This window comes from Pseudoalteromonas sp. SG41-5 (assembly GCF_014164495.1).
GTDB classification, from domain to species: Bacteria; Pseudomonadota; Gammaproteobacteria; order Enterobacterales; family Alteromonadaceae; genus Pseudoalteromonas; species Pseudoalteromonas rhizosphaerae.
This window is the reverse complement of sequence record NZ_JACJFH010000036.1, coordinates 1-43,454: the sequence shown is the minus strand read 5'-3', so window position 1 is coordinate 43,454 and position 43,454 is coordinate 1. Positions and strand designations below refer to the sequence as shown.

Annotated in this window: 41 protein-coding genes and 8 tRNA genes; 13 read left to right on the top strand and 36 right to left on the bottom strand. The window is 40.7% G+C overall.

Annotated elements, in window-relative coordinates; translation table 11 throughout:
• Window positions 1-294: 294 nt before the first annotated feature.
• From H5232_RS11470 to H5232_RS11415, 12 genes are all read right to left on the bottom strand, one after another.
• Window positions 295-381, bottom strand: a tRNA-Leu gene (locus tag H5232_RS11470).
• A gap of 37 nt (window positions 382-418) precedes the next feature.
• Window positions 419-492 (bottom strand) — tRNA-Cys (locus tag H5232_RS11465).
• 18 nt (window positions 493-510) lie between these two features.
• Window positions 511-586 (bottom strand) — tRNA-Gly (locus H5232_RS11460).
• Window positions 587-658: 72 nt separating this feature from the next.
• A tRNA-Leu gene (locus tag H5232_RS11455) sits at window positions 659-745 on the bottom strand.
• 39 nt (window positions 746-784) lie between these two features.
• Window positions 785-860: transfer RNA gene (locus H5232_RS11450), tRNA-Gly, on the bottom strand.
• 66 nt (window positions 861-926) lie between these two features.
• Window positions 927-1,013: transfer RNA gene (locus H5232_RS11445), tRNA-Leu, on the bottom strand.
• Window positions 1,014-1,049: 36 nt separating this feature from the next.
• Window positions 1,050-1,123: transfer RNA gene (locus H5232_RS11440), tRNA-Cys, on the bottom strand.
• A gap of 26 nt (window positions 1,124-1,149) precedes the next feature.
• A tRNA-Gly gene (locus tag H5232_RS11435) sits at window positions 1,150-1,225 on the bottom strand.
• Between the two features lie 216 nt (window positions 1,226-1,441).
• Window positions 1,442-1,987, bottom strand: a complete 546-nt coding sequence (pgsA, locus tag H5232_RS11430; protein ID WP_145242294.1) for a CDP-diacylglycerol--glycerol-3-phosphate 3-phosphatidyltransferase — start codon at window positions 1,985-1,987, stop codon at window positions 1,442-1,444.
• 42 nt (window positions 1,988-2,029) lie between these two features.
• The gene (uvrC, locus tag H5232_RS11425) at window positions 2,030-3,853 is read right to left on the bottom strand and encodes an excinuclease ABC subunit UvrC (RefSeq protein ID WP_145242296.1); all 1,824 of its coding nucleotides are present in this window, start codon (window positions 3,851-3,853) and stop codon (window positions 2,030-2,032) included.
• Between the two features lie 9 nt (window positions 3,854-3,862).
• The gene (uvrY, locus tag H5232_RS11420) at window positions 3,863-4,513 is read right to left on the bottom strand and encodes a UvrY/SirA/GacA family response regulator transcription factor (RefSeq protein WP_016707677.1); all 651 of its coding nucleotides are present in this window, start codon (window positions 4,511-4,513) and stop codon (window positions 3,863-3,865) included.
• Window positions 4,514-4,621: 108 nt separating this feature from the next.
• Entirely contained in the window at window positions 4,622-5,773 is a 1,152-nt protein-coding gene (locus H5232_RS11415; RefSeq protein ID WP_182830913.1) for a dicarboxylate/amino acid:cation symporter, read from the bottom strand.
• Window positions 5,774-6,194: 421 nt separating this feature from the next.
• Between H5232_RS11415 and cysK the strand changes: the two genes are divergently transcribed.
• Both cysK and H5232_RS11405 read left to right on the top strand, forming a co-directional pair.
• A complete protein-coding gene (gene cysK, locus H5232_RS11410; RefSeq protein WP_182830912.1) occupies window positions 6,195-7,163 on the top strand; it encodes a cysteine synthase A in 969 nt (322 codons plus the stop codon).
• A gap of 142 nt (window positions 7,164-7,305) precedes the next feature.
• Window positions 7,306-7,746 carry a hypothetical protein gene (locus H5232_RS11405; protein WP_182717977.1) on the top strand — a complete coding sequence of 147 codons (441 nt, stop codon included), beginning with the start codon at window positions 7,306-7,308 and terminating at the stop codon, window positions 7,744-7,746.
• 68 nt (window positions 7,747-7,814) lie between these two features.
• Here the strand turns inward: H5232_RS11405 and H5232_RS11400 are convergent, their stop codons facing one another.
• Window positions 7,815-10,091: an acyl-CoA dehydrogenase gene (locus H5232_RS11400; protein WP_182717976.1), complete on the bottom strand. Its 2,277-nt coding sequence runs from the start codon at window positions 10,089-10,091 to the stop codon at window positions 7,815-7,817.
• 180 nt (window positions 10,092-10,271) lie between these two features.
• On the opposite strand from H5232_RS11400, the gene H5232_RS11395 reads away from it, so the two are divergent.
• The gene (locus H5232_RS11395) at window positions 10,272-12,116 is read left to right on the top strand and encodes a M2 family metallopeptidase (RefSeq protein WP_149982965.1); all 1,845 of its coding nucleotides are present in this window, start codon (window positions 10,272-10,274) and stop codon (window positions 12,114-12,116) included.
• A gap of 84 nt (window positions 12,117-12,200) precedes the next feature.
• On the opposite strand, the gene H5232_RS11390 is transcribed toward H5232_RS11395, so the two are convergent.
• From H5232_RS11390 to H5232_RS11330, 13 genes are all read right to left on the bottom strand, one after another.
• Window positions 12,201-12,995, bottom strand: a complete 795-nt coding sequence (locus H5232_RS11390) for a putative porin (RefSeq protein ID WP_149982964.1) — start codon at window positions 12,993-12,995, stop codon at window positions 12,201-12,203.
• A gap of 216 nt (window positions 12,996-13,211) precedes the next feature.
• A complete protein-coding gene (locus H5232_RS11385; RefSeq protein WP_182784947.1) occupies window positions 13,212-13,586 on the bottom strand; it encodes a PH domain-containing protein in 375 nt (124 codons plus the stop codon).
• On the bottom strand, window positions 13,586-14,500 hold the full coding sequence (locus H5232_RS11380) for an ABC transporter ATP-binding protein (protein WP_182784945.1): 915 nt from the start codon (window positions 14,498-14,500) through the stop codon (window positions 13,586-13,588). Before H5232_RS11380 ends, H5232_RS11385 begins: the two co-directional genes overlap by 1 nt.
• On the bottom strand, window positions 14,497-15,315 hold the full coding sequence (locus tag H5232_RS11375; RefSeq protein ID WP_182717973.1) for an ABC transporter permease subunit: 819 nt from the start codon (window positions 15,313-15,315) through the stop codon (window positions 14,497-14,499). The genes H5232_RS11380 and H5232_RS11375 overlap by 4 nt, the downstream gene beginning before the upstream one ends.
• 123 nt (window positions 15,316-15,438) lie before the next feature.
• The gene (locus tag H5232_RS11370; RefSeq protein WP_182830914.1) at window positions 15,439-16,620 is read right to left on the bottom strand and encodes a cystathionine beta-lyase; all 1,182 of its coding nucleotides are present in this window, start codon (window positions 16,618-16,620) and stop codon (window positions 15,439-15,441) included.
• Window positions 16,621-16,665: 45 nt separating this feature from the next.
• Window positions 16,666-17,589 (bottom strand): NAD(+) diphosphatase, encoded by a 924-nt coding sequence (gene nudC / locus H5232_RS11365; protein WP_182717972.1) that lies wholly within the window; start codon window positions 17,587-17,589, stop codon window positions 16,666-16,668.
• Between the two features lie 134 nt (window positions 17,590-17,723).
• Window positions 17,724-18,518 (bottom strand): glucosamine-6-phosphate deaminase, encoded by a 795-nt coding sequence (gene nagB / locus H5232_RS11360; protein ID WP_149982959.1) that lies wholly within the window; start codon window positions 18,516-18,518, stop codon window positions 17,724-17,726.
• 216 nt (window positions 18,519-18,734) lie between these two features.
• Window positions 18,735-19,877, bottom strand: a complete 1,143-nt coding sequence (nagX, locus tag H5232_RS11355; RefSeq protein ID WP_182830911.1) for a transmembrane glucosamine N-acetyltransferase NagX — start codon at window positions 19,875-19,877, stop codon at window positions 18,735-18,737.
• Between the two features lie 60 nt (window positions 19,878-19,937).
• Window positions 19,938-21,056, bottom strand: a complete 1,119-nt coding sequence (gene nagA / locus H5232_RS11350) for an N-acetylglucosamine-6-phosphate deacetylase (RefSeq protein ID WP_182830910.1) — start codon at window positions 21,054-21,056, stop codon at window positions 19,938-19,940.
• Window positions 21,056-21,970, bottom strand: a complete 915-nt coding sequence (gene nagK, locus H5232_RS11345; RefSeq protein WP_182830909.1) for an N-acetylglucosamine kinase — start codon at window positions 21,968-21,970, stop codon at window positions 21,056-21,058. Before nagK ends, nagA begins: the two co-directional genes overlap by 1 nt.
• Window positions 21,971-22,347: 377 nt before the next feature.
• A complete protein-coding gene (locus H5232_RS11340) occupies window positions 22,348-22,560 on the bottom strand; it encodes a helix-turn-helix transcriptional regulator (RefSeq protein ID WP_182717968.1) in 213 nt (70 codons plus the stop codon).
• A 1-nt stretch (window position 22,561) separates the two neighbouring features.
• On the bottom strand, window positions 22,562-22,990 hold the full coding sequence (locus H5232_RS11335) for a hypothetical protein (RefSeq protein ID WP_149982956.1): 429 nt from the start codon (window positions 22,988-22,990) through the stop codon (window positions 22,562-22,564).
• 119 nt (window positions 22,991-23,109) lie between these two features.
• The gene (locus H5232_RS11330) at window positions 23,110-23,616 is read right to left on the bottom strand and encodes an NYN domain-containing protein (RefSeq protein WP_179959226.1); all 507 of its coding nucleotides are present in this window, start codon (window positions 23,614-23,616) and stop codon (window positions 23,110-23,112) included.
• A 154-nt stretch (window positions 23,617-23,770) separates the two neighbouring features.
• Between H5232_RS11330 and H5232_RS11325 the strand changes: the two genes are divergently transcribed.
• Together H5232_RS11325 and H5232_RS11320 are read left to right on the top strand one after the other, a co-directional pair.
• Entirely contained in the window at window positions 23,771-24,400 is a 630-nt protein-coding gene (locus tag H5232_RS11325; protein ID WP_145242329.1) for a hypothetical protein, read from the top strand.
• Window positions 24,397-25,143 carry a DUF3307 domain-containing protein gene (locus H5232_RS11320; RefSeq protein ID WP_182830908.1) on the top strand — a complete coding sequence of 249 codons (747 nt, stop codon included), beginning with the start codon at window positions 24,397-24,399 and terminating at the stop codon, window positions 25,141-25,143. The genes H5232_RS11325 and H5232_RS11320 overlap by 4 nt, the downstream gene beginning before the upstream one ends.
• Before the next feature lie 55 nt (window positions 25,144-25,198).
• Here the strand turns inward: H5232_RS11320 and H5232_RS11315 are convergent, their stop codons facing one another.
• Window positions 25,199-26,602, bottom strand: a complete 1,404-nt coding sequence (locus H5232_RS11315) for a DEAD/DEAH box helicase (protein WP_182761634.1) — start codon at window positions 26,600-26,602, stop codon at window positions 25,199-25,201.
• Between the two features lie 210 nt (window positions 26,603-26,812).
• Window positions 26,813-27,652: an isopenicillin N synthase family oxygenase gene (locus H5232_RS11310; RefSeq protein ID WP_145242335.1), complete on the bottom strand. Its 840-nt coding sequence runs from the start codon at window positions 27,650-27,652 to the stop codon at window positions 26,813-26,815.
• A gap of 254 nt (window positions 27,653-27,906) precedes the next feature.
• Between H5232_RS11310 and H5232_RS11305 the strand changes: the two genes are divergently transcribed.
• The gene (locus tag H5232_RS11305) at window positions 27,907-29,109 is read left to right on the top strand and encodes a bifunctional alpha/beta hydrolase/OsmC family protein (protein ID WP_182830907.1); all 1,203 of its coding nucleotides are present in this window, start codon (window positions 27,907-27,909) and stop codon (window positions 29,107-29,109) included.
• Window positions 29,110-29,172: 63 nt separating this feature from the next.
• On the opposite strand, the gene H5232_RS11300 is transcribed toward H5232_RS11305, so the two are convergent.
• Complete coding sequence (locus tag H5232_RS11300) at window positions 29,173-31,161, bottom strand: DUF2207 domain-containing protein (RefSeq protein ID WP_182830906.1); 1,989 nt, start codon at window positions 31,159-31,161, stop codon at window positions 29,173-29,175.
• 46 nt (window positions 31,162-31,207) lie between these two features.
• On the bottom strand, window positions 31,208-31,945 hold the full coding sequence (locus H5232_RS11295) for an alpha/beta hydrolase (RefSeq protein ID WP_182830905.1): 738 nt from the start codon (window positions 31,943-31,945) through the stop codon (window positions 31,208-31,210).
• A gap of 176 nt (window positions 31,946-32,121) precedes the next feature.
• Here H5232_RS11295 and H5232_RS11290 point away from each other — a divergent pair, with 176 nt between their 5' ends.
• Window positions 32,122-32,445: a hypothetical protein gene (locus H5232_RS11290; protein WP_182717963.1), complete on the top strand. Its 324-nt coding sequence runs from the start codon at window positions 32,122-32,124 to the stop codon at window positions 32,443-32,445.
• 30 nt (window positions 32,446-32,475) lie between these two features.
• Here H5232_RS11290 and H5232_RS11285 read toward each other — a convergent pair whose 3' ends face one another.
• From H5232_RS11285 to aspS, 3 genes are all read right to left on the bottom strand, one after another.
• Window positions 32,476-33,066 carry a pentapeptide repeat-containing protein gene (locus H5232_RS11285; RefSeq protein WP_149982949.1) on the bottom strand — a complete coding sequence of 197 codons (591 nt, stop codon included), beginning with the start codon at window positions 33,064-33,066 and terminating at the stop codon, window positions 32,476-32,478.
• Window positions 33,059-33,286: a hypothetical protein gene (locus H5232_RS11280; RefSeq protein WP_149982948.1), complete on the bottom strand. Its 228-nt coding sequence runs from the start codon at window positions 33,284-33,286 to the stop codon at window positions 33,059-33,061. The genes H5232_RS11285 and H5232_RS11280 overlap by 8 nt, the downstream gene beginning before the upstream one ends.
• A 113-nt stretch (window positions 33,287-33,399) precedes the next feature.
• Window positions 33,400-35,178, bottom strand: coding sequence for an aspartate--tRNA ligase (gene aspS / locus H5232_RS11275; RefSeq protein ID WP_145242380.1), 1,779 nt, complete (start codon window positions 35,176-35,178; stop codon window positions 33,400-33,402).
• Window positions 35,179-35,381: 203 nt separating this feature from the next.
• On the opposite strand from aspS, the gene H5232_RS11270 reads away from it, so the two are divergent.
• Entirely contained in the window at window positions 35,382-36,230 is an 849-nt protein-coding gene (locus tag H5232_RS11270) for a DUF72 domain-containing protein (RefSeq protein ID WP_149982947.1), read from the top strand.
• A 38-nt stretch (window positions 36,231-36,268) separates the two neighbouring features.
• On the top strand, window positions 36,269-36,766 hold the full coding sequence (locus tag H5232_RS11265) for a M48 family metallopeptidase (RefSeq protein WP_149982946.1): 498 nt from the start codon (window positions 36,269-36,271) through the stop codon (window positions 36,764-36,766).
• Window positions 36,767-36,814: 48 nt separating this feature from the next.
• Here H5232_RS11265 and H5232_RS11260 read toward each other — a convergent pair whose 3' ends face one another.
• Window positions 36,815-37,708: a LysR family transcriptional regulator gene (locus H5232_RS11260; RefSeq protein ID WP_145242350.1), complete on the bottom strand. Its 894-nt coding sequence runs from the start codon at window positions 37,706-37,708 to the stop codon at window positions 36,815-36,817.
• A gap of 122 nt (window positions 37,709-37,830) precedes the next feature.
• On the opposite strand from H5232_RS11260, the gene H5232_RS11255 reads away from it, so the two are divergent.
• Window positions 37,831-39,087 carry an adenylosuccinate synthase gene (locus tag H5232_RS11255; protein WP_182830904.1) on the top strand — a complete coding sequence of 419 codons (1,257 nt, stop codon included), beginning with the start codon at window positions 37,831-37,833 and terminating at the stop codon, window positions 39,085-39,087.
• 162 nt (window positions 39,088-39,249) lie between these two features.
• Here H5232_RS11255 and H5232_RS11250 read toward each other — a convergent pair whose 3' ends face one another.
• Window positions 39,250-39,702, bottom strand: coding sequence for an Lrp/AsnC family transcriptional regulator (locus H5232_RS11250; RefSeq protein WP_149982944.1), 453 nt, complete (start codon window positions 39,700-39,702; stop codon window positions 39,250-39,252).
• A 107-nt stretch (window positions 39,703-39,809) separates the two neighbouring features.
• Here H5232_RS11250 and rarD point away from each other — a divergent pair, with 107 nt between their 5' ends.
• Window positions 39,810-40,709 carry an EamA family transporter RarD gene (rarD, locus tag H5232_RS11245; RefSeq protein ID WP_182717959.1) on the top strand — a complete coding sequence of 300 codons (900 nt, stop codon included), beginning with the start codon at window positions 39,810-39,812 and terminating at the stop codon, window positions 40,707-40,709.
• A 131-nt stretch (window positions 40,710-40,840) separates the two neighbouring features.
• Here the strand turns inward: rarD and H5232_RS11240 are convergent, their stop codons facing one another.
• Window positions 40,841-41,530 carry a DUF3334 family protein gene (locus H5232_RS11240; RefSeq protein ID WP_145242354.1) on the bottom strand — a complete coding sequence of 230 codons (690 nt, stop codon included), beginning with the start codon at window positions 41,528-41,530 and terminating at the stop codon, window positions 40,841-40,843.
• Window positions 41,531-41,645: 115 nt separating this feature from the next.
• On the opposite strand from H5232_RS11240, the gene cmoA reads away from it, so the two are divergent.
• Together cmoA and cmoB are read left to right on the top strand one after the other, a co-directional pair.
• Window positions 41,646-42,371, top strand: coding sequence for a carboxy-S-adenosyl-L-methionine synthase CmoA (cmoA, locus tag H5232_RS11235; protein WP_145242356.1), 726 nt, complete (start codon window positions 41,646-41,648; stop codon window positions 42,369-42,371).
• 20 nt (window positions 42,372-42,391) lie between these two features.
• Window positions 42,392-43,360 (top strand): tRNA 5-methoxyuridine(34)/uridine 5-oxyacetic acid(34) synthase CmoB, encoded by a 969-nt coding sequence (cmoB, locus tag H5232_RS11230; RefSeq protein WP_182717957.1) that lies wholly within the window; start codon window positions 42,392-42,394, stop codon window positions 43,358-43,360.
• The last annotated feature ends 94 nt before the right edge of the window (window positions 43,361-43,454 follow it).

The following is a 43,454-nucleotide window of genomic DNA, read 5'->3' as shown; positions in this document are numbered from 1 at the left end:
ATAAATTCATCTCCGTCCCTGATACGGTTAAAATTATATGCTCTAGAGATTGTATCAAATTTACTTAATCTTTATGCAGATTGGTATTAGTGTTAGTTAAGCTAATTTCTCTGGCATCAATCAACAAAGTGATTTGCGTATATTTTGGTATTAAGATTGTCCGTACGCGCTATGGATAAAAGTTAAACGCATACAAAAGCTATAAGGTGAAAGTTTAATTTAATAGATAGATAAGCAATTTTGGGTGTGTTTTTTTACGCTGTAGGTATAAATGAAGTAATAGTGAATATAAAGTGGTGCCCGAGGCCGGACTTGAACCGGCACGACTTGTTAGTCGAGGGATTTTAAATCCCTTGTGTCTACCAATTCCACCACTCGGGCATCGAGTTTGCTAATTAAAGCGTGTGGAGTAATTATTTGGAGGCGGAACCCGGAGTCGAACCGGGGTAAACGGATTTGCAATCCGGTGCATGGCCACTCTGCCATTCCGCCTAAATGTAACAAATAATTTGGAGCGGCACACGAGGCTCGAACTCGTGACCTCGACCTTGGCAAGGTCGCGCTCTACCAACTGAGCTAGTGCCGCATAATTAGATATAATTCTTTGTAAGAAATATTTTTTATCGCCCTTAAATTACCTTGGTTGAGTAATTTAAAGTGGTGCCCGAGGCCGGACTTGAACCCGCACGACCTGTTAGTCGAGGGATTTTAAGTCCCTTGTGACTACCAATTGCACCACTCGGGCTTCGAGTTAGCTATTTAAAGCAAGTGGATACAACTAATATGGAGCGGCACACGAGGCTCGAACTCGTGACCTCGACCTTGGCAAGGTCGCGCTCTACCAACTGAGCTAGTGCCGCATCATATTAATTCTAATTACTACATTTTTAAAAGTTACATTTGGTATATGCAACTAAACCACAAAGTGGTGCCCGAGGCCGGACTTGAACCGGCACGACTTGTTAGTCGAGGGATTTTAAATCCCTTGTGTCTACCAATTCCACCACTCGGGCATCGAGTTTGCTAATTAAAGCGTGTGGAGTGTTGATTGGAGGCGGAACCCGGAGTCGAACCGGGGTAAACGGATTTGCAATCCGGTGCATGGCCACTCTGCCATTCCGCCTCAATACTGGGTAACCTTTGATAAACTGGAGCGGCACACGAGGCTCGAACTCGTGACCTCGACCTTGGCAAGGTCGCGCTCTACCAACTGAGCTAGTGCCGCATAACGCATGTAAGTATTAATATGTTTCATCGCAACCTTGTCGCGGTAAAACATTCTAGCAACTTAACCAGTGTCACTTTGTTTATCTAGGGGGCTATGCCCTCTCAACACGGACGCATTCTACAGAGATTATTAAACGCGTCAATACAAAAAATGCTAGTTTTGAACTGTTTGATTATTTTTTATCTAAAACGGTGCGTTATTATACGTTTAGAGTCAATTTTTAGTCAATTCAGACCACGCTGCTATCAAATATTGCAGCATAGAAGTAACCGTTAAGAAGGTCGCAATGTAAAGTAAGCCATAACTTAAGTACATCATCCAACTATCGTATTGCCAAATGAGTCCAATAATAGCTAACATTTGCGCAGCAGTTTTAAACTTACCCATATTTGATACAGCTACATTACCACGCTTGCCTTGCTCTGCCATCCATTCTCGAAGTGCTGAGATAACAATTTCTCTGCTTATTATGATTAAAGCAGGAATAGTCATATACATTGATTGATAATAACTAGCTAAAGCAACCAATGCTGTACACACCATCACTTTGTCAGCAACAGGATCTAAGAATGCACCAAATGGCGTAGACTGCTCAAGCTTGCGCGCTAGATAGCCATCAAGAATATCAGTGATCGATGCAAGCCAGAAAATAAAAGCTGCAGCAAAGAAAGCCCATGAATAAGGCAGATAAAATACCACCAAAAAAATGGGGATAAGAAAAAGTCTAAATGTTGTGAGTGTGTTTGGAATATTCCACATAACTACTTGGGGATGTCTTTTTTTCTATATTCGCACGAAGGGCTAGCCCTTGTCATGCAAATGGTTAAATATCTTCTCAGCCATGTCAGAGCTGATCCCGGGTACTTGCTTTAATTGATCTATATTAGCAGCTTTTACTCCCTGCATGCCCCCTAAAAATTTTAATAATGTTTGGCGTCGTACCGAGCCGATACCACCTATCTCTTCTAATAGTGATTGAGTGCGTTGTTTTTGCCGCTTGTTACGGTGCCCTGCAATAGCAAAGCGATGTGATTCATCGCGAATATGTTGGATCAAATGTAGCGCTGGTGCGTCTGAATCCATTGGGATTGTTTTCCGGCCACCATCAATTAATAGTGTTTCAAGGCCTGGCCTACGACTGGTGCCTTTTGCCACACCGACTAACAGCGGCATTTTTGCATGTGGCCAATTAGCAAAGTACTGCTCGGCACGAGAAAGTTGTCCTTTACCACCGTCGATAAAAATCACATCAGGAATTTTATCTTCGTCAACCAACTTGTTGTAACGCTTGTTTAACGCAAACTCCATTGCAGCATAATCATCACCTCCAGTGATCCCTGTGACATTAAAGCGTCGATATTCTTTATTATTCGGTCCTTGCGAATCAAACACCACACAACTGGCAACTGTGTTTTCTCCCATTGTATGGCTGATATCAAAACATTCCATACGATTAATATCATCAAGCCCTAACGTCGCTTTAAGTTGTGCGTAACGCTTATTAATCGAATCCTGAGTGCTTTGCTTCACGGTAATACTATTAAGCGCATTCTTATTAGCGAGCTGTAAGTATTGCGCACGCTCACCGCGTGTAACTGTTTTTAAAGTTACTTTGCGTTCACTCACTTGGCTTAATGCTTCACTGAGTACATCAACTTCATCAAGTGCAAATGGCAAAATAACTTCTTTAGCAATTCGCCCTGTTGCACCTGGCGCTAAATAATATTGCCCAAGAAATGAAGCCAGTATTTCTTGTGGCTGTGAATCTTTCGGTACTTTTGGAAAGTACGTTTTGCTACCGAGTACTTTATGATCGCGGATCATCAACAAATGAATGCCATTAAGGCCATTTAAATGAGCAAAACCCACAACATCCATTTCGGCATAATTACCTGATATTGATTGTTGCTCTTGCATTTTACGCAGTAGCATTATTTGATCGCGTACTTTAGCTGCCAATTCAAATTGCAAAGCGTGGCTCGCAGCTTCCATTTTAGAGATCAACGCTGCGATGACTTCATGAGATTTGCCAGTCAAAAATTTACGTACAAAATCAACTTGCTGATTGTATTCATCGTCACTCACTTCATTCACGCAAGGTGCAGAACAACGTTTTAGCTGAAATTGCAAACAAGGTCGACTGCGAACGCGATAATACGCATCTTCACATTGACGAACAGGAAATATTTTCTGCATTAACCGCAAACTTTCAGAGACAGCGCCAGCGCTTGGAAATGGCCCAAAATACTCGCCTTTCACTTTGCGGCTACCGCGATGAAATGCAAGTCTTGGATGTTTGTGAGCAGTTAATAAAATATACGGATAGGATTTATCATCACGCAGTAAAATATTGTAACGTGGCTGATATTTTTTTATTAAGTTATTTTCAAGCAGTAAGGCTTCGGTTTCAGTATTGGTTAAAGTGATGTCAATATCACTAATGTTACTGACTAAAGCGCGAGTCTTGCCATCCGTGACATTGCTACGAAAATAGCTACTAACACGTTTTTTAAGGTTTTTAGCTTTACCAACATAAATAACTTTATCATCACTATCAAGCATCCGATAAACGCCGGGTTCGCTTGATAGTGTTTTTAAGAAATGGGCGTGATCAAATTCTGCCATGGGGCAACACTAGTGGGCGCTGTCGATGTCGATCATCTTATGACGAATAGCCAAATGAGTTAGTTCAACATCACCACCCACATTCAGCTTTTCAAACATTCTATAGCGATAACTGTTCACTGTTTTAGAACTTAAATTAAGGCGTTCGGCAATGTCTTGCACCTTTTCACCTTTAGTGATCATTAACATGATCTGTAATTCACGTTCAGATAAACTCTGAAATGGACTTTCATCAGTACGACCCGTCACTTGCGCAAGGGCAATTTGTTGAGCTATTTCTGGTGCAATATAGCGTTGTCCTGCATTTACTGCGCGAATTGCATTGACCATTTCATCAGAGCCCGCCCCTTTGGTTAAGTAACCATGAGCGCCAATTTGCATCACTTTACTTGGGAATGGGTCTTCACAATGTACAGTTAACACAATAATTTTCACATCAGGGCAATAGCGACAAATTTTCTTGGTCGCTTCTAATCCGCCAATACCTGGCATATTCATGTCCATTAGCACAATATCAGGAGAATGCTGACGGCAAAACTGTACCGCTTCTTCACCTGTTTTAGCTTCACCAATTACTTTAAACCCACGAACATCATCTAAAATACGTTTGATACCCGTTCGTACGAGTTCATGGTCATCAACTAAAAGTACATTAATCAATGGGACACCCTCATATAACCTAACAGCATGTCAGTATGACAATTTAATTCGTCACACTAACACAGAAAATCTGAAACGATAACCCAATTATCGTTTCAGATAACTAATTTAAGATGGCGTTTTTTCACTGAAGCGGTCAACCCACAAGGCAATTACCCCATCACCGGTAACATTACAGGCTGTGCCAAAACTATCCTGAGCCAGATAAAGCGCTATCATGAGTGCCACAGCACCTTCATTGAAACCGAGCATGCTGGTTAATAAACCCAGCGCAGACATGACTGCCCCGCCCGGAGCACCCGGCGCGGCAATCATTACCACACCTAGCATCATAATAAACGGCAACATCCCAAATAATGATGGTACATCCATATTTGGTGATAAAAACATCACCGCCATCGCGCAAGTTACGATAGTGATCGTTGAGCCAGATAGATGAATAGTCGCACACAAAGGTACAGTAAAGTTAGCAACATCTTCTTTTACATTATTTGCTTTGCTTGAGCGTAAAGACACTGGAATAGTCGCAGCGCTTGACATAGTGCCTAAGGCTGTAAAGTAAGCTGGGAGCATATTTTTAATTAATTCAATTGGGTTGCGTTTTAATAAAATACCCGTACCGATATAAAGAATACTTAACCATACCCAATGCATTATTAATGCAGCAATCAACACCACACCAAACGTTTGTAAGGTATCAACAACAGTGCCTGCAACTGTCATCTCAGCAAACACACCTGCAATATAAAACGGTAATGCTGGAATAATAACTTTTGCTAGCAAACCATCAATCACATCGCGGCCCTGATCCGATACTTTTTTCAAGGTCTCTAGCTCTAATTGGCTCATACCGATGCCAAACACAAACGCTGTGGCAAGCGCGGTCATAACACCCATCAATGGTGGGATCTCTAAATCAATAAAACTTGCCATTTCGGTTGCTATTTCAGCTTCAAAGGTTAAACCGCCATCAAATAACGGAATAATTGCACTAACAACCATCACAGCTAATGTGCCTGCAATAATGGTCGAACCGTAGGCGAAACCAACGGTTTTACCTAACAAATGGCCTGAACCTTTTGGTAAACCTGCAATTCCTGATGCTATAAAAAATAAAATAATTAGTGGAATAGTAAAAGTGATCAGCTGACCAATTATTTCTTTTACCGTGTAAAGGAGTTCAACACCTGTTAGTGGAACATATAAGCCCACTAAAATACCGGCCAATATACCGGCAATTAATTTTAAGATTAAAGTCATTGTCATCACTTCATAAATTTTGATGGGTGAGGTTTTAGCATGTTTTTAATTATATGTATCATAAAACCGCTCAACAACAGCCTGTTTGCACAAAATACAATCACTTTTAGCGTTAAACGCCCGTCTAATTTGTTCATTATAATATCAACTAGGCAATTCATTATGATCTAGCGCATATAAATTTTGGTCAGTATTTGTATCCCTAGTAATCCTATGTCAGCATAACTGATAGTATTTTGGTCTTAATAACTATACTTACAAGCAGTCGCTGTTTTTATTTCATTCAGTTATAAGCCGAATAGATATATCTTATAGCCAAACTTTACTTTAGTTTTTTTAATTCAGCAGTAAAGTGTCACTATTACAGATCGATTACATAAAAATCGGTCACGATTGAATAAATTGCACCTAAGGGAACATTATGTCTACTTTTTTTGAAGATAACTCACTAAGCATCGGTAACACACCGTTGGTAAAACTTAATCGTGTTACAGGTGGGAATGTATACGCTAAAGTTGAGTCGCGTAACCCAAGCTTTAGTATTAAATGCCGCATTGGTGCATCGATGATTTGGGAGGCTGAAAAATCAGGTCAACTTACCAAAGACAAAGAGCTCATCGAGCCTACTTCAGGTAACACAGGTATTGCACTGGCATTTGTTGCAGCCTCTCGTGGTTACAAGTTAACGCTTACGATGCCAAACACTATGAGCTTAGAACGTCGTAAACTATTAAAAGCACTTGGTGCAAACCTTGTACTTACAGATGGCGCTAAAGGTATGAACGGTGCGATCGCTAAGGCAAAGGAAATTCAAGCATCAGCCCCTGAAAAGTTTATTTTATTGCAACAATTCGAAAACCCTGCAAACCCTAAAATTCACTTTGAAACAACAGGCCCAGAAATCTTTAATGCATTAGATGGTAAAGTTGATTTCTTTGTGGCTGGTGTGGGTACTGGAGGTACAATTACTGGTGTCAGCCGTTATTTGAAACTTGAAAAAGGCCTTAATGTAAAATCAAGCGCTGTTGAACCAACTAATTCGCCAGTGATCAGCCAAACACTCGCGGGTGAAGAAATTAAACCTGGGCCACATAAAATTCAAGGTATTGGCGCAGGCTTTATTCCTGGTAATTTAGATCTATCAATGATCGATGGTGTAGAGCAAGTGTCTAATGAAGAATGTATAGCAATGGCTCATGAGCTGATGAAAAAAGAAGGTATATTAGTTGGTATTTCATCTGGCGCTGCGGTTGTTGCGGCAAAACGCATTGCTGAGTTACCTGAAAATGCAGGTAAAAATGTCGTAGTAATTTTACCTAGTGCAACTGAACGTTATTTATCAAGCCCACTTTTTGCTGAAGAGTTTTCAGAGCAAGAGCTGGTTCAATAAGTTTAAATAGCTTTTGAAAAAGGATGCAAACTGCATCCTTTTTTATTATTTATTGCATTCACATCACTAATTCTTACCGTAAACTTTACATCTGTCGTATTTCGTCACACACTAAATCATCACTAATAAATCTATTTATCTAATGAAATCATTTATAACTCTTTGCACTGCTACATTTTTACTGCTGTTAAGCGGCTGTGGAAATGAAGATTCACCAAAAGGTGAAAAAAATACCCCAGGAAATAGCGCAGCACTATTTTTTGATACACTTTATAACGAACAGGATCTGAGCAAAGCCACTACCATGGCCACACCTAAAATGGCGCGGATCATGAACTCTTATGGCACCTCAAAACAATTTGCCCGCAATTTAGTCAACATGCAATACGATGATGTAGTAATTGAAGTTGATATGACTAATATGAGTTTAAGAGAACAGTATGGCGATACAGCCAATATCAACCTTATTTTCACAGGCCACTTCAATGGTAATAAAGTTGATGATATGCGCAGCGTAAAAATGGTGCGTAAAAAAGGCAATTGGTATGTTGATAAAATCAATGCCGATCCTTTTGCACGCTAACGCTTTATATTAAATATTTAAATAGCTTAACAAGCCTTGCTCGCAGCAAGGCTTGTTAGTTTTCGCTATTACAGTTCACCTGGCTGATAATTATCTACCGCAATAGCCTGTTTGCGTAGGTTATTTGCAGCATGTAGCTTTTCGCCTTGCTCATCAGTTATTAACTGTTTTTCAAGCGCACTGTCGATTGCAGTTGCTATATCAGCATTACGGTTAAGTGTGCCGTCACGTTGCCATTTCTTCAATCGTTTGAAGGCGGAGCTGGTATCATGCATCGCCATAAACGCATTCTCCATCACACCAGTACCCGCTTTATCATCCACATAACATAAATGAGTTAAGCGGTTTCTAAATACCCCAGGTTGGGTCATATGCTCACAAATTGTTTGTGCAAGTTCATCACTTGGGCGCTGATAATGATTACCAAGCGGAAATACAATACGTTTTAAAATGAAGTTAATAACTGGGTTTGAAAAGTTTTTGAAAAAACCGTCAAATGCTTGGCCAATTTCAAACAGTGACAATTCAACCGCATATTTTACGAACGGAAGATCAGCTTGTTGACGCCCCTCGTCTTCAAAACGTTTTAATACACAAGATGCTAAGTATAAGTGGCTTAAGACATCCCCTAAACGCGCTGAAATCATCTCTTTACGTTTAAGCTCACCACCAAGTACTAACATTGCCACATCAGTGCTAAAGGCAAGTCCTCGGCTCATACGCCCTAACTGCTTATAATATGAAGCAGTCTCACCGCAAACGGGCGATTTTGCAAAATAGCTTCGCGTTAATCCATGTATAAAAGCCATACTCGCATTAGTAGCGGCAAATAAAATATGCTGCAGTAATAATGAATCAAATTCTTTTAACGCAAGATCGTCATCTTCCATTGCTGCGGCTTCCATTTCTTTGAGTACAAATGGGTGGCAACGAGTTGCACCTTGACCGAAAATCATCAGATTACGGGTTAAAATATTCGCCCCTTCAACAGTAATTGATACTGGAATGCCCATATAACCGTGCGCTAAATAGTTATTTGGCCCCACTTGGATCCCCTTACCCGAATGAATGTCCATAGCATCATTCATTACCGTACGGCCCATCTCTGTCATATGATATTTGGCAATCGCAGTCACCACTGATGGGCTTAATTTTAAATCAATGGCTCCGGCAGTCATTAAGCGGCATGATTCAAGACTATAGGTTAGTCCACCAATGCGAGCCAGCGCCTCTTGCACGCCTTCAAACTGCCCGATAGAAACACCAAATTGTTGACGTACCATTGCATAGGCCGATGTCATACGGGCACATAAATGCCCTGTTGCACTGCTCAATGCTGGTAATGAAATACCGCGCCCGGCACTTAAGCACTCAACCAACATCCGCCAACCTCGTCCAGCCCCTTTTTGACCGCCAATGATCCAATCAAGAGGAATAAATACATCTTTACCGTAGGTTGTGCCATTCATAAACGCCATATTCAATGGATAATGGCGCTCACCCGTTTCCACACCAGGGTGATCTGTTGGGATCAGCGCACAGGTTATACCTAGCTCTTTATGTTTACCAAGTAATCCATCGGGATCATACATTTTAAAAGCAAGTCCAAGAACCGTTGCTACGGGTGCAAGCGTAATGTAGCGTTTTGACCAATTTAATCGTAAGCCTACAACTTCTTGGCCTTCAAACTCACCCTTACACACTACGCCAGAGTCAGGAATACTGCCAGCATCAGAGCCTGCTTCAGGGCCTGTTAGAGCAAAACACGGCACATCATCCCCTTTCGCAAGTGAAGGTAACCAGCGCTCTTGCTGCTCTTTTGTACCATAATGTAATAGTAATTCACCAGGGCCTAAACTGTTGGGCACCATCACGGTGACTGCAGCTGTTAAGCTTTTAGTGGCGATTTTAGCTACGATGGTTGAGTTTGCAATTGCTGAAAACTGGCGTCCGCCAAATTTCTCGGGAATGATCAGCGCAAAGAAACCTTGGGTCTTTAGGTAATCCCATACTTCTTTTGGCAAGTCTTTATCTTTTTGCACAATATGATAGTCATCAAGCATTGCCAACAGTGTGTCCACTTCATTGTCTAAAAATATTCGCTCTTTTTCGCTCAACTCTGGCTTTGGGTAGCTGTGAAGTAGTTGCCAATCAGGATTGCCACTAAATAGTTCTCCATCCCACCACACGTCGCCCGCTTCCATCGCTTCACGCTCAGTTTGCGAAAGCGGCGGTAATACCTTTTTAAACATTTTAAATGTCGGGCGACTGACGAGATTTAAGCGGATATCTTTAACCGCAAAAATAACTATCACCAACACCAGTAACAAAATAAACACTGACATGGAAACTATCCTTATTAATTAATAAAACAGATTGACTTAATTATGACCGATCCTTTAATAAATACAATGCCACTGTAAACTCGCATTGCCTGAGCTAAAAAGTCGGTTATTGATAAACTTTGCCTAACACATAGACGCTGCTATCATCCTACCCGATAAATAACAAATATAAGGGTTAACATGACTACTCCACATTTTAAGCTCAGTTTGAGCGCAATAATGGTTGCCAGCACATTAGCATTAAGCGGCTGTAACCAAGAAGCCACTAACACAGTAACTCAAGCTGCAAGCCCTGCGCCGGTAACTGCAAAAGACGCGCAAGCCTTTTTAGATACGACAGAGCAAGAGCTCAGTGCTTTATATCTAGAATCAAGTCGCGCGGAATGGATATACGCTAACTTTATAACGCATGATACATCAGCCCTATCAGCTGAAGTAAATCGTAAAATGACCGAAGCGGTGGTTCGCCTTGCTAACGAAGCTGCACAGTTTGACTCTCTCGAACTTGATTATGACGCACGTCGTAAACTCGACAAATTAAAATTGGCACTGACTTTACCTGCCCCACAAGATGCAGAAAAAACAGCAAAACTATCACAGCTTGTGGCTGAACTTGGCGGTATATATGGTAAAGGTAAATATTGTAAAGACGATGGCAGCTGTTTAAGCCTAGGTGATATGACTGCAACAATGGCCACCAGCCGTGATTACAACGAACTGCTTGATTTATGGCAAGGTTGGCGCCAGGTATCAAAACCAATGCGTCCACTGTATGAACAACAAGTTGTATTAACCAATGAAGGCGCTAAAGAGCTTGGTTATGCAGACACTGGTGCAATGTGGCGTAGTAAGTATGATATGCCAGCAGATGATTTTGCCAAAGAACTTGATCGTATTTGGGGGCAAGTAAAACCATTATATGATTCGCTGCATTGTCATGTTCGTGCCAAGTTAGGTGAAAAATACGGTGAAGACAAAGTACCTCAAGACCAACCTATCCCAGCGCATTTATTAGGTAATATGTGGGCGCAATCGTGGGGCAACATTTACGATGTAGTCGCACCTGAAAATGCCGATCCTGGTTATGATGTAACCGCATTATTAGCCGAGCATAACTACGATGAACTTAAAATGGTACGCGGCGCTGAAAAATTTTTCACCTCAATGGGATTTGCACCTTTACCTGACACCTTTTACCAACGTTCGTTATTCACTAAACCTGCCGATCGTGATGTACAGTGCCATGCTTCAGCGTGGAATATAGATAGTAAAGACGACTTACGCATTAAAATGTGTATTCAGCGTACTGGTGAAGAATTCTCAGTTATTCACCATGAGTTAGGTCACAACTTCTACCAACGCGCTTACAATACCCAACCGCTTTATTATCAAGAAAGTGCTAACGACGGTTTCCACGAAGCCATTGGCGATACCATTGCGCTTTCGGTAACACCTGGTTACTTAAAAGAAATTGGTTTATTAGAGCAAGTGCCTGATGAATCGAAAGACATTGGCTTATTAATGAAGATGGCGCTGGATAAAGTTGCCTTTATTCCATTTGGTTTACTTGTGGACCAATGGCGTTGGCAAGTATTTTCAGGTGCAGTAACCCCTGAAAACTACAATAAGGCATGGTGGGAATTACGTGAAAAGTACCAAGGTGTAAAAGCACCTATCGCACGAAGCGAAGCTGACTTTGATCCAGGTGCAAAATATCATGTGCCAGGTAATACACCTTATACACGTTACTTCTTAGCGCATATTTTACAGTTTGATTTCCACCGTAGTTTATGTGAAATAGCAGGTAACAAAGAAGCCATTCATCGCTGCTCAGTATACAACTCTAAAGAAGCAGGTGAAAAACTCAATGCTATGCTAGAAATGGGTTCAAGCCGCCCTTGGCAAGAAGCATTAGCCACCGTAACAGGTAAACCTGAAATGGATGCAACAGCCCTACTTGATTACTTTGCGCCACTGCAAAAATATCTTGATGAGCAAAATAAAGGCCGTCAATGTGGTTGGTAAGTTAACTAGTTAAATAGCAAAATGCAAAAGCCCGCTCAATTGAGCGGGCTTTTTTAGTATTGCAGTACTAAATTTACAGTTTGATTAGAACTGTAAGCTTACATTTGCAAAGTAAGCGTCATAACCAGAATCATCCCAGTTATTACCGTAACCCGCTTTTAAGCCAACATTTTTGTTGAAGAAATGTTGAGCACCAAAAGTGTAATCATCGTTTTTATTAAATGTAACAAACGCTGATGTCGCTTTAGTGAAGTAGTAATTAGAACCTAATTCCCATGAACTACCACTGTCGTCAGTATCTGAAATAGTACCTTCAACTGTTAGGTAGTTACCTTGCTTAAGGTCCATGAAATATTTTGCATTCACTGCACGGTAATCAAACTCATCGTCTGATGTTAAAGTGAAGCCGATGTAATCTGTGCTGTTTAATTGGTGGTTATATGCTAAATCGAACATAAACACATTATCAGCATCTTCAACATCAATAAACGTTGCTTTTAATAATAAATTTGGATTAAAAAAGTAACCTGCTGATACATTAATTTCATCTGTGCTTGAACCGAAATCGCTGTCATGGTTGCTGTATTTAGCACCCACAACGAAATTCTCAACGAAATACTCACCACCAATAGTCGCTACATCACTAGAGTCATTATCAATGTATGAACCATATACGTTGGTTTGCTTATTGATGTACTCAAATTGATCGTAAGGACCTAAAGTCGCTTTTGGAGAGAAGTAATACGTTGAATCAACGCTCACTGTGTCGTTGCCATCGGTATCCTTATATCCTAAATGGCTAATTGACTGATAGTTATCCGCAGCAGTCGCGGCACTAGAAAGAAGAATACTCGAAATAATAACTGCTAATTTTTTCATAAAAAGATTTCCCTATTTTACATTGTTTTATTGCTACAAGGTTTAACGTTTAACCGGTTGGTTAAGACGGGGCACATCCTAACGCGAGTAAACTGAATCGAAACTTAACTAAGTGCTTGTATTTGATTATAAAAATGTAAGTGAATGTAGGAAAATGTAAAAAAAAAGTAGCGAACAGGAATGTTAATCGCTACCATTTTAAGAGCTCAATTATGATTAAAGCGCGTACTGGCTGATTATCCGGTACACATCATTGATATTATCACCCGATTTAAAGTCTTTACTGATCGGTGTTGGATCAGAGCCAACCCAAATTTTTAATTCAGCATCTAAATCAAAATGACCGGCACTTTCTTTACTAAACTTGGTAATTTTTGAATAAGCGATACTGATCATCTCTATTTTTGAGCCAGTGACCCCCTGCTTATCTAACAAAATTAAACGTTTGTTAGTAAAAATAAACATATCACGTACCACTTTATAGGCTTTTTCGACTTGTTCACCTTCAATCAGGGTATTTGCCAATACTTTTTCTAAATCATCGTCATCAACTTCACTGGCATTACCCATTAAACCACTTAATAAACCCATTATATTTGCTCCTGTTTAAATATTTGATTTTCTAATGTATGCCCGTTTACCAATTGGCGATAACGCCAACCTTGCTGATAACAATGTTGCAGTATGGTGATATCAAATGGTGTCGCCGTTTTTTGGTACTCAATAACATATTCTTTAGCTTGACTCATATATACTTTAGACACATCTGCTAAGGCTTGTATTTTGGCTTCAACATCTGGGTAATGCTCGCTCAGTAACAATGTAATAAATCCAGACTCTAGTTCGCTATTATCACTGTGTGTTGGATGCTCTGTGAGCTTGCCTTTATCAAGGTGCAGTACATGTGAACATAAGCGTTCTAGTTCAGTTAAATCATGCGAGCTTAAAATAAAGGTAGCCTCACTGCTAAGATTCGCAACCACTTCGCGTACTTCGCGAGCATGAATAGGATCAAGCCCAGCGGTTGCTTCATCCAACATGACTATTTGTGGTTTCCCGATCAACGCTTGACCTATGGTGACACGTTTACGCATTCCATGTGATAAATCATCAGAACGCTGTTTAGCAACGTCAGCTAGTCCGACTAACTCAAGTACGCGGATCGCTTCTGCTTGGCTTTGCTTATTTGACAGCCCTTGTAGCTGGCCATAAAACGCCAGTTGGTGAGCGATACTAAAGCGCGGATCAAGTTGAGCATCTTGTGGTAACGCACTGAGCTTGCCAAACAATTCACTACTGCCGGGGTTATGCCCAATAATATTGAGCGTGCCTTTTGTTGGTAAAATATAACCGCATAACAAACTAAACAAGGTGGTTTTACCAGCACCATTTGGCCCAACCAATGCTACTGGCGCGCCTTGCTGGATCTCAAAACTTACCTGATCAAGGGCCAATTTATTACCATACTGCTTAGTTAAACCTGTTGCGTGTATTAGTGTGCTCATAGAGAACTCCTTGCAAAAATACGCTGAGCAATCGCTAGCATCACGGTAGTTTGTATTAACGCAATGCCAATGCTATTAAATATTCCTGCGTTTTGTCCTGCCATTTGATCAAGTTGTACGCCAGGGAAAACATAATCAAGCATTGCCAAAACGGGTATTTGCCAGCTTAAAATACTGACCACAATATTCCCGCCAGCAAAAAATAATACGGCAAGCACCACAGTTAAACGCGCTGAGCGTGCAAAAGTATTTAACAACGTCATTAGTGCTATAAAGGGCAAAACAGCAATTAATAAATAACAGAACAAAACAAAGCTGCGACTTATGCCACTGACTAATAATGCTGGATCTCTAAAGACCATAACTGCAACTGAAGCTACCAAGGTAACAAGTATTAATGCTGCTAAAATAAATACCTGTCCTAAAAAGCGGCCAAATAACATTTCATTTCGGGTAGCTCTAAGAGATAAAAAGCGTAGTGTTCCTCGTTGTTTATCACCAACAAGTTGGTCGCTACATAAAAACAAGCAGAAACTAGGAAAGCTATACAATGCAATTAACCAATACATTGCTAATTCAGCTTCAGGCCAATCGAGTAATTTACTCAGTCCAATAGCACCAAATACTTGTTGTGCTAAATCGGCTATTTGGGGCGAACTAATTAAGCTGACCGCTTGACCTATCGGATAGCGTAAAATCAATAACCAACAAATCGAAAATGCGGCAACAGCAAGTAAGCCGCGCTTGGTTAAAAATAATCTCACTAGTTCAAACTGGGCAATCTTTAATAATCGCTGAGGGTGGAGTTGCGTCACAGATATTCCTTATTAATCTATATACAGCTTACACTAAGGGCAAACGTGTTGAATTACTAGCAAAAAAAAGCCCGTATTAATACGAGCTTTGTAACAAATAATGTAGTCTTACTGATCCGCAGGCTACAAATTCTGTTGATATATGTCGAGTGCTTGGCTTAAATCAGCGATCAAATCGTCCACATCTTCAAGGCCTATATGTAAGCGGATCACTGGCCCTTGCGTCCAACCAGTTACTGAGCGTAAACCTTTCATAGTTAAGTTGGCAGTCACTAAACTCTCAAAGCCTCCCCACGAGAAGCCCATTTTAAAATGCTCTAAACTATCTAAAAAGGCATCAATCGCGCTTTGGTTCCCTTGTTTCATAACAAAAGAAAATAAGCCATTACTACCATCAAAATCACGCTTAAAAAACTCATGACCCGGACACGTTGCAAATGCTGGATGACGAATATGGTCAACCAATGGATGCTGCTCTAACCACTTCGCAACTTCAATCGCGGCTTTTTCATGCTGATTTAAACGTACCGCCATAGTGCGCAGGCCTCTTAACGCTAAATAGGCGTCATCAGCCGACGTACATTGACCAAGTAAATATGAATTTTCTCGTAGTGTCGGCCAGTATTTTTTATTGGCCACTGCCACACCCATCATCACGTCCGAATGACCCACAATGTATTTAGTTGCCGCTTGAATACTAATATCCACCCCGTGTTCAAGTGGGCGATAATGCAAGCCATTACCATAGGTGTTATCAAGCATGGTCATTACCTCATGCTCATTGGCAACTGCAACCATGGCTGGTACATCTTGAATTTCCATGGTGATAGAACCTGGCGACTCTAAAAACAGCACTTTGGTGTTGTCTTTGATCAGCGCTTTAATATCTGCTCCAATTGTTGGAGGATAATAAGTCGTCTCAACGCCAAAGCCAGCTAAAATTTTATCGCAAAAATCACGCGTTGGTTCATAAGCATTATCTACCATTAAGATATGATCGCCCGCTTTCAAAAAAGCCAATAGTGTGCTGCTAATGGCCGCTGCACCACATGGATAAAGCGCACATCCCTCACCACCTTCAAGCTCAGTGATCGCCTCTTGTAATGCAAAATGTGTAGTAGTACCACGACGACCATAAAAAAGTGTTTTATCGCCACGTTTTTTTGCCGCTTCTTTAAGCTCTGCCACTGAATCAAAAACAACTGTCGATGCACGTTGCACTACGGGGTTAACCACCCCATGAGTATATGCTTTTTTACGTCCGGTACTTACTAACAGCGTACTTTTATTGCTTTTTGTCGTCATCATTAATCCTTAAAATATTTCGTTAGAACATACTCTGCACTATGCTTAATCTTGCAAATTACACCAATAGTCGATTAAATAGCGCGAGATAGAATCAGCTCTTGGTAGCTTTAAATGCTCCCCCTCTTCGTGCCAATTGCCAAATTGAGCAAGCTCTTCACGGCTAAACCACCGCGCATCGTCTAGTTCGTCTTTATCAACCTGGATATCTTCCGTAACAGCTTCAGCGATAAAGCCCAGCATAATCGATGATGGAAATGGCCACGGCTGCGAGGCAATATACTTAACATTTTCAACCACAATGCCCGCTTCTTCCATCACTTCACGCGCCACCGCTTGCTCTAAGCTTTCGCCCGGATCAACAAAACCAGCTAAAGACGAATACATACCTGCTGCCCACACAGCTTGGCGACCAAGTAAACAGCGTTCAACACCATCAGCAAATGTACGCGTTACCACCATGATCACGGCCGGATCAGTTCGCGGAAACGTTTGGTGTTTACACCCATCATTACTACATAAACGTGAATGACCCGCTTCAACCAGCTCATTTTCGCTGCCACAACGTCCACAAAAACGATGAGTTGCATGCCAGTAACACAAACCTCGTGCCAGTGCAGCCATTGAGCCTTGCGCGATTTCCACTTGCACCCCAAAGCGACGAATATCGACAAACTCAGCGTCACCTATCAGCTGGCTTAAGGCGGCTTCGTCTAGCTTGCTTACATCAAGTGCGAAATGACTGGTTTGCTGCTCATCTAAACCTAAAAATATCGCTTCGTTTAGTGCTAAGTGACTCACATCACTAAAGCTTAAAAAAGTCACAGCAATATTATTTATATCAAATAAAGTGTGATTGTTATTCACCAATAACCAACGGCTTTGCTCATTTATTTGTGCTGCCACCCATTGTTGCTCTTTACGTAGGTTTGATGCGCGGTTTAAAGGCATCTGGCTGTAATTTAGCATGCTTATCCTTGTTACTATTTAGATGGCTAAAACTACCATAAGCTTACACGAAACCCAATTTATTACTGACGTTGAAACAGCCAAAAAAAAAAGCCCTGAAGGGCTTTTTAAACACACAATAAATTCTGTCGTAATTACAATGTAGCTAAATGAGCCTGTAACTTTTGATTTTCAGCTTCGATATGCTGATAAAACTCTAAATCTTCAAGTTTGCTTGCTGCTGCTTTATCAATAACAATCACAGCATCTTTATGTAACTGAAGCGCAGAGGCTGGACATTTAGCCATTAACGGGCCTTCAATCATAGCATGCACTGCATCAGCCTTATTTTCACCCGTAGCAAGTAAAACAACTTTTTTCGCCTCCAAGATCGTACCAATTCCCATCGTAATTGATAACTGTGGCTGATATTCATCAGCAGCAAAAAAACGGGCATTATCATCAACGGTTGCTTTAGTCAGGGTTTTTACACGAGTACGTGAACGCAGACCTGATGAAGGCTCATTAAAGCCGATGTGACCATTACGTCCGATGCCTAATAACTGTACATCAACACCGCCTGCTGCAACTATTTTGTCTTCGTATTCTTTGCATGCTGTAATTGGGTTTAGGGCATCCCCTGGCGGTACAAAGGTATTATCTTTGTTTATATCAATATGGCTAAACAATTGCTCATTCATAAAGTGGCGGTAACTTTGTGGATGATCGCCCGTTAAACCTAAGTATTCATCTAAATTAAACGTTGTTGCTTGTGAAAATGAAATCTCACCCGCTTTATTTTTAGCGATTAATTCTTGATATAACGCAACTGGCGTAGAGCCCGTTGCTAAACCGAGCACTGACGTTGGTTTTTTTTGTAATTGTGTTGCGAAAATATTTGCGCCATATGCTGCTACGGCTGCTGCATCATTTAAAATTACTATTTGCATATTAATTTGCTCAGTTATTAAATTAGTTGATGAAAAAATGGGACCTAAGTCCCAACCCCATGTGCAATCGGATTGGGCCTTAGATCAAACCAAACAGGGATACACTATTTGGTCAACACCATTATGACAACGCTGTCATTATTACCATTCAATTTTAGTTTGTAAAGTAAAAGTGAATAAAAATTTACCTTTTTTACTGTGCTGTACATTAGCCAGCTAAACACTGACAAATATTTTGCGCTTATACATCCAATGTAATAAAAGCATTTGCACCAGCAAAAGCGCAACCACGCCAATCAGTGGCTGCCAATCGGTAGCTGCAGCTGTAATAAAGCCACCAAACACGCTATGGCTTATAAACTCCCAATTCACTAAGCTTGATGCCAAATAAATAATGATTGAGTTAGCGCCAATAATCACAAACGGATAAGCTAATTTTTGGCCATTGAGAATATCAATCACCGCATAAAACACAGCCAGTAATATTGCGCTCCATCCGACTGTGACTAAAACAAATGAACTGGTCCATAATTCTTTATTAACTGGAAACTGTAAATCCCAAAGCCAACCTAAGCAAACACTCACAACACCTGCAACAAATAATATGCCTGCTGTTTGCCACTCGCCAACCTTACTTGCTCTGGCGATTATTTGTCCTGCAAATACCCCAAACATGGCATTCACAATAGCTGGTAGACTCGATAACACGCCCTCGGGGTCGACGGCTCTATTTTGATAACTAATACCGGGTAAAAAATGCGAATCAAACCATGCATTCCAACTCCCCTGTGCACTTAAATCACCAGCGTTACCACCTGGTACAGGAATAAAACACATCAAGATCCAATACCCTAGCAGCAGAGCGATTGCTGTAAAGAGCTGTGTGCGAATACTGGTATGCCACACTAGCATTGCACAGAAAAACCATGCAATCGCTATTCGACCAAGTACACTCGCATAGCGTATTTCATCGAAGGCAAGCGGAATACCTGTGCCCCAACCATGGTTATACATCACCCCTAACCCGCACAATAGCAATAACCGCTTTAACGCTTTAGCATAAAAAACTTTTCGTTCTTGCCATGGCAGGTGATCGATGCGTTTTGGTTCTAAGCCCATCGCCACACCTGATAAAAAGATAAATAACGGAAAAATCAAATCGTAAAATGTAAATCCATGCCATGCACTGTGTAGCGTATGCGCTTCAAATACCTGCCAACCAGTCCAACCTGTTAAAACAAATAAAGCGGCAAAAATAGATTGCCCACCTAAAATCCAAAACATATCCATGCCACGTAAGGCATCAAGAGATGCTAAGCGCTTTTTACTCGGCTTTGTGTCTGTATGTGCTGTTGTCATTATTTTTACTCTTAAATAAAAAGCCCCGCGATACAACTGCGGGGTTTTTACAGGGAAACGTTACACTGCATTACCTGCAATATAAGTTGCTTTTACAAACTGATGTTCATCGAGCACCACAAAGTCTGCATCAAAGCCATCAAGTAAACGTCCCTTTTTCTTGAGGTTTAAATATTCTGCTGGATACAGTGCAGCCATGCGTAAACTTTCACTGAGGCTTACATCCAATGTATTAATGGTATTACGCACTGCACTGGCCATGTCTAATACACTGCCTGCTAATTCGCCCGTACTTGAGTTTAATCTATCCCCAGTACGAATTACTTTGCGCCCGTCAAAAAAATCAAATTCCATATCATCGGTACCCACTGGTGGCATTGCGTCAGTGACTAACATAATTTTGCCGCGCTGTTTGGTGCGAATAGCTAATTGTGCAGACAATGGATGTACATGATGCCCATCAACAATTAAGCCACACCAGCTGTTATCATGCCAAAGCGCAGCGCCAACCACGCCTGGTTCACGCGATGTAAACGGCGACATCGCGTTATATAAATGTGTAAACCCATCGGCGCCAGCATTGAGTGCCGCCATTGTCGTTGTATAGTCAGCATTAGTGTGACCTAGTGATACTTTTACACCACACGCCACTAAGCGCTCAATATCAGCAATGCTGACATTTTCTGGCGCTAAGGTAACCATTTTGATACCTAAATCTTGACGCGCATAAATGGCAAATTCTTGTTCGCTAATTGGGCGAATAAACTGCTCACTGTGTGTGCCTTTTTTTGGAAAAGACAAATGCGGACCTTCAAAGTGAATACCTAATACACCCGCGACCCCTTCGCATATTGCTTTTGCTGTTGCATCAGCAGCTGCTTGCATGGTTTCAACTTTATCGGTGATAAGTGTTGGCATCAGTGCCGTTGTACCAAATTGACCATGCGCTTTTGCGATACGATCTAAGCAGTGTGTGCTTTGCTCAGCATTAAAAAATGCCCCGCCACCGCCATTAACTTGTACATCGATAAAGCCTGGCGCAACTAAACCATTTAGCTCAATAACACTGCCTGTGGTGGAAGTTTCAAGATGAAAAACGCCATTTTCAACGCTGAATAATGCATTATCTAGAAATTTTTCAGCCGTGAATAAACGTGTCGCGCGATAGAAGGTTTTCATTACATTGCTACCTTTTGGTCTTGCTCTAATACTGATTGCTGTGCAAAATAAATTGCGCCCATTTCAGGCGGTTGCTTTGGTACTTCAACGAGTTTTGCAATTGCTGGGTCAAGCCATTGATTTAAAGGCTCTGCAAGACCACCGATCATAGATAAACGCGGAGGATTGTTCTCTAATAAACGATGCGCTAACTGACTCACATATTGCGCTCCGTCTTTTACAATGGCTAAAGCGATTTGATCGCCTTGGTGTGCTGCATCAAATACATAGCGAGCAAATTTTGCATAACTACTTGACGGTTGTCCGGCCATTTGCTCTGCAATGCCCATTGCTGTGGTGACATTAAAATGCTCTTTAACCACTGGCGTCATTATCGTGTGAGGACCTAAACCATCTAGCTCCATTAACACCGCTTTAATTGCCTCTAAGCCCATCCATGCGCCACTGCCTTTATCGCCAAGTGCAAAACCATGACCGCCGTAATTCACCGACTGCCCTTTTACATATGAAAAACCACATGAGCCAGTACCCGTGATTATCACAGCACCATCACCGCCTTCATGAGCCCCGATACACGCCGTATGTAAGTCAGTAGTTAAAAACATTTGTTTAAATGGGTGCTCCCACTCTGTTATTTTTTCATATAAGTTCGGTAAATTAACACCCGCCAATCCTAAACCGGCATACACTTGATGAATAGACTCTAATGGCAAACCTGCATCGCGCATCGCCAATTGTGTAGATACCATTATTGACTCTAATGTGCGCTCCAACCCATGTAATGGATTCGCAGGGCCACCTAAACCTGTTCCTAATACCCCGTTTTGCGCAGAGTATATAGTTGCACGGCACTTAGTTCCGCCACCGTCGATACCAATATACAATTGGTCCTCATTCGCACTCTTAGCCATCATTTAACGACCTCTAACCTTCGTTTTATATTTGTATTAATCGCATGTTTTTTTATTATCTTAATGCGATTCACCCGCAACCCATGTTGAATTAATGTTACACAACAAATGACAGCGTTGTCATTAAGTTTTTTATAAAAAATCTCACATATCCTACATTTATCTCTAATTAACTGAATTAAATAAATAATTAATATCAATTAAATTAGTGTCGACTATCTTTTAACGTAATAATAAGGTTTAAAAAGGACATTATTACCTAAAAAAACAACAAAAATAGTGATTTATAACACTATTTTCATAACTTAAATGGCCAAAAAACATAAATAAAAATGCAGAATATGCATTCAGTTTACCAAATAAAATAATTTAGTAAAGATTCACTGACGATATTGGAATATTTTTTCTAGTGGTAGATTAAAAACAATCGCGATCTTAAAAGCGACCTCCAGCGACGGTGAATACCTTGCCGCTTCAATTGCGGCAATTGTTTGACGCGTCACCCCAACGACTTCAGCTAATTGCTGCTGCGTCATTTCATTATGCTGAAACCGTAATGTACGGATCGTATTAGTAATCGCTAACTTTGCCATTCTAACCTCTATATAATAGCCAAGCTTCGGCCCCAGCGCCGATTATCTCGCTCACCAATGCTGCGATTACTAACTGGTGAACCGGACTAATTGCAAACCCAAAATGTGGGTCAATCAGCATTGCAAACACCGCGTTCACAACGCCTAATTGTAAAATAAGTAGTGCAACACTTTTTGCTTTTAAGGCAATAGCCTGTTCACGTTCATCTTTCGCTTGATCCGCATATTTAGTATTAAATATCGCTAAGATAATGTGCATCACAATAAGCATTACAACGGTTTGTATCGTAAGTGATATCAACAAGCCACTTGCTAATAACGGATCCATCTGAGCTTCTGGCGTCATTGATAATACTGACTGCAAGTAATTAAACAACACAACCATCGTTATGCACATCTCAAGTAACCGCGATTTTTGTGTATAACTCATATCCCCCCCTTATAAAAATAAATTTTATGTTAAGTATACTTAACATTAATGAATATAAGAGTGGGCTCACATCATGTCAAATATTTTTAACATGATGTTATGTTTTTAATACATTAGTTTCAAAGTAACAGGGAATCATCAATGCAAAAAAACTGTGCCGCACTTTGTTTTAATGCATCAGCCGTCAGTCTATCAGCGCCATAGACGTCACACGGTACATTATAATGATGCTGTAAATGACCCAGCAATAAGGCAAAATCCCCGTCGCCGGAGAGTAAAATAACTTTGTCGAGGTTTTTACCTTGTTCTAGCATGTCGATGGTGATGCCGACGTCCCAATCGCCTTTTGCGCTGCCATCTTTACGCTGAATAAATGGTTTTAGCTTTACCTCAAAACCAATCGCACGAAGAATATTTTGAAATTGAGATTGCTTTTCGTCCCCGCGATAAATTGCATATGCAATCGCGCAGTCTATATCATAGTCATCACTGATTTTTGCCCAAAAGGCATTGTAATCAAAGTTTTTTCGGTAGCTCTCTCGACAGGTGTAATAAATATTTTGGACATCGACAAAAATCCCCACTCTCGGCTTTTTCGCCGTTGTACTATGTATTTCTTGACTCATGCGTTATCCCTTTTAAATTAATCACACTACTGTAGCATACCCTGATTAATTTCAAGCCCTTGCATTTAGCTTACAAGTAACCTAAATTAGTTACATTGAAGCATGTAACCAAAATTGGTTACTTTTCTTTATGTAACTTAAATCAAGGACATTTATGATTGCGGTGATCAGCGGTGATGTGATCAAATCACAACATATTCCAAAGCACGACTACGATGCGATGCTCTACCAGCTCGACCAAAGTTTGCGAGCAATTACTCAACGCCATCTAGGACAAAGTATTATTTATCGAGGCGATGCTTTTCAGGTGCAAATAAATCAACCACCCCAAGTATGCCGTGTCGCAGTGCTACTTTACTTACATCTTAAAGCCACCGGCTATGAAATTCGCCAAAGCCTTGCCATTGGTGAAATAGATAATGCTAGAGCCGATATTAAAACAGCAACAGGCTCTGCATTTACATTATCGGGGCGCGGTCTTGACGAAATCCATAACCAACGCTTTACTCTTAGCAGTATTGATGAACTCAAAAATGATGGCTTAACCCTTAATCTAGCTTTTATTGACGTGCTCCTGAGCAAAATGACACACAAACAAGCGAATGCCTTATATGTCTATTTAACCGCAGAAAACAATCAACATAGTGAACTTGCTAAACAATTAAAAACCAGTCGTGAGAATGTGACCAAGTTACTTAATCTTGCACATTATCAGTTGATCGAGCGTTTTTTAGACTATGCAGAGCAGGCCATTGCTAATGCCGTGATAGGAGTAAAAAAATGAGTTTTATGTTGTTATTAGTTGCATTATTTATCGGTCATATTTTAGCTGATTTTTATTGGCAGCCAATGAGTTGGGTTAATAACCGTAATACACGTCACTGTCGTGCTAAAAAACTGTACTTGCATGTGCTAGTGCACGGTCTAACTACGGCAGCAATTGTCAGCTGGTGGGAGTTTAGTTTTGGCTGGCAAGAGCTCTCGCGTATCGGTATTGCCACAGCTATTGTTATCGTGACCCACTACTTAATTGATTTAGCAAAATCATATTCAAACAAAGGGGTTGTGCCATTTATCATTGATCAACTTGCTCATCTTGTCGTGATACTACTACTGACTGTGTGGTTGAGCGACAACAGTGAATTTATTACCAGCATTTGGCAATGGCTGATAACCCCCACTACATTATGGGTGCTATGTGGCTATTTACTGGTATTGAGTCCCAGTGCTGTGTTCATTCGTATGATGTTAGAGCGTCTCACTACCGGGTTTAGCTCCACAGGAAGTTTACCAGCAGCGGGGCAAAGTATTGGCATGCTTGAGCGAGTTTTAATGCTTACATTTATTTTGCTAGATCAGTTGGCTGGCGTTGGCTTTTTATTAGCAGCAAAATCGGTATTTCGCTTTGGCGACTTACGTGCCAGTAAAGATAAAAAACTCACCGAATATGTTATGCTCGGTACACTTTTAAGTGTCACCGTCACCTTATTTATTGGCTTAGCAGTTAATTATCTTAAAGCATTATAGAAATAAAAAGCATAAAAAAACGCGCCAGCTTAGGCGCGTTTTTATCAAAATATTATTACGTGTTACTCGCGCCATCATTACCAGAGCGACGACGTTGACCACTGCCACCAACAGATTGACGCTTAGCCCATGGGTTTTGTGTTTGCTCACCAGCGGCTTTAGCAGCAGGTTTTTTGCCTGAGCCACCACGGCGTGGGCCGGTGCCATTACCGCCGTTATTATTTGGCTTTTTGCTATCAGACTTAGGTTTAGAAAAAGGCTGACCCGCTTTTTTAGGCTTTTTAGGTTTGATAGGTCGTGCATCAAGCTCTCTTTCAGGCACTCCTTTTGTTGGCTCAAAACCAGCTTCTTTTGCACGTGGGATCAATTCACCGATAAAACGTTCAATACCGTATAAGTCATCAGCATCTTCCGGTGTTACAAATGAAATTGCGTCGCCAGATGCACCCGCACGGCCGGTACGACCAATACGATGCACATAATCTTCATACACATTAGGCAAATCATAGTTAACTACATGTGGCAGTTCAACAATGTCTAAACCACGGGCAACAATATCCGTTGCCACAAGTACGCGTACTTCGCCACTTTTAAAGCCTTCAAGCGCTTTAACACGCGCGCCTTGAGATTTATTACCATGAATTGCAGCGCCAACAATATCATCGCGCTCTAACTGCTTTACTAAACGGTTTGCACCATGTTTAGTGCGGCTAAATACCAACACTTGTTGCCAATCATTAGTACGAATTAAATGACTTAACAAGGCGGTTTTACGTGCTTTATCTACTGCATAAACGCATTGGGTAACACTTTTTGCCGTGGTATTTTTTGCAGCGACTGAAATTTCGACCGGATCATTAATAAGCCCTTTCGCAAGCGCTCTAATATCGTCTGAGAACGTCGCTGAGAACATCAAGTTTTGACGTTTAGCAGGTAACTTGCTGATGATACGTTTAATGTCATGAATAAAGCCCATATCAAGCATACGATCAGCTTCATCAAGCACCAACACTTCGAGATTATCGAACTTCAAGGCATTTTGGTTATGCAAATCCATTAAACGACCCGGAGTGGCAACTAAAATATCTACGCCTTTGCGTAAACGCATCATTTGCGGATTAATTTTAACACCACCGTACACAACAAAAGAACTGATATTAGAATGCTTAGCATACTCTTCAACGTTCTCGCTTACTTGTAATGCCAGCTCACGGGTTGGGGTTAAAATTAAAGCACGAACTTGGTTAACCTTGGCTTTTTGGCCTGTTGATAAACGCTCAATTAACGGTAAAGTGAAACCCGCTGTTTTACCTGTACCAGTTTGCGCTGCAGCCATAACATCACGACCTTCAATGATCGCTGGAATGGCTTGAGCCTGAATTGGTGTTGGCGTTTCATAGCCCTTTTCTAAAACCGCATTAACTAAAGACTGTGATAAACCTAACCCATCAAAACTCATATTTTCTCTCAATAATTTTAAGGCCCAATCGGCCAATGGCGCATTATACCGATCGTACGCAATAATGCATGGTATATTCACGTTTGAAATAGCGTCAGCCAAATTTAACTAGCCACATCACACTATAACTCACTAAAAAAACACAACCTTAAAAAAACAAAAAAGCGGCACTGTGGCCGCTGTTGAAAAGCTATCATCACTTGAGTGATGCTATTTAACACCTAACTCACGCAGACGCTCTTGTAAGTAACTGTCAGCAGTATAACGCGCTGATAACACCACATCTGGACGCGGGTGCAAAAATAACGGCAACGAAATACGTGACTTAGATGACGCTTTGCCAGTAGGGTTAATAACACGGTGAATAGTCGACGGAAAATAACCACCTGACGCTTCTTGCAACATGTCGCCAATGTTAATAATTAAACTGCCAAAATCGCATGGCACATCTAACCAACCGCCATCTGTTTTTTGTACTTGCAAGCCTGGCTCATTTGAAGCAGGTAATACCGTTAATAAATTAATATCACCATGTGCAGCAGCACGAATAGCACCAGGTTCTTCATCACCTGTCATCGGCGGGTAATGTAATATACGTAATAATGTTTGCTCTGAATCAGCAATCATATCTTTTAAATCGATAGAAAACTTAGCACGCACATCCGCTGGTGCTTCAGCTTGCACCCAGCTTAACAATGTCGCAGCAAACTCATTGGCTAAACGATAATATTCGCGAATATCTGCTTCTAACTGCGCTGGTACACGGCCTTTTGGATAAACATGAAAGTATTCTTTAATGTCTTTAACTGTAAAGCCTTTTGCAACTTCTGATACCGAAGGCGGAAAGTAGCCATCTTGAGTGTCTTTAGAGAATAAGAATTCATGTTTTTGTTCAGAATTAAAAAAATCCTGCCAATTTTTATAAATTGATTCAACAAGAGACTGTGGAATTGGGTGGTTTTTTAATACACCAAAGCCCGTATTTCTAAGAGACTCAACAAATTGAGCGGCCGCATCGCTCGCTTTATAATCAACGGTAGGTAATTGCATGTTCGTATCCAATGAATTAAGTTGTTAAAAGCCTTTGCTAATCATAGCAGTTGCTCCATTGTAGCGCTTCGCGAGCATAATAAAACGGGCAAAAAAACATAAGGACTTATGTCCTCTTTAGCTGGGTAAGCGTTTATTACTTGATGCAAATCAAAATGTTGCTATTGTGGATAAAACGCTAAAACAACTGTAATTATAAACGCACTTTAATGGTCTACTCTTCACTAACCTCTTTCATTAAGCAAAGGTAACCTATGCGCCAAAAAATTTCGTTCAAAAGTGGTGATTTAACACTCGCCGGTCAGCTTGAAACACCCGCCAGTGATATTAAGTTTTATGCCTTGTTTGCCCATTGTTTTACCTGTGGTAAAGATATCGCCGCAGCAAGTCGAATTAGCCGAGCACTCACTCAACAAGGTATTGCGGTATTACGCTTTGATTTTACTGGCCTTGGTAATAGCGATGGTGATTTTGCCAACAGTAATTTCTCATCAAATATCCAAGATTTAATTGCCGCGGCAGATCACTTACGTGAACACTTTAAAGCGCCACAATTATTAATTGGTCATAGTTTAGGGGGCGCAGCGGTACTTGCAGCTGCCGAACACATTGCTGAAGTACAAGCCATTACCACTATTGGCGCACCATCAGATGCGCAACATGTAGCGCATAACTTTGCCGCTCATCTTGATGAAATTAATAGCAAGGGCGAAGCCAAGGTAAATTTAGCAGGGCGAGAATTTACCATTAAAAAACAGTTTGTGGACGACATTGCCAATTACGACCGCAGCCATATCAGTAAATTAAAGCGAGCATTGTTAGTAATGCACTCCCCTATTGATGCCACAGTAAGTATTAACGAAGCTGAAAAAATTTACGCCGCTGCTAAACATCCAAAAAGCTTTATTAGCCTGGATAACGCCGACCACTTACTCACTAACAAAGACGATGCTGACTACGCAGCAGACGTTATAGCATCATGGGCAAACCGTTATGTGGATTTTGATAAAAACCAGTACAGTGCCAAACTTAGCAGCGGCAATGTATTAGTTGAAGAGAAAGATCATGTCTTTACTCAGCATGTAAGTACCAAGGATCATACTTGGCTTGCCGATGAACCACTAAGTGTTGGCGGTAATAATTTAGGCCCTGACCCTTATCACCACTTACTGGCAGGACTTGGTGCATGCACCGCGATGACTTTACGTATGTATGCAAGTCGTAAAAACTTGCCACTTGAACACGTAAAGGTAGAACTGGACCACACCCGTGATTATCACGCCGATTGCGATAACTGCGAGCAAACCGACAAACTCGAAGCCATCACCCGTAAAATCACCTTATTAGGCGATTTGAGTGACGCTCAGCGCCAGCGCCTATTAGAAATTGCCGACAAATGCCCTGTGCATAAAACCCTGCATAACAACCCACTGATTGTAAGTGAGCTGGTTGATTAACAACAAACTTCCCGCTTAGGCATTTGATTTATACACCTGAAATTTGGTATTTTTATCATTTGCCTACCAACCACCTCCGCCACCTCCACCACCTCCTCCTCCAGAAAAACCGCCACTACTGGAGAAGCCTGAACTCGACATAGAGGATGAAACACTTGAGTTTCCCAAAGCTGAATAACTCATTCCATCTACACAATTAAGAAATTCTGTCTGGTCAGAAAAACCACCTGAAAACCACATCGGTGTATATCTATAAGGATTGAGAGATTCTGAAATTTTCTTCTTTTTACGTCTTTTTTGTTTTCTAAATTGTCCTCTTTTAAACCTAAGAACATTATCAAATCGAGCACACCATTCATCATGCAAATCCAGCGAAATTGCATACGGTAAAAATTTCTCATATTCAGTTTCAGTGAGCAAGAGATCGTCTTCAGGCAGTTTTTTAGCGGATATATATTTTCGTATTTGCATTGAACTTACCAGTAATGGCTTCCCGTATTGGGAGGGGCCGCGATTTAAAGATAATGCAGTTATACTAAGTAACAATAAAAAAGCCATCGAGATCGACAACAAGGGTACAAAACTACAAAGAAGCCACATCCAAGGAAGCCAAGTAATACATATAAGTAAGCACTTTTTTTCCCACTGTGGCTCAACATTCCCATCAGTGTCCTCAAAAATACTTTCGTAAATAGCCAACCATATAATGCACACGGGAGCAGTCATAAGAATAACAAGCGGCCCCCACAGAATATCAGTCCAATCTGAAACGCCAAATATCAATTGTAAGCTAACAAATACCGACGACAGAGCAACAGTAAAAAGTGTGTATTTAATATTCCACGTAAAAATACTTGTCGCTTTTAAGTCTTTGCTAATCGCACTAGAAAAAAGTTTAAAGAGTTCTCGATTTTTCTTTCTATTTTCACGGCTAACTTGGTAACTCCCACCCTGTTTAATAACCCAATCGAGAATACATTGTTCATTTTTTGGTAAAGGAGTGTTTGGTAGGTTTGTCTTAAGTGATAATGTTAATGTATGGGTATAAAATGAACCTTCTTTAATACCACTATCAGAGGGGAGGTATTCATATTTTATGCCTAGATAGCCTTTAATAGCTAAGTGAGTGCTGGCAGAAGTTAAATCTCTCATTGTACTATTTGAAAAAATTGCGTGGTTTAATATGTAATTAATTATTGCAGGGCTAATTTCACTGTGCACATCAGTAATATCTGGAGTATCGACATTTTCATCTGGATATATACCAACCTTACGCCAAGACCAATAAACAAAACCACCCACTGTACCCGAAAACGTGATAAGCAAAATCCACTCTAAAAAATCCAGTAAAAATATAAAATAAAATACCGAAGGTTGATCTATTATATCTTTAGGAAGCGCGAGAACAATTGTCATCCCCTCCCCTAAACCTAAGTCTTGCGTAGCAGTAAACCTAAATTGATTTTGTACTGGATTATCAACAATATAATTATCTTCTTTCTCTGTGTAAGAGCCGGTATAGGCTTTGTACTTTAGGACGCTGGTTTGTTCTGGTAGGTTAACTACAACCATTGACTTCTCTATTGAAGTTGCCCATTGATGAGGAATGGCATTAAAATATAACTCATCATAATTTTCAAAAAACCGAATTTCATCTGATAGTTGATAAGTAATAATAAAGCTAGCAGGCCCATAATCTAACTCTTTTTTAGGATCACCTACTTTTATGATTGCGTTGCCATTTGAAATGGTTGCTTGATAAGGTATTGATGTATTATTTAACTGAGCACTTAGCATCTTGAAGCCAGCTAAATATTCACCACCATAACGGCCCTCAAGTAATAATGGGATTCGTCTATAAATACCATGCTTGAATATATAACCACCGGCCGTTATATCAAACTGCTCAGTGACTATTAGATTGCCATTGGGTTTTACATCAATTGTTACATGTAATCCCGCTGTTGAATCAGCCTCCCTTGCTTCTGCATAAGAAGGCATCAACATAATTAAAAGTAAAAAAATTATGCTTCCTTGCAAAAAATATTTCATTGTTAGTTTGATCCTTTTAAACAACACTTATCTTTTCATTAGATGCTTAATATAATAAAAACTCTTTTATATTTTTTTTCACTTCATTTATTAAATCAGCAGGCCCACCATCATACATATCATTATGGCGTGAGTTCTCTATCGAAATCTGCGTAACCGGATACTGTGCTAATTCATCTTCATTGAGTAATACCTGATTATCCGCAGGGTAATCACTGCCACGAAGCGTTAAAACCCGAATGTTTTTATTGCGAGGTAACAACATACGCCGATGATCAAGCGTAATAATTTGACTCACTTGCTTAGGATAAATCGCCGCGTAAAGCGCGGCTATATCACCGCCATTAGAATGGCCAAATAACGTTAACCGCGTAAAATCATACTCTGGGTAGCGAGGGCTCAACTCGGTCACTAAAAATTTAAGAGTGACCACACCACGATGCCAGTTTTCCATACGAGTGGCCATATAAGGTGGCGTGCGGTTGAGCGCAAGATCGCTGTCTAATTCATGGGCTACAGCAATGGTTAAATAGCCCTTAGCTGTAAATATATCAGCCGCAAACTGATAGTCAGTATGCGCAATACCATATCCGGCATTAATAAATACCACAGGGCATTTTGTTTGTTGGCTACAATGCTCGTTATATGCTGGTAATGAAATACTGATCGGGATCGCGCGGTCACGCGCTTTATCAACAATCATTTCGCTGTTTGTTGCGGAACTGGCGACGGCACTGACTATGAGAAAGAAGAAGCTCACAAGGTACTTAAAAGGTAGTGGCATTAATTTGCTCGACTTATTTTATTTAAATTATAAAGTACTTTAAGCTTTTGAATATTAATTGCAATAAAACGAGGTACCTAAAACAGCAGAAGAGTTTTAAAGAAAAAAATAATTATTATAAATTTATGCGATAATAGTCGTATTGTCCTAACGTCTATTTAGAAAAGAACCTATCCATGAAATCATACAACAGCATCGAACAGCGTATCGATATTTTACAAAGCAGAATTGAAGCGTATCAAGATGAAATCAAAACGCTAGAAACAGAGCCAAAAAATAATAACGAGCGTATTATTTTCAAATTTATCGAAACAGGCAGCACCGGCAAGACTAAAGATTTTGTGCGTGAATTAGGCATTAAATCACCACGCGATAGTTTGTATTCATCAGGTGATGTATCAAAACTCATCAAAGATGGCGCCAGTGATATTTCCCCTGCATTACTTGAAATTGCCCGCGCACTTGCCAGCGCACGAAATAAAAATGGCCCTGCCTGCTAATTAAGCATTAGATTAGCCGTGTCATAACGGCTAATCCACCAGCTCGATATCTAGTCCGCTGAGTAAGTTTAACGCTGCAAAGCGCTCAAACTTAGCCCGGCTAACATTATTATTTTTAATATCAATATTAAAATGCATCGCACCGACAAAGTTTACTTTACTCAAGTTTGTTTGCTGAAACAGGCTATCTCTAAAATCAGTGTTACTAAAATCACTGGTAGCTAAATTAGCCTGTCTAAAATCAACATCTTTGGCAAAACAGTCCGTCATGATCAAGCCTTTTAACTGTAACTCATAAAACGAGCTATGACTAAGTTGGCAATTTTTAAAACTCACCGATGAAGTAAGTGACAATTGTGGCCAATTTACCTGCGCCCATTGAATACTGTTGAGCTTACAATCAACAAAGCTGACTTCTTCTAACGAACTATAACCCCAATTTAAATCGCTTAAATTACAGTTAATAAATTCACACTCAATAAAACGACAATTACTAAATTGACTATGACTAAAATCACATTCAATAAACTGGCACTGTTCAAACTCAATGTCACTAAAGCGCTGCGCGCTGGCAACACATTTTGAAAATTGCTGATCGAAATAATCGAACTCTTTAAACACTCGAATGCTTGACCTCTAAATCGTTTTTCAAAGCAAGAACTGCGATATAGATCAACCCAAAAATAGGAATAATCGCTAATAGCCCACCAATTACAGCAACAATAACCGGTGTTGTTGTTTTTCTTTTACCAAGGCGATAACTTATCCACGTAAAAAATGGGATGCATACTATAAATATCAAAGCCAAGAACTCACCAAGCAAAGTTGCACTAATACTCATTTACTATCCTTAATATATTTTTATTAAACCATTTTGATTACACCATAAAAAAACCCTTAAGCCTACACTTAAGGGTTTTAAATCAATAGTAAGATTAAGTGCTAATTAATCACTTATTCTGCTGATTTTTCAGCTTTTTCAACAACACTAATAGCAAGCTCTGTAAGCGAATCTGCATTTGCTTTACTTGGTGCGTTAGTTAACAAACACGACGCTTGGGTTGTTTTAGGGAAAGCAATCACGTCACGAATATTATCAGTACCACACAGTAGCATTGCTAAACGGTCTAAACCGAACGCTAAACCAGCATGTGGTGGCGTACCGTATTTTAACGCTTCAAGTAAGAAACCAAACTTGTCTTGCTGCTCTTGTGCATCAATACCTAGGATTCTAAACGCTGCTTCTTGCATATCTGTATTATGAATACGTACCGAACCACCACCTACTTCGTAGCCATTTAGTACCATATCGTATGCATCTGAAATAGCCGCTGCTGGGTTTGCTTCAAGTTCGCTTGCATTTACATCTTTTGGTGCTGTAAATGGGTGATGAACAGCATGCAATGTACCTTCGTCGTCTTCTTCAAACATTGGGAAGTCAACAACCCAAAGTGGAGCCCAGCTATTTAGATTAGTGATCTCTAAATCAAGGCCAATCTTAATACGTAGCGCGCCCATAGCTTCGTTTACTGTGTTGCGTTTATCAGCACCGAATAAAATGATGTCGCCAGTTTGTGCGTTAGTGCGTGCAAGAAGTTCGTTGATCACCTCTTCATTTAAGAACTTAGCGATTGGCGATTGCACGCCTTCAGCGCCTGCACCGCGGTCGTTTACTTTCATCCACGCAAGCCCTTTCGCGCCATAAATACCGATGAATTTAGTGTAGTCATCTAGTTGCTTACGCGAAAGTGATGCACCGCCTGGTACTGTTAATACAGCAACACGGCCTTTTTCATCATTGGCAGGACCAGAAAAAACTTTAAACTCGACGTCTTTCACTAAATCGGCAACGTCAATTAATGTCATTGGGTTACGTAAATCTGGCTTATCAGAACCATACAAGCTCATTGCCTCAGCGTAAGGCATGATTGGGAACTCGCCTAAATCCACGTCTAGCAATTGCTGCCACATTTCGCGGATCATTTTTTCTGTGATACCACGTACCTGAGCAGAGCTCATGAACGAGGTCTCTATATCGATTTGAGTAAACTCAGGCTGACGGTCAGCACGTAAATCTTCATCACGGAAACATTTAACAATTTGGTAGTAACGGTCAAAACCCGACATCATCAACAATTGCTTAAACAACTGCGGAGACTGCGGTAATGCGTAAAAACTGCCTTTGTGAACACGGCTCGGTACTAAATAATCGCGCGCTCCTTCTGGGGTAGCTTTTGTAAGTACTGGCGTTTCGATATCTAAGAAATTATTTTCATCTAAGAAACGACGCACAAAGCTGCTAGCTTTAGCGCGTAGTTTAATACGGTCACTCATTTCTAAACGACGAAGGTCTAAGTAACGATATTTTAAGCGACGCTCTTCAGAGTTTACCTGATTAAAATCAAGTGGCAACGGCTCTGAACGGTTGATGATAGTAAGGCCTGTGCCTAAAATTTCAACTTCACCCGTTGCCATATCTTTGTTGATTTGGCTGTCAGGACGTGCGCGAACTACACCTTTTAATTGTACGCAAAATTCTTGACGTAATGTATTCGCGGTATCCATTAAGCCTTCAACTTCAGGATCGAATACAACTTGTACTAAACCTTCTCTATCGCGTAAATCGACAAAGATAAGTCCACCAAGGTCACGTCGTTTGTTGATCCAACCACATAGTTCAACTTCTTGATCTACGTGAGTTTTATTTAGCTGTCCGCAGTATATAGAGCGCATAGTTTTCCTGTCAGTGTAAAGACGAATAGCCGCTTCCCCTAAGAATTGCTGTTTTTGAGGGAGAATAAGCCACTATTTATAAATCATTTTAGGGGGAGCATTATACCCAAGTTACTTGAAAATGCGAGCTCGGCAGCAGCTACTATGCTTTCAATTTATAGATTTGGTATACTAGCCAAAACACACAATCAGTTAACCGTTTTATGTTGTATTTAGGGTGTCCGCAGTGGTCAAGTACCGCGTGGAAAGGCAATTTATTATCAAGTCACTGCAAAAATGCCGATATGTTGCACGAATACGCACAGGTGTTTAATTCAGTCGAAGGCAATACCAGCTTTTATGCCGATCCTAGTGTTGAATCATTAAATCGCTGGCGTGATGCTGTCGGCAATGACTTTAAATTTACTTTTAAATTCCATCGACGCTTTAGTCATGAATTACAGCTTACTCATATCGATGACGAACTCACTGCATGGTTTAATTTATTCGAGCCAATATTGTCTCATGTTGGGCAAATCATGTTGCAGCTACCAAGTAGTTTTAGCCCCAAACAACTGCCGTTATTAGCACAGTTTATTGCCAAGCTCCCGACAGGTTTAAACTACGGCGTTGAAGTTCGCCACCCCGAATTTTTTAAGAAAGGCGCAGCCGAAATTGCCTTTAATCAGCTATTAATAGCAAACAATGTCAACCGTATCTCAATGGACACCCGCGCATTATTTGCAGTTAAGCCGAACACTGAAGCACTCATCGATGCCCAACAAAAAAAGCCCCATTTACCCGTGCATGCCATTGCAACAGGCAATCAACCTATGGCCCGCTTTGTGATTGCCGATTTAGATCATGACTATAAAAGCTATTACCAACCGTGGCTTAAAAAAGTAAAACAATGGCTTGATGAGGGTAAGCACCCGTATGTATTTTTTCATACTGCAGATAACCGCCAAGCACCATTATTAGCACGCGAGTTTTGCCAAGATTTAGGTTACCAGCACCCCGTGCTAAACCCTTTCACTGGTGAAAAAGAAGCCAGTCAAGCCAGCCTTTTTTGACTCGCGTTGAAAATTAATTAACTACAAAGAAGTATTGAATGAGTGATTTTAAACGCTATTTTAGCGGCTATCCAGAGCAAATTGTAACGCAAGTAATGCAGCTTATTGAAAATGATAAACACGGCGCGTATTTAACTAAAAAATACCCCAGCTCCCATAATATTACCAGTGACAAGTCGTTATACGCATACGCCACTGAGCTTAAAAAGCGCTATTTAAAAAATGCGCCACCGTTTGGCCGCGCCGCGTTTAAAAAACAAGGCGATATGGTCACTAACGCGCTAGGTACTCATACGTATCGTATGCAAGGTAAAACCCGCAAGCACGATTTAGCCATCAATAGTGATTTACTGCGTGCACCAGAGGAGTTACTCAAAGCTTTAGTAGTACACGAGCTCGCCCACTTTAAGGAAAAAGACCACAACAAAAGCTTTTACGCCCTGTGCTGCCACATGGAGCCAAGCTACCATCAACTCGAATTAGATTTACGGATTTTTTGTGTATTAGTAGCTGAAGGTAAAAACCCTTACACATAAAAATAACTGAATCACAAAGTACATAACCGAACAGTGAACATATAAATACTATGCAAGATGAGTACGGGAGATCTCTTCATTGACCCAATGTAGCAATTGCTTTATCGCTTTTGAAAGTACCTGATTTTGCCTCACTATATAACCTAAACTGGTAGTTGGAAATTGCGGTAATGCGGTCACTGTAGTAGTTAGATTTGCTTTACTGCGCAGGGAAAACTCTGGCACGATGGCAACGCCAAACCCCGCTTCAGCCCAATCAATTTGCGCATCCACACTGCCCACTTCCATCACCCGGTAATTTGGTAAGTTTAAAGATGGCAAGGCACTATCGAGCAAGTCTCGAGTTCGCGTATCATGGCCGAGTAAGATTAATGTTGGCGGCTCAGTCAGTGTAACATTGTTATCGTTTTTGGCTTGCTGCCATAACTTTAAATGATTACCTAATGCACACCATTTTATCTGCTGTAATTGCGTAAAATGCAGCGGCTCACTTTCTTTTTGGGCAATCACAAACCCTAAATCAGCTTCAGCACTTTTAACCAATGCTGACGCTTGAGAAGACGTTGTATTGAGCAAAGTAAAGTCAATGCCAGGAAACTGGCGCTTAAAAAGCTGAAAAGGCTCAATCAACAATAAACGAGAAATTATATCACTGGCGGCAATTGTCAGTGTGCCTTGGCTGAGATCATTAATCGCATTTAAGTCAGATTGGCAAACCTGTAATTCCCATAAGGTTTTTTGTCCAGACTCTAATAGCCGTAAACCTGCTTGGGTCAAACTAAAGGGATTACGTTCTATCAGTTTAACCCGTGTCGTTTTTTCTAACTGCTTAATATGCAAGCTAACATTTGGCTGTGTCATATGCAGCGCATTGGCTGTTTTACCAAAGTGCTTTAACTCAGCCAATGTGACAAAAGTTTTTAACCAGTGAATATCTAGCATCTTTATGACCTTAATGGTGTGAAATCGATATGAAATTCTTATCAAGATAATAATTATAATTAATTTCTCTTATTTTAATAGAGCGCATACCATATTCGTTCAATCAATTTGGAGATTAAATTATGCCGTCAATTGTTGTTGTAGGTGCAAACTGGGGTGATGAAGGCAAAGGCCGTATCGTCGATTTTCTAGCTGAGAACGCATCTGCGAGCATTCGCTTTCAAGGTGGTAACAACGCCGGACATACCGTTGTGAATGACTTTGGTACGTTTAAACTACACCAATTACCAAGCGGTATTTTTAATCCTGATTGTATTGCAGTACTAGGCCCAGGCATGGTAATAAGCCCTGGCGCATTAAGCGAAGAAATAGCCGAAGTTAACGCCGCCGGTGTTGATGTAAAATTATTTATTTCTGATCGTGCAACGTTATGCTTACCATTACACGCCCTTGAAGATACCCTCGAAGAAGTGCGCTTAGGCGATGCCGCTTACGGCTCTACTCGTCAAGGAATTGCACCTGCATACGGCGACCGAGTAATGAAAAAAGGCATTTTAGTTGGCTGGTTAAATCAGCCAGACGTTTTATTAGAGCGTATTCAATTTATGCTGGATTGGAAAATGCCACAGCTAAAAGCCCTTTACCCAAGCTGTGATTTTTCACAAACAGCTGAACAAATGACTGAGTGGTTATTAGCTGTCAGCGCTCCTTGGCGTGAATTTATTTGTAATGTAACAGAGCCTTTAAAAGCACTGCAAAAGCAAGATGCCAACTTATTGTTTGAAGCGCAACTAGGCGCAGGCCGCGATTTAGTTTACGGCGAATACCCGTATACTACATCATCAAACGTGACTGCTGCCTATGCAGGAATTGGCAGCGGGCTGCCAGCTTTGCGCCCTGAGCGTGTTATCGCTGTGGCTAAATCATTTAGCTCATCTGTTGGTACAGGTACACTCGTTACCGCCATGGCAGAGCAAGACAATTTTCGTGAAAGCGCGAACGAATATGGCGCAGTGACTGGCCGCCCACGTGATATGGGTTATTTTGATGCAGTTGCCACCCGTAACGGTGTTGAATTACAAGCAGCCACTGAAATCGCTTTAACCAAAATTGATTGCCTATCTGGCATGAAAGATTTAAAAATCTGCGTTGGTTATGCAGGCGATCACAGCGAGAACCCTATTTGGCCACAAACAGCGGCTTTAACGCCAATCTATGAAAGCATGCCAGCGTGGGATGAAGATATTACCGGTTGTCGTACCTTCGACAGTCTGCCTGCTGCAGCGCAGCATTATGTAGAACGCATCGAAGCACTGATGGGAGTACCTGTAAGTATGGTGTCTGTGGGCCCTGAGCGTGAACAAATGATTATCCGCTAAACACTCAATTGCTATAACCCAAGTGGTTTTATAAACCACTTGGGTTATACGCTAGGCAATTGCAGATTTTCATCCACTATCTGAACAAAAATATTTTGAGTCAGTTATTCAAAAATATAAATCATTCCATCATAAAATAATTGATTGTCACCACAAGTGTATTTAAAGCACATTTAAACTCGATTTAACGCGTTCTAGTACAACGGTGGTTCTAAATGATTTGATATTATCGTTCTCATGAAAAAACTTATCACAAATCTCTTGAAAGCGCTGCATATTAGGCACAACTAATATCAGTACAAAATCGGCTGCACCCGTAACATAATAGCATTGCTGCACTTCAGGACCTGAAAAACGTTGCTTTAGTAGCTCAAGCTCAGAAATATGTGTCCTGTTAACCTCCACTTCTACTAAAATAGTGATAACTTGATTTAGCTTATCGGGGTCTAAAATCGCCACATTTGATACAATATAACCATTTTCCCTGAGTTTATGGATACGGCGCTGCACCGAGGCGGTTGATAGATGTACCGCTTCAGCCAGTTTTCGAAGTGGAGTTTGGCAATCTTTCTGGACTAATTCTAAAAGTGCATAGTCATAGCGATCTAGTTTCATAATATCTCAAGGTGATAAATTTTCTCGCAAACAGTACTTTTTTAGAGCCCATTTATCAATGGTATTGAAATAAAATATACACACCTAATCTCTTCTATATACCGACTATGCAAAACTCTACTAAAACTTCATTGGGAGTTACTTTAAATATAATTTCATCAGCACTTTTTGCACTAATGTTTGCTTACACTTCACTGTTAAATGAACTTCAAGGTCAAGAAACATATGGTTGGCGGGTTTTATTTACGGTGCCATTTTTAACTGTTTTTATTCTACTAAAAGGTTACTGGCCACTAGTACTGGGCATATATACGAGGGTGCGATATGAAAAGTATTTTTGGCTAACACGGCTCCTTTCATCTTTTTTAGTTGGTGTACAATTATGGCTATTCATGTGGGCACCCGTAAATGGATATGGTTTAGCGGTTTCATTAGGCTACTTTATCATGCCAATTACTATGGTAATTATCGGACGGCTTGCTTTTCAAGAGCGTTTAACCCCGCATCAAAAAGTAGCATGTTTATTTGCTCTCATAGCGATTTTAAATCTATTAATTGTTTCTCAATCATTTTTGTGGCCGGTTTGGGTTGTATGCATAGGTTACCCTATTTATTTTTGGCTACGAAAAAAAACAAACACTAATAACATTGGTTGCACATGGGTTGATATGCTCTTGAGCCTTCCCATAGCCTGTTATTTTATCTTTGCCAATGGACAAGTTGTCACGGAGTTAACCGTAAATTTAACATTGCTTTATTTAGTAGTAGGACTTGGGGGGATTAGTGCTCTAGCGCTTTCGTTTCAATCCCTATCTGCCCCCTATTTAAATTTAAGCCTTTTTGGTTTACTCGTTTATGTTGAGCCTGTGCTGCTATTAATAGTGGCGATTCTTTTAGGCGAGACTATCAACCAAAAGGATTGGCTTACGTACATAGCTATTTTGCTTGCGGTCGTCACATTAATTCTTGAAGGTATAAGAAAGTTACATTTAACTCATTATCGCTAACATTGCTTACTTCTTATATTGCAACGAGGTTTATCAGTAATCCCTTAAAGCAACCAACTCCCCACAAACCAAAAAGCGCAAGGTAAACTCGCGCTTTTGTTGTGTTATTTAAAGCTTAAAGCTTGGTAGCTTTATAAACCAAGTTCTGCCATAAAGTCGTCATCTAAATCACTTGCTTTAGCAGCATCATCAGCAGCTTTTTGTTTTTCTGCTTTATGCTTTGCTTCGTTTTCAATGATGTCATCTGGGTCAATAGCTTCAGCAATATCAAAATCGTGCAATTTGATAAACTCAGTTTTATCCATTGCTAATTCTAAATAAAAGATATTTTGTTTACTGGTGGTAAATGTCACGCGCCGTGCTTGCGGTCTATCCATCGTAGTATCGACCGAAATCTGTACTTGCTTATTGATGGCCATCATCTTCGGTTGATTTTGGGTAATTGAAGTATGTAACTGCTCGCGTACCTTTGAAGTAAAATCACCAACGATTTGGTTCATCAATTCACCGAGTACATTTGAGACGTCGTCCGATAAATGACTGTGAGCGAGTTCTTCTTCAGGCATCCCCATATTACGCATGTAATCATGATAAATCTCCATCGCCGCTTGCGAGGTGAAATTAGTAATTACCAGTCCTGTAAATCCGCCATCAAATAACACAAAACAACCGATATCAGGACGCATACAGGTGCGGGTTATTTTTTGTACCATTGCTGAGTAGCTAATACTATTACCACTTGCCGATGACAATACACTCGTTACAGAATGACAAAGGGTTGCCAATATATCATCTGTGCTGATCACTTTACTTTTGCTCATAAACTTCTCTTTTTCTACTTGTTATTCATTATTCTAGCCAAGCTACTGAAATTATCACTGACTATCCAGCATAAAATGCTAAAATAACCCTATTATTTTTCAAGAGACTGTTTGTGTGAACATAAAAGACAGCATTTATGCCACTGAGCAAGCGGTTAAAGACTTTAGCTTTGACCAACATGTAGTAGAAGTTTTCCCAGATATGATCCAGCGCTCAGTTCCGGGTTATGCAACCATTGTTAGTACGATGGGTAAATTGGCCGGTGAATACGCGCAAAGCAATTCAAACCTTTATGATTTGGGCTGTTCCCTTGGCGCAGTAACATTAAGCATGCGCCGTAATATCCGCACTGATAATTGCCATATTATTGCCGTTGATAATTCACAAGCCATGGTTGAGCGCTGTAAATTACATTTGCACGGCTTTCGCTCAGAAGTACCTGTTACAGTGACGCTTGGTGATATTAATGAGCTAAATATTGAAAACGCGTCAGTGGTCGCCATGAACTTTACTTTACAGTTTATTCCACCCGCACAGCGCCAAGCCGTGCTTGAAAAAATATACGCGAATTTAAAACCCGGTGGTGTATTGCTGTTAAGCGAAAAAATCAAAGGCGAGAACGAGCAATGCGATAACTTGCTGATTGACTTGCACCACGATTTTAAACGCCACAATGGTTATTCTGAATTAGAAATTAGCCAAAAACGTACCGCCATTGAGAATGTAATGCGCCCAGATACTTTAAATGCTCACCTTTCTCGACTTACCGATATTGGCTTTAGCCAAACCCAAGTATGGTATCAATGTTTTAATTTTTGCTCACTGGTAGCAATCAAGTAACAAATATAAAGAGTAATTCAATGTCTCAATGGTTTAACCAATTTTACGCCGCAATCGCACAAAGTCCGCTAAGTCACTGGCTGGAAACGCTACCTAGCCAATTAAAACACTGGCAATTAGAGGCCAGTCACGGTGATTTACCAAAATGGCAGAAAGTGTTAAAAAACTTGCCTGAAGTGGCGACCAAACACGTCAATATTATCGACAAAGTTGAAATTGGTGCCCCTGGCGAAATGACCGACGGCGAACAAAAACAAGTTACACACTTATTAAAACGAATGATGCCATGGCGTAAAGGCCCTTTCAGCCTACACGGTATTGAAATTGATACTGAATGGCGCAGCGATTGGAAGTGGGACCGTTTATTACCGCACATTGAGCCGCTAAAAGGCCGCACGGTTTTAGACATCGGCTGTGGCTCTGGCTATCACTTATGGCGGATGCGCGGTGAAGGCGCTGAGTTTGTGGTTGGCATTGATCCGTCTGATTTATTTTTATGTCAGTTTCAAGCCATCAAACACTTTAACCCAGATGAAAACGTGCATTTATTACCGCTAGGTGTTGAAGCCCTGCCTGAGTTAAAAGCCTTTGATACGGTGTTTTCGATGGGTGTGCTTTATCATCGTCGTTCCCCTATCGACTTTTTAGCACAATTAAAAGCGCAGCTTCGCCCAGGTGGTGAATTAGTGCTTGAAACCTTAGTCATTGAAGGCGATGAAAACACAGTACTCGTGCCCACTGACCGCTATGCGAAGATGCGTAACGTGTGGTTTATTCCGAGCACGGCAGCGCTAAAACTCTGGATGGAACGTGTTGGTTTTAAAGATGTGCAAGTGAAAGACTGCGCTATTACAACGCTTGAAGAACAACGTAAATCAGATTGGATGGAAAACGAGTCCCTGATCGACTTTTTAGATCCAAACGATACTAGTAAAACCATTGAAGGTTACCCAGCGCCGTTGCGTGCAATTTTGACTGCAAAGGCTTAATACTAAAGGAACTAGGTTTTAGGTGCTTGGAACTACCTAGCACCTGCTACCTAAATCTATTGTGTCATTATACGGACAAGTGTCCTTGTCAATA

What these genes read in the sequence shown, in the direction of transcription:
- nagB (WP_149982959.1), bottom strand. Translation starts at nt 18,518, where the DNA reads ATGCAAATAGTAATTTTAAATGATGCAGCAGCCGTAGCAGCATATGGC.
- H5232_RS11405 (WP_182717977.1), top strand. Translation starts at nt 7,306, where the DNA reads ATGAAATCATTTATAACTCTTTGCACTGCTACATTTTTACTGCTGTTA.
- H5232_RS11295 (WP_182830905.1), bottom strand. Translation starts at nt 31,945, where the DNA reads ATGCCACTACCTTTTAAGTACCTTGTGAGCTTCTTCTTTCTCATAGTC.
- rarD (WP_182717959.1), top strand. Translation starts at nt 39,810, where the DNA reads ATGCAAAACTCTACTAAAACTTCATTGGGAGTTACTTTAAATATAATT.
- H5232_RS11320 (WP_182830908.1), top strand. Translation starts at nt 24,397, where the DNA reads ATGAGTTTTATGTTGTTATTAGTTGCATTATTTATCGGTCATATTTTA.
- H5232_RS11415 (WP_182830913.1), bottom strand. Translation starts at nt 5,773, where the DNA reads ATGACTTTAATCTTAAAATTAATTGCCGGTATATTGGCCGGTATTTTA.
- H5232_RS11370 (WP_182830914.1), bottom strand. Translation starts at nt 16,620, where the DNA reads ATGACGACAAAAAGCAATAAAAGTACGCTGTTAGTAAGTACCGGACGT.
- H5232_RS11390 (WP_149982964.1), bottom strand. Translation starts at nt 12,995, where the DNA reads ATGAAAAAATTAGCAGTTATTATTTCGAGTATTCTTCTTTCTAGTGCC.
- uvrC (WP_145242296.1), bottom strand. Translation starts at nt 3,853, where the DNA reads ATGGCAGAATTTGATCACGCCCATTTCTTAAAAACACTATCAAGCGAA.
- H5232_RS11280 (WP_149982948.1), bottom strand. Translation starts at nt 33,286, where the DNA reads ATGAGTATTAGTGCAACTTTGCTTGGTGAGTTCTTGGCTTTGATATTT.
- H5232_RS11265 (WP_149982946.1), top strand. Translation starts at nt 36,269, where the DNA reads ATGAGTGATTTTAAACGCTATTTTAGCGGCTATCCAGAGCAAATTGTA.
- nagX (WP_182830911.1), bottom strand. Translation starts at nt 19,877, where the DNA reads ATGACAACAGCACATACAGACACAAAGCCGAGTAAAAAGCGCTTAGCA.
- cmoB (WP_182717957.1), top strand. Translation starts at nt 42,392, where the DNA reads ATGTCTCAATGGTTTAACCAATTTTACGCCGCAATCGCACAAAGTCCG.
- H5232_RS11395 (WP_149982965.1), top strand. Translation starts at nt 10,272, where the DNA reads ATGACTACTCCACATTTTAAGCTCAGTTTGAGCGCAATAATGGTTGCC.
- H5232_RS11290 (WP_182717963.1), top strand. Translation starts at nt 32,122, where the DNA reads ATGAAATCATACAACAGCATCGAACAGCGTATCGATATTTTACAAAGC.
- cysK (WP_182830912.1), top strand. Translation starts at nt 6,195, where the DNA reads ATGTCTACTTTTTTTGAAGATAACTCACTAAGCATCGGTAACACACCG.
- H5232_RS11380 (WP_182784945.1), bottom strand. Translation starts at nt 14,500, where the DNA reads ATGAGCACACTAATACACGCAACAGGTTTAACTAAGCAGTATGGTAAT.
- nagA (WP_182830910.1), bottom strand. Translation starts at nt 21,056, where the DNA reads ATGAAAACCTTCTATCGCGCGACACGTTTATTCACGGCTGAAAAATTT.
- nudC (WP_182717972.1), bottom strand. Translation starts at nt 17,589, where the DNA reads ATGCTAAATTACAGCCAGATGCCTTTAAACCGCGCATCAAACCTACGT.
- H5232_RS11310 (WP_145242335.1), bottom strand. Translation starts at nt 27,652, where the DNA reads ATGCAATTACCTACCGTTGATTATAAAGCGAGCGATGCGGCCGCTCAA.
- H5232_RS11340 (WP_182717968.1), bottom strand. Translation starts at nt 22,560, where the DNA reads ATGGCAAAGTTAGCGATTACTAATACGATCCGTACATTACGGTTTCAG.
- H5232_RS11330 (WP_179959226.1), bottom strand. Translation starts at nt 23,616, where the DNA reads ATGAGTCAAGAAATACATAGTACAACGGCGAAAAAGCCGAGAGTGGGG.
- nagK (WP_182830909.1), bottom strand. Translation starts at nt 21,970, where the DNA reads ATGATGGCTAAGAGTGCGAATGAGGACCAATTGTATATTGGTATCGAC.
- H5232_RS11260 (WP_145242350.1), bottom strand. Translation starts at nt 37,708, where the DNA reads ATGCTAGATATTCACTGGTTAAAAACTTTTGTCACATTGGCTGAGTTA.
- H5232_RS11325 (WP_145242329.1), top strand. Translation starts at nt 23,771, where the DNA reads ATGATTGCGGTGATCAGCGGTGATGTGATCAAATCACAACATATTCCA.
- H5232_RS11250 (WP_149982944.1), bottom strand. Translation starts at nt 39,702, where the DNA reads ATGAAACTAGATCGCTATGACTATGCACTTTTAGAATTAGTCCAGAAA.
- H5232_RS11335 (WP_149982956.1), bottom strand. Translation starts at nt 22,990, where the DNA reads ATGAGTTATACACAAAAATCGCGGTTACTTGAGATGTGCATAACGATG.
- H5232_RS11300 (WP_182830906.1), bottom strand. Translation starts at nt 31,161, where the DNA reads ATGAAATATTTTTTGCAAGGAAGCATAATTTTTTTACTTTTAATTATG.
- H5232_RS11270 (WP_149982947.1), top strand. Translation starts at nt 35,382, where the DNA reads ATGTTGTATTTAGGGTGTCCGCAGTGGTCAAGTACCGCGTGGAAAGGC.
- aspS (WP_145242380.1), bottom strand. Translation starts at nt 35,178, where the DNA reads ATGCGCTCTATATACTGCGGACAGCTAAATAAAACTCACGTAGATCAA.
- H5232_RS11240 (WP_145242354.1), bottom strand. Translation starts at nt 41,530, where the DNA reads ATGAGCAAAAGTAAAGTGATCAGCACAGATGATATATTGGCAACCCTT.
- H5232_RS11305 (WP_182830907.1), top strand. Translation starts at nt 27,907, where the DNA reads ATGCGCCAAAAAATTTCGTTCAAAAGTGGTGATTTAACACTCGCCGGT.
- H5232_RS11400 (WP_182717976.1), bottom strand. Translation starts at nt 10,091, where the DNA reads ATGTCAGTGTTTATTTTGTTACTGGTGTTGGTGATAGTTATTTTTGCG.
- H5232_RS11385 (WP_182784947.1), bottom strand. Translation starts at nt 13,586, where the DNA reads ATGGGTTTATTAAGTGGTTTAATGGGTAATGCCAGTGAAGTTGATGAC.
- pgsA (WP_145242294.1), bottom strand. Translation starts at nt 1,987, where the DNA reads ATGTGGAATATTCCAAACACACTCACAACATTTAGACTTTTTCTTATC.
- H5232_RS11255 (WP_182830904.1), top strand. Translation starts at nt 37,831, where the DNA reads ATGCCGTCAATTGTTGTTGTAGGTGCAAACTGGGGTGATGAAGGCAAA.
- H5232_RS11315 (WP_182761634.1), bottom strand. Translation starts at nt 26,602, where the DNA reads ATGAGTTTTGATGGGTTAGGTTTATCACAGTCTTTAGTTAATGCGGTT.